Origin of the sequence: Sutcliffiella horikoshii, assembly GCF_019931755.1 — a bacterium.
Lineage (GTDB): Bacteria > Bacillota > Bacilli > Bacillales > Bacillaceae_I > Sutcliffiella_A > Sutcliffiella_A horikoshii_E.
The window spans coordinates 519,044-572,540 of record NZ_CP082918.1; the positions used below are offsets into that span (position 1 = coordinate 519,044).

Genomic DNA, 53,497 nt, shown 5'->3' on the forward strand with positions numbered 1-53,497 from the left:
TTTTAGTAGCTGGTAGACTTCCATTTCTTCATTGGACAGCTCGAAGTTCTCTGCGTTTGGATTTGCTTCTTCGAGTACGGTACTTAACGAATCTGGATAAATAGTATTTATTGAATAGATAGGTTGCCCTTCCTCAGTCAAGCCATAAATTTCAAACATCATATCAGGATCCACATCCACAAAAGAAAACCAATATCTTTCTCCGTTCTCAGTTGTAATAATTTCTACAGGGTATTTTTGTTCGCTTTCACCCCTGCTCACAATCACTTCTGCTATTTCTGGATTGATTATCTTACCAAACACTAGAGGGAATGGAGATTCTTCCGTGGAAGGAGATAATAATTGTTGACTGAGCTCCTCCTTTTCCAAAAAGGAATGACTACCTCTATCAAACGTTTCCATCCAGCCATCCTGCGTTCTCTGAATGAATAAGGCATGTATTTGCGTATATCTTTCTTCTTTATTAGTTTGCTGGGTGAAAAAAACAACCACGCCATGCTCTACATTCTCTTGATGAATGATTTCCTCGTACATATAAGGAGTAAGAATCTCCTCAAGTCTTTCTGTCTGAATTTCATCTGCAACAACTACACTCTCACTCGGCCTCTCCAAGTTATTAAAAATCGCCGGGATTAAAATAAGCAGAAATATCAGCGCAGCCGAAGCTAATGCAAAATAATACTTACGTGGAGTGGAGGCTTTCCTCACCTCAGGCGAAGCACTCATTCTAGAATTTATCTGTTCTTGAACCTTCTCTCGTTCCTTTTCGCTCATCGCAACTTTTTGATTTAAGGATCGGAAGTCATTAGATTGCTTCATAACGGAACCCCTCCTTTTCCAGTTCTTTTCGCAGGACTTTCAAGGCCCGGAATAAATCAACCTTTACCTTTGCCTCGGAACACCCCAAAATCTCTGCTGTCTCACCTATAGAAAACTCCTTAATTTTACGTAAAATAATAACATCCCTAAAGGAAGGTTTGATTTTACTTATGGCTAAATAGAGCTGCTTTTCGGACTCATTCAAGATGGCGATATCCTCTGCTGACTTTTCATCATGCATCCCAAAGGGGAGAAAGCTCAAATAGTTTGCTATTGTTCTATTTTTTCGTATAAAATCTATGGTTAGGTTACGCGCAATCCGGAATAACCAGCTTTTCTCACGACCACCTTGAAAATTTTCCAAATGATTATAAGCGCGAACAAACGTATCCTGCACAATATCCAACGCCTGCTCCCGCTCCCCAATCATAAAAAAAGCATAATTAAACACATCATTGCTATAGGTCTCATACCAATCATTAATCCGCTGTTTCCTACCGAGATGATTCATACCCCCCACCCCTTTCTTATCTCTTTACTATTACAACGGACGGGGAGAGGAAAAGTTACAAAAAAGAATCGAGGGGACAGACACCGTGACCCAATCTAAAATGGGTCGTCGTGCCTGTCCCCTCGGCTACATCTTAAAATACATCCTTAACATTTTCCCAACCATACACTACTTCTGTAAGTTTCTTTCCCACCATTTGAACTTCAAGTTCATCTATTTTCTTGCCACCTAGAGCTTCGTAAAATAAACGCGAAACATTATCTTTTAAAACAAGAACAAGCATGGTGTTTAATCCCATTCCTATGAGTTCGTCTATGATTGGTTGAATAAGTGCTTTTCCAATACCTTGTCCCTGATACTCCTTTAAAATATAGATGGCATATAATTCCCCATCGAAACCATCATATTTACCACTTCGCTCTTTACCACCAGAAGAAAAACCAACTATTTCGCCTTCATTATTTTCGGCTACATATACACCGCCATTAGGAATGCTGTTTATCCATATTTGTTCCCGACTTTCATAAGTTAAATTGTTCAAGTATTCATCTGGAACAATATTAGCATATGTTGTTTTCCAACTCTCGACATGTACTTTAGCTATCCCTTTTGTATCTGATAAAATTGCTTTTCTGATTTTAATAGCCTTATTATCCATTTGCTTTCCTCCGCATTTCTAATCAAAAAATTCCATATGTATTTTCTCTTTTGCATAGTAATCCAATCTATCCTGTAGTGTACCTGAATGAAATTCAAATTTATGACCATCTGGGTCCGTAAAATAAATGGACTTTTTATCTCGTTCATCTCTTGGACGACCTGATAAGATGTTCACATTTAATTTCCTTAGTTTCTCGTAGATTTCATCAAACTCTTCTTCTTCAATGGAAAATGCAGTATGTGTATAGGATTGGTATATTTCATTACGAGGTATATCTTTCTCTACATTGAGAGCTAGCCACATTCCATTTAAATCAAAATATGCAGTGTTTCTACCCTTTAGCAACAATTTTGCATCAAATACATTTTTATAAAATTCTATAGAAACTTCTAAATCAGAAACGGAAAATAAAAAATGATTAATTCCTTTTATTGGCATGGTGTCACCTCTATAAAATAGTATCCTTAACAAAAGGAATGTGTCGCGCGAACTTCTCCAAATCAATCTGGAAATAGTCCTCGAGATCTTTTCTAAGTGCAGACTCTAACTCCATAAGCTTTGAAACGGCATAAGACTGTTCAAAGACATTATAAATATCGACTTCTGACCAAATGGTTGTGATCCTAGCCTTGTCTGCAAAAGGCAGCATGGAAAGAATTGCACCGTCCTCGTAATCGTGATACTCGATGGAATAGTAATGGAACGATGGAATGTGGGAAGTAGTCGCCTTTTGTTTCCATTTTAAAAGTGCTTTGTAGAATTCTAGAATAGCGATTTCCGCCTCGAAATAGGTTTCATCCTTAATTTTCACTATAAGAGTTGCATCAATAGAAAGGATGGTAGGAACATCTCTAGAGTGTTTATTGAAAATCGCGTTGGGCTCATTTATGAATTGATAGGTAAACTGAAGGTTGTTCATTTTGCCTCCTTTAATTCTCCACTTCACACCTAAAACAAGGTTGATTAAACTAAAAAACCTCTCCTCCTTCTGACGGAGTGTAGGTTTAGAAGCCCATCACCCCTTCTTAAAGATTGTAGTATTCTCTATTCGGATGGAATAAACTTCGCCACAGCTTAGACAAAAGGTATAGATTTTGTGGGAGCCAGTCAGAGCTAGTTTACTCGTTTTAATAGGCATATAATCTGTTCCCTCGGCAAATTCCATGCCTCCACATTTTAAGCATTCTTGTTCACTCATTTTTTGTATCCCCTCTCTCAACCTACTTGCATGATTTTACGTTATATAGGTATACGTGCTTTAAGAGATTTGGTTTCAATATTAAGATGTAATTATGCTCTAGCGTGTTTGGTAACATTAATTGAAGAAGGAAATGAGGAAAAGTAAACTTGAAAATCTTTAAAGATGTATATATAAACCACCCATCGACACCCTACTTTCAAGTAGAGGTTACGCAAAGGATCCGCTTTGCGATGACAACTCTGCAAGAACAGCGTCTGGAATGAGGATCTAGAATGTACCTGTTTCTATACCACCATTAAGAATATATTAACCGACCACCTCTATTCATACATTCTAGCGTTTTCCAGAGGGTCGCAACGAGAATTATATAGCACTTTTTACAATAAAGAGTACCTTATATATGCAAATGGAGATGTGCTGGATATTGTTTCAAGTGAAAAAAATATAGTTAGTCTCAAGAGTACTTTTAATAAAGAATATGACAAATACCATGAAGAGGAGGGCATAGAAAGTGGTGGGGGTTATATAAATATCGCCACCGTCTATTCCAAAAATAAAGATATGAAAGAGTATCTCCTTGCATTTCTTGATTTTTTCTACACAGAGGAGAACAAAGGTTTGAAGGTTACATATAGCACGGACGTGGATGGAGAAGAGTGGGTGGAAGAGAGAGTACTTAGTAACCGTGGAGTTCTAGACTTGCTTTCGAACTACTACCTTACAATTGAAATGCCAGGGAAGGATTTGGGCATCGAAGGGGAGAAGCTAACGATTACCATAACGGAAGAAATTGATTTTTATGGATTTCTTGTAAATATGAGATTGGTGGGTGTCTGCCAATCTGATTTAAATGAGGTACAGGAAACGTTTATTGAAATTTTGAAGCATTGCTACTCCGTAAGCAACTATGATTACGCACTGATTGGTCATGAGCTAGATATAGAAATTGCGCCGAAGAGATTTAAGACGATCGTTGAAGAGGCAGACTACTTCCCTGTAGCAATAGTGGGGGAAAAATCGAAGCTTCACATCTATAAAGGTTCTTGTAAAATGGATGGAATCACTAAACAGGATCGAAGCTATGAAGTGGTGGATGTGAAGTAATTGTATTCTGCTTTTAAAATGAGAGGAGAGATTAAATGATCAACCCCACAACAGAAACCTATAACAAGCTAGCTCAAACTTATCAAAATGATACAGATGAAGGAAGCCCTTATAACGCTTACTACGAAAGGCCGGCAATGATGGCAGCCTTGCCGCAAAACCTAACAGGTAAAAAAGTGTTGGACGCCGGTTGTTCGGCTGGCTGGTATGCTTCTCAATTGGTGCATCGTGGTGCAGAGGTAACGGGGATAGACCTCAGTCCGGATATGATAAAAGCCGCAAAGGAACGGGTAGGGGATGAAGCGATGTTTCTTTGTCACGATCTCCAAGAGCCTCTGCCTTTTGAGGACAATTCTTTTGATGTGATTATCAGCTCGCTTACGCTGCACTATCTGAAGGAGTGGACCTTGACGTTCCGAGAGTTCAGTCGATTGTTAAAACCCGGCGGAACATTTTTATTTTCGATTCATCATCCATTCATGGACTACACGAGATTCCATTGTGAAGATTACTTTAAAGCCAAACTACTAACAGAAACGTGGCAAAAGCCGAATATCACCATTGAAGTTAGTTTTTATAGGAGGCCGATGGAGGATATAGTCAATGAAACTACTCGATTTTTTGAGCTGGAAAAGCTGATTGAACCCAAACCTCACGAGAAGATGAGGGAGGTTAAGGAGGAAGCGTATCACTATCTCATGACAAATCCGCATTTTCTCATACTGAAAGCTAGGTCTAAATAAAAATGCCCAAAGATCATGGTCTTTAGGCATTTTTTATGAGAAAAATCCTCTGTTCTACGGTGTTACTGGGTAGGCGTGCCTGTCCCCTTAACCCGCATCACGATTTTGCTCTCTGGCAAGCTTGGGATTTGGGACATACTGAAGCTCAAATCTTGTTCTGGTAAGTCATATTCTAAATCATTCACTAGGAAGTCCAGGCTGACATTCATGATATCAACAGTCAGCCATTCCCCGGCGCATCGGTGACCGATATCGTATTCCCCGCCACCTTGGGGGATAAAATCAAATGGACTTTTGTTCCAGGTTTTGAAGCGGTCGGGCTCAAAGCGTTCTGGGTTCTCCCAATCTTCCGGATGATGATTTGTTCCGTACAAGTCTAAGAGGGTAAGCGTGTCTTTTTCAAACTTATAATCATTCCAAGTAAAGTCTTGCTTCACTCTTGCTGCGGTAAAGGGGAAGAAAGGATAGAAGCGGCGAACTTCCTGTACAAATCGTTGGAGACTTGCGCTTTCTCCTTTGTGCAATTTTGCAGCTTCCTCTGGATACTGATGGACTGCAAGAGCGGAAAAGCAAACATAAACAGAAATAGCCACAATCGGACGCAAGAGATTCAGTAATTCCACTGCAACGATTTCTTTATCAAGAAGTTCGCCATTGAGGTCGCGATGCATGGAGAATTGATAGAGGGCTTTGTCTTTTGGCACCTCTATTTTTTTCTCCCGGACTTCGTCTACCAGGTCCTCCAACCAGCTCTCTACACTGGAGCGGGATCGGCGTCCTTTCCAATGCTTTAACCCGATTGCAGCAGCGGATTCATACATATCTCCCAGTTGCACGGAGAACTTCTCCACTTTATCTTCCGGAAGAGGGACGCCCGTCCACTCACAGGCAACCTGTGTAAGAATTTTCTTTGCTTCTATGTATAAAACAATTTCGTCCTCGCGCTCCCATTTTAGGGCGGCATTTTCCCATGCTTTTCTTGTAAGTATCGTAATCTCCTTCAAGCTATCTTTTGTCATAAGGGACATAAACATCGCTTTTCGATGATGGTGCGAGTCACCGTCCATCGACTGCACGCCGCCTTCACCGAAGAGTGTCTTTTGCAATCGTTTTGGAGCTGCGTCTTTTCGTTTAAATTTCTCATTGTCATAAAATATTTTTGCAGCTTCTTTACCAGTCAAGCAAATTGCTTTTTCTGCTAGAAGAGTTGTTTCAAAGATATTAGAGTGGAACATATGACGGCGGTTCATAATGAACTGGTATCCTTCTGATAATAATTTCAGGCTGTGATCCAGTCCTTCTTCCTTAGGCATGGAATGATTACTTTTCAAACAAATCCCTCCTTAATGTATATATACTTTGTATATTTACTTCTTTCTTCCAACCTAAACGTAAGACATGGAGGGGAATTAATAAGGAGTCAACTAGGTGGATGTGGAGCACCAGGTGGACTGTATTTGGGAGGAACCCTTAACCATCCCCTGGACTTCATTAAATTCTTCAGTGGTGCGGCAAACTTCATTAGATGAACCTGTATGGAAAAGAACAAAAGCCCAACATCGGTTCGAACCGTTTTGGACATTGCTTGGGCACAAAAGGTAATGGAAGTGGCAACTTTAGCTGCAATAAGATTTGCAATTTCATCCTCGGTCAGTTTTACCCCCTCGGGAACAGCACTCGGATCGGATACAGGCTTATTGGGATTAACAAGGGGTAATGGGACGCCTTCTTTAACGAGGAAATTTTCTATCCGTTTTGTGTCAGACAGGCTGCCGTCCAATGCATCCTCCAACATGGCTTTCAAGTCTCTATCAATGGTGCTGTTGAGTGCAACCTGATAAAGAGTATGTGACTCCTTAAACGCTGTAAAAGCCGTCCAAAGATCCATTACTTCCCCAACATGTAAAGGTAGTTTAGGCTCTTCATCTGTGAAATTTTTTAGGATGGCTGCTATGGCCTCTATTGCACTAGTCATTGTGGAACCTCCAAAATATGATTTCGTATATTTTTTACCGGAAGAATGGTAAATATTCCTTTCTGCTCTTCATTTAACCATTCAAGTAACTCTTAAACTCCACCATTCTCCTAGAGGTTGGTTCTTAATCGGTGCTACATAAAAGAAAAAGATTGAGGGAACATACGGATAATAGGCTTTTGTTAAAGGAGAACATCATGGAGAATTTTAGTAATAATGACAACACAGCAAGAAGGTATAGAGCGCATGTCAGTATACTGGGAACGACTCAACTTCATCTTAGAAACCCTTATATCATCGCTTGGTGGAGTGCTGCTTTTCCTGGTTTTGGCCATCTGCTTTTGTCCAAATATCTTCGGGGATTTGTGCTGTTTATCTGGGAAGTTTTAATCAATATTAAATCCCATGTTAATTTAGCCATGATCTATTCTTTTCAAGGGGACATCGATAAAGCTAAAGATATTTTAGATACCCAATGGTTATTAATTTATATTCCAGTCTATATATTTGCAATCTGGGATAGCTATCGTACAACGGTTGATATGAATAAAGTCTTTGTGTTGGCAGAACGGGAAGAGCATAGGTTCAATTCTTTTAGTATAGGTGCACTAGAAATCAATTATTTAGATAAACGAAATCCAGTTATGGCAGTCCTTTGGTCCCTTTTTATACCAGGATTAGGTCAACTTTATCTACATAGAATTGTAACTGCATTCTTCGTTATCGTTTGGTTGGTTGTCTTTTTTTATTACTCTCACGGCCTGGAAGCTATATCTTTATTGTTTTTAGGGGAAATCGATAAGGCTACGTCGGTAATTAATCCAGAATGGCTACTGTTCTTTCCATCTCTATACGGTTTTGCCATTTTTGATTCGTATATTAACACGGTTGAAAATAATAAATTATATGATAAAGAACAGCGTGGCTTTTTTATTGATAAGTACCAATCCTCATCCTTTCGAGTATTAAAAGGACAAAAGGTGGACTAGACGATGCAATTATTTTCTACATTTAAACATTCCATTCATATTGAATTGGCTATTTCCACTCTTGAGAAGAAGGGTATTGAAAGGGAAAAGATATTTATCCTACCTCTTGATAATAGAAAAGAGGAACATAAACTATTTGATACCATTCATCATTCCGATGGAACTTCTCTTATTGATATCGGAGCAGCACTCGGGACCGCTTTTGCAGTAATTGGTGCCAGTATAGGTTTTAAATTGGCATGGGGGCCCATTTATTGGGGGTTGATAGGTGCGTGTGTCGGATTTATTTTAGGTTTTGCCATACGTCTCTTTACGGAAAAGGTCTTAAAAAAGAAACAACGGTTGTTAAAAGGCGTCCATTCGGAATTGATTATGATTGTTGATTGTGAAGACGCGCAGGGAGAACTTGTTGAAAACATTTTGTTTGACCACTTTGCATTCGGTGTGACGAAAATAAAGTGAATGAACATTCTGCTTCGATTCAATAAGGTGATTGGAAAATGAAGAAAAAGGGGAAAGAGAGGAGAGGTGGGGAAAGTGCTCTTCAAATTCCCCCCTTGCACCAATATTGGAAAGTGGGGCAAGCCCATCTCCTCAAAAATCAAACTGATCCTTGATGACCCGAGCCACTTCCGCCGCACTCATGTCAGTATTGTTGATCTTGATATAGTTAGGAAAAGTGATCTCCCCATCCATTGAATTCAATCGATGTTTCTCCAGTGTCTGCAATAAGTCATTTTCCGACCACTCCAAGTCCCGCTTTTTTGGCTTATGTTCCAAGCGGTTTGGGGTTTTGTTCCTGTTCAGTCGTTCGTCTAGATCTGCCTCTAATTCTACGTAGTAAACAGTCGCCCCTCTGGATTCAAACAGTTTGGTCAGGTTCCTCACATACTCCCAATCCGACTCCATATCAAACATCCAAACATACGTGAACATCATGCCATACAGATCACTTTTAGAAACCTCTTCAAATATCTCCTGGCGGAACAAATTCACTAATCGCTTAGCTTCCTTTGTGCTGTAATCAAAAAAATGCCCAACTAAATCAATTGTCATATGGTTATGAAAAAGCTTCAAATCTGTTATTTTCGCTAACTCTTGCCCAACCGTCATCTTCCCAACTGCTTGGGGGCCGAATATGTGTACGAATTTCATGGGGATCTCTCCTTATGGTCTAAAGGGACAGGCACCGTGACCCACAATTTAAGTGGGTCGACGTGCCTGTCCCCTCAGCCCTACAAAATAATTAGGATAATTTTAACATAAACATTTAACGAGTAGTCGGAAAAATAATTTGTTTCTGAAAATAACTCTATTTTTTGGTAGTTTATGTTAAATTATATATAAAGAACAGGGAATAGGGGGTGTCTTTGTTGTATGAAAACGTTACTGCATTAATTTTAGGATTTTTTATTTGGTGGGCCATACTCCTAGCATTTAGTCGGTTTCCAAGCAGGTATCCCCAAAATAATACTTGGAAAAAAGATATTTTCATAACGTTTATTCAAAGTGTGATCTTGTTTGCTGTTTTTCAAGGTATTCACTATTTTAGTAGCTAAATTAAATAATAATGCTTAATGAGTAGGTGTATAAATGATATACAAATTACTGCTGTACATGGCAATATCCATTTTCATATGGAATTTTTATGTGGGGCCGACGTTCTTTAATCATGATAGTAGTGATTCGGGGTTATTTATTGGATTAATGCTGGTATGTGTAGTTGTTGGGCATATTTTGAGACGAGAAAAAGTTTGAGGGTAAGTAAGATGGGGCGGCGTGCCTGTCCCCTCGACTTACTAAATGGAGGTACTAATGAAGCCTTTTCGATGTTTCCGCACGGTTGTATTATTAATAAGTTTATTGGTACTTGTGACTGGATGTACACAAATTGAAGAGAAAACATTAGAGTCTAGTATGGTGATAAGAGGCTATATTCTTGAAATAAAAGAGGGAAGAATGTTAGTTGCCGAGGATGTAAGTAAAAGTGAATATGCTAAAATAAGTGATAAAACAACTCGAGAATTAGATGAAGAGGGAATTCCACTAATATATTTAACTTATGATAAATCTATTAATGTAAAAGTAGGGGATGAAGTGGAGGCTTGGGTAGACGGAATAGACGATTCATATCCAGCCCAATCTCATGCAAAAAAGATTAAAGTGAAAGAATAGTAAACTACTTAGTATGAGTGGATATGGCAAGGTAGGTGAACGATGGGTCGCCGTGCCTGTCCCCAGAAAGGAGTGTATAAAAGTTGAAGCTAACAAGCAATAACAATAAATTATTGTACGTCTACCTTACTCTGATGAGTTTAACTTACGGGGGGTATGTATGGTTGTTTCACTATCGAATGAGTATGTCTGAGGTATGGCTTTCCAAGAGCAGCTTAACTCCAGAAGACAGTGCCGTGATTGGACAACTAGGTAAGTGGTCAGAAGCGCTCGAAATATCCTTTTTGCTCTTGTTTGTTGGAATGGTTGTATTTTGTTTTTTGAAGAGGCGATCAGATAGATTCATAGTTAGAAGGTTTCTTGCGGCGAACGCCATTTTAGCGTTAGGAATAGTGGTTTTCAGTTTAATAGTAAATCAAGTTACTTCACTCAATTTTATGAACTTAGTGTTACCTTTGATCAATTTAATCGGTACTGTTATTTTGTTATCCATATACTTGTTATTAGAATGGTTCATTAAGTATAGAAGTTTTGTTGGTAGTGCTTGAACATCACATAGAGGTGAAAGTAGTATTACTGGAATTTTGCGATGAAGATGGTAATTTTCATGCTCACGAATGGGATGAGAAGGATGGAGTGATATTTCGTTCGCGAGAATTCGATTCTAGGAATCAAGGGGATAAGGAGGAAATTCCTTCGCTGCGATAAAGCGATAATTAGAGAAAATTAAAATCAATGCATTCCTCAGTGGCGCTGATCCTGTAACAAGGGTATGCGCTACTTTTATTTTACAGGAAGCTGTTGATTTTAAACCCTATTATTCTTACAAAAACTATGGAAACTTATGTTATTTTAATAGTAGAGGTGACATCAATGAAAAAAGAGCCGATTTATGTAGAAATTCCGATTGAGGCAGGTATAGGTGAAGTGTGGGAGAGGACGCAGGATCCTAGGCTTCATGAGCAGTGGGATTTGCGTTTTTCTTCTATTACCTATTTACCGAAGGAGTCAGAAGACAGTCCGCAGTCCTTTTTATATGAAACGAAAATAGGTGGTGGACTGAAGGTTGCTGGTTGGGGTAAAAGTATTGGGACCCATGACAAGAAGGATGGGTCGAAAACTTCTTCTCTTCACTTTGGTACAGACCAAAAGATTTCCCCTATTAGTGAAGGGAAAGGGTATTGGCGATACATACCCGAGGAAAACGGAATTACTTTCTTAACCCAATATGACTATGAGGTTCGTTATGGAGTATTGGGGCGGTTTTTAGATCTTTTTTTCCGTCCAGTCATGGGCTGGGCGACAGCTCTTAGCTTTGATGTGTTGAAGCGTTGGGTAGAAAAGGGGGAAGCGCCGCGAACACAGTATCTGCGTTTCTTTAGTACCGCACTAATCTCCATTCTCTTTTTCTTTGTGTGGTTTTATCAAGGACTAGTTCCAAAGTTTATCGCTAAACATCCTGAGGAAGTGTCCTTGTTTTCTAGTTTAAGTTCTATTGAAGGAGCTGCAGCGGTACAGGCTGTGGGAATAATAGGCTTACTTGAAATCTTATTAGCAGGACTGTGGCTTCTGTATCGTAAAAAAAGACATCTACACACATTGCAGATATTCGTTTTCCCTATTTTAACCGCAAGTGCCTTGATAGCTAGTCCTTCGATTGCGACGCACCCATTTAATCCTGTTACGTTTAATGCAAGTCTCTGGGTGCTTTCCATTATCGGCTTTTTACTAGCAAAGGATGTACCGACAGCAACAAGTTGCAAGCGCACAAGAAAGGGCGATTCCAAATGACCATCTATCAAAAATTATTGGGGGAGGATTTTCATCGACTCCATCCAAAACTACAAGAGCGTTATGCACTTCCAATGGGCAAGCCCTTCTATGCAGTAGGCACGATGAAAAAAATGGAAAGCGGCGCAGTTTGGTTAAAACCCTTTCTTACGCTATCCACACGCTGGCAATTCCTTTTTCCTGAAAGTGGAAAAGATGTGCCCTTTACGATTAAGAACACCTGTCGATCACTGCCCTCCGGTGAAACAGAAATATATTGGGAACGTACCTTTCATTTTGAAAAAGTTACCCGGAATTTCAACGCATTCATGACGATCGACCCGATGCGCAGAGTGGTGAAGGATTACTTAGGGGAGCCAAGCTTATTTTATTCGGATTTATCTATGAGGGTGACACCAGAAGGATACATGCAGATTAGATCTGGATCTCAACGCTTTCTATTAGGTAAACGGGAAGTCCCCATTCCTCAGGTGTTGGAGGGAATGGTAAACGTGGAGGAAGGTTTTGATGATACCCGGGAAGTGTTTACGATTCAAGTGGATATCAGAAATCCAATCGTCGGGAGGGTGATGGCTTATGAAGGCGAATTTAAAGCAGCGTCTATTTAGCCCCATTTCCCTTGCAGGCATGTTCTTTTTTCTAGCGAGCAGCCTGTTCATAGCCGAGCCCTACCTGTTAATGTTGACAGCTGCCCAGTTAATTTTCGTTCCTCTCATGCTCCAGTTGCTAGTGGAAGTTAAAAGGAAGCATATTGTTTTCACTTTGATTGCTATGCTCTCTGTCTTTTTGTTGAATGTGGTCCCATCCAACGCAGGGCAAATTGTATTAGCCTTCCTCTACTTAGTTTTCACTTTTTTTTTGGCGCTAACAGGGATAAAACGTTTCTTTAAACGCGGCTTTACCAATTGGGCGGAGATTTCGATTGATATTGGTATGATGTACTTATTTGTTGGCGGACTTTGGTTCTTCGCGTACATTGCGGAAATTGATACAGGTTTTAGTCCGCTGATCACCTGGTTAACAGCCATTCATTTTCATTACTCTGCCTTTTTATTCCCGGTCTCTCTAGGGTTCTTTGGGCGTTTACACACTTCAAAGTGGTATCCCTTCATTGTCTGCAGTATTTTGGCAGGTCCGATGCTCGTGGCCATAGGCATTACGTTTTGGCCGATATTGGAATTCATCTCAGTACTGGTGTGCATTTTTGCCATCTATAGCTTGATCTTTCTTTCATTTCGAACAAGTTTCGCGTCCAAACTGCAGGCAATTTTAATAAGGCTCTCTTATAGTGCGCTTGGCATCACCATCATCTTTTCCTTGTTTTATGCGGCCAATAGTGCGTTTGGAAGCTGGTTTGTCAGCATAGATTTTATGCTGGTTTTCCATGGCTTTTTTAATTGTGTGGTCTTCGGATTGTTAGGGGTTCTTGGCTGGGTGATGGCGCCGTCTCAAACGAACCAAGCTGTATGGGATTTTCCTGTGAGTCAAATTCGAGGGAAGTTAAAAGGAGCAGGTGAGCCGCGACCAGGATTAGTAGGGGATCTTAGTGATTTTGTAGATGTAAAATGTTTCCCTGATACCATCGTTCAATTTTATGAACAAACAGATCGTTATCAACTAGTTGCATCTGTAAAATGGTCAACTTGGTTTAAACCACTAGCTTGGTGCTACAAATGGATTAGCACGCAAATGCAACAATTAAATCTGCCTATCTCCAGTAAACCTACTGAAATGACGTATACGATTCGTGCTGTAGATCCAGAGCTTGATGGGAGAAAAAGTCCTCGTGCCTGGATTCGTAAGGTGGAAAACAACACGGTATTTGTGGCGATTTATTCACAGCATGAGACGGAGGGTAGAACCTATATGAATATAGCACTTCCACTTCCTTTTTCTAGTATGATTGGCATTTTGCAGCTTGATGCTGTGGATGGTAGGTTGGTTCTCTCGAGTGAAGGTGATGGGGATTCAGGCATTTATTTAGCGGTTGGGAAGACAATCTTCAAGCTGCCGCTATCGGAGTACTTCATTATTAGAGAGCAGAGTAGAGGAGTGCTCACTGCTGAGCATAAAATGAAGATCTTTGGGGTGCCTTTTTTGAGGGTTGATTATAGGATTGGTGAGAAATAGAGGAATTAAAGGGGAGAGGGAGATGGGAAAATGGGCCGTCGTGCCTGTCCCCTCGGCCCACCCCCTCAAAAATCACTCCCAGTTTACAGGCGGCTTAACCAACTGTGCTTTTAATCCAAGCTCTTCAGCAGCTGCTATAATAAACTCCTTTCTGAAGAAGTAGCTTTTGTGGCTTACTATTTTTCCGTTTTCGATTTCTTGCATTTGTATGTCATGAATTTCACCATTGGCTAACACGATAATGACGGGTTTATTCCATAGAATGAATTCTTGAGCGGTATGGCCAGGTAACCCGAATTTTAGCGAGCCTTTCAGCATTTCGGATTTAGAAAATTCCTGGAACCCGAAGAACGCTTCGTTTTGTGCTTGATCACTAAACAGTCTCAGCATGCTATCTAAATCTCCATTATTAAAAGCTTGTAAGTATGCTTGAATCGTTGGATTTTGGCTAGGTGATTTTCCTTTCATTTTGGATTGTGAAAAGTCCAAAGACGCTATTTTCCTTCTCGCACGCTGCACAGCTGAATAGACACCGCCTGGCGTACTATGGACAATCCCAGCTATTTCTTCTGCGTTAAATTGAAAAATGTCCAAAAGGAGAAATGCAGCTGTTTGCTTTGGGGTCAAATTTGATTCCAATGCTGTCAAGATTTCTTCTAGTCTTAGATGATCGGAGAAATCGAGATTCGCTTCAGGTGTTTCATCTAACGTCCCTATTTCCCTTTTTTGCTTCCTGCACTGATCAAGCCACGTATTTGTTGCCACTCTAAAAAGATAATATTTCTTATCCGTAATATCACCCCAACGCTCTGGAAGCAACCCAAATGCCTTTATCATCGTCTCTTGAAAAAGATCTTCTCCATCCCAAGGAGAACCAGTGACATACTTACAATAATTCCACAAATCTGTTGAATAAACAGAAACTATATCTTCAAATTCATTTCTTAGTTTCCGCGCGTCTTCCACAAAACCCTTGCTAATGGTACTTGCCTGTTCCATATTAGTTCCCTCCTAAAGTGCTTACACTATAAAGACGTTACAAGATATAATAATTATACGGATAATTTTAAATTTTTCATAAAATTTACAAGGAGCTGACGCTATGTTGGGTGTGAGTAATGTGGAGGGCATTCTGGAAAATTACAAACGGGCCATTTATGAAAAAGATGTGGAGAGCTTTCTAGCTATCTATGATAAGAATGTACATATTTATGATTGCTGGGGAAAGTGGGAGAGTAAGGGTATTACTTTATGGAGAGAAAATGTAGTGAATTGGTTTGGAGGGATGAGGGAGGAAGGCGAATTACTGAAAGTGGATTTTTGTGATGTAACCATTGAGGAAAATATGAATCTTGCATTTGTTCATTGTGCGGTTACCTTCGCTGCGTATAGCGGAAAATCTGAAGAGAAACTTCGTCAAATCACCAACCGTTTTACATTTGGGTTGAAAAAAGTAAATGAGACTTGGCTCATAACCCATGAACATTCTTCCTTGCCGATAGATATGGAGACTGGGAGAGGGATGTTTGATAGTCGATAACCGGGATGAGTGAGGAGAGATATATGAGTTTCTTAACAAAAGCAAGACAATTTATAGATGGTCATTATAAAACACCCAAAGGATTAATTGGTACATTTATCGGTGAGAAAATGGTAAAACAGCACAAAACGGAAACGGACTGGTCATTAGAGCTAATGGATGTCCAAAAAGGGGAAAGACTACTAGAGTTAGGTTGCGGTGCTGGTTATGCGATCAAACTAATTTCAGAAAAAGATTTGGCAGAAGAAATAGTCGGTTTGGACATTTCTCCAACAGTCATTCGATCTGCAAATATCCGAAACAAACGAGCAATAAGGGAAAAGAGAGTAAAACTAGTGCAAGCAAATCTCAATAACTTGCCGTTTCAGAATGAAGGTTTCCACAAGATTTTCAGCATCCAAACCATTTATTTTTGGACAGAAATAGATAAGACAATCTCGGAAATCTACAGGGTTTTAAAATTTGAAGGCGTTTTCGTCCTTACTTTTTCTGACGGAAAAAAAGATGAAATTTGGGAAGGGATAAGGGATATTGCTGAAAATCAAGTCATTTTGCATATGAGGAATGCAGGGTTTAAAGACGTTTCTCTTATGAGGGGTCCGGATTCACGAGGATATCATACAGTAGCGGTTAGGGGAACGAAGAAGTAAAAATGCTCAGAGATTAGATCTCTGGGTATTTTTTTGTTTTTATACAATATGTTGAAATAGCGATATTTAAACAATCGTTTGTTCAAAAAGAAATTCTGTATTGTGGTATAAGGAGTGAAAAGCATTCGTGATTTTTCAACCAATTTCGCACGGTATATCAGGATAGGAAACGATGGCGAAGTATACTTATCTCAAAAATAATTAGATGGTGAATTATCCACTAATAGTGTAAAATTACACAAAAGGGTAAGAGGAGGATAAATATGTCATTTCTAACAATTGTTGTGATTCTTATAAGTGGTATTTTCATGTTAGTTGTCAGCTACGGCTTTAAGAAAAACTGGGAGATATCCATGAACTACAAAATTCTTGCGTGTTTAATTTTACCCATACTAAATATAGCCTTTGGAGTAGCATTAAACTTACTCGATTCTATAGATAGTCCGGCAACTCTTAAAAACTTTCTTGTAACTACCGTCCACTTAACTGTCTGGATAATCTGCTTTGGATTCGCTTATAAAGCAGAAAGTAAGGGTGTGTTGGTGTTTTACGCAATTTTTTGGGCGTTAACTTCAGGAATCGCTGCTTTGACTGCTTACATTGACTCTGTGGAAACTACCGTTGATTTTACTTGGGCCATTCCTATAGCAATGTTACTCTTACCGCAATGGTTTGGGTTGAATTATCTGGTAGAAGGTTATTTTGTTTCATCAATGATAGTATTGGTCATGTCTTTGATCATCTTCAGTGCGGCGGTGTGGAGATGGAAGAACGTAAAATAAGAAAAATGGGTCGGCGTGCCTGTCCCCTCAAACCACCGACCCACTTCCTAAATCAATTTATGTTCTTTTAAAAATTCTTCGAGCAATTCGGAAGCCTTTTGTTCGGTTAGGTGTTCTGTTTTTAGGGAGTAGATTCCTACCAGTAGGCCGAAATTTTTTAGGGTTGGGTAGGGATCTTGTGGGAGATTCAGTTGGTAAAAATCATTTTCAAAAAACATGCACCATACGTTTTGGCTTTCCACTTTCAAGAAGATGGCTTCCAGATCGTGACCGTCCTTGTAGTAGCCTGCATGCAGGTGATAGTTGTTATCAAAAAGCATGTTTGCTTCACTCCTTTAGTTAGAATACTTTATAATGATTTTTTAAGTTAGGTGGAATGTGGTAATGTAATACATTCGGACCGCCCGTTTTGATAGGGAAATAGTCTAATCTGAAAACGACGGCTCCAGTTTTTCTTAAACGGACTTGAATTATTCTTCCGCCTCCACCGGCACCTTCGAGGATGTAGGTATTTGGAGCTTTGATCGCCTTATCCACATACGGTCTTGCTAAAGCCCAGCCCTTTTTCATCCCTTCCCTGCCAACTTTAGAAGTTAATAACCGAATGGCCGCTGCTGCAATTGGGACCCATTGTCCTTGGACAGATGTTTCTAAATTGTCTACATCTTGCCCTGTCAGTAACAGATGTTCTTCAAATTGACGGAAAACCTGATCCTGTAATAAAAAATCAAAATCCTTTTCAAAGGTTTGTAAATTCACATCAGAGACATCAACATCAGTAGTGGCACTAACTTCATCGAGTATTTTTTGAGAGACTGTCCCTTCTTCTTTTTCGATGGCTGATGAAATAGATGGACTAATCGTAGAAAAGATTAGCACAAGTGATAATAATAAAAGTATACATTTTTTCATTCTTTTTTGTCTCCTTCATTTAATTAGTAGTTGAACCGGATCAACGATATGAAACCCTTCCATTTGTTTACTTTGATTTTTCAGTTCCTCTAACAACTTATCAAAATCAAATTCTTCCTTTTTATTTTTCTCAAGGTAGAGAGCCAGCACTCCAGCCATATAGGCAGAGGAAAGGGAGGTCCCGCTACTTAACAGGAAATCGCCTGACAGGGAGTAGCTGTTAATGTATTGACCTGGAAGTAAGAAATCCAATTCCTCCCCCAAGGTTGTCCCCTTCCATAATTCCCCTTCATTATTCAGTGCACCTACCGCAATGACATTGTCGTACTTAGCGGGATAGGTGATGTCAGCATTCTCCTGCAGCCCGTAATTGCCAACCGATGAAACAACGATGATTTTATGGGAGACAGCTAAATCAATTGCTTTCTTTAAATCGGCAGAATCATTAAACGTGCCAAAAGGCATCAGGATGATATCAACCTTTTGCGAGATGGACCATTCTATCGATTTGACAATGTTGGAGATATCTCCCTGAAGATTGTCATCCAAAGCTTTTACAATATAGAGCTCTGAATCAGGGGCAATTCCCAATTGTTTGGAGCCTAAAACACCTGCTAAATGTGTACCATGACCATGATCATCTTGGAAGTTACTGGAGTCATCTAGGACATTTATGCCTTTTACAACATTGATATGTAAGGATGGGGATACTCCGGTATCTATTAATGCAATTTTTACTTTTTTTCCTGTTAAGCCATACTTTTGATGGAGGGTCTCAATTTGTAGCAGTTGATATCCCCAATTCTTCTGATAGAACGCTTCCGTTGATTTTTTTTCGTACATAACATACAGACTAAAAATAATTAGCCCACACATAAGGCCTGATACTAATTTAACTAATTTCATCGCTTTTCCCTCATCTGCCCCCAACCCTCATTTTTAACGAACCTTATTTATTGTATAGAAGAAACGTTAATAGAAGCTTAACTAAACCTTAAATACTCCTTAAATATTGGTACTTAGGGGACTGTCCCCTAAACCCAGCCCACTAGGCATCCGCACATCTTTCTAGGTACAAGTTTATAGACTCCTGTCCCTTGAATAGGATGGTAGGGAGAAACTTGAGGGAGTGTAGTCTAGTGAACTTTAATTATAATGATCAAAGAAGAATCATTGGTCGCCCGGGCTTTGGTTTAGGTGGATTCGGTTCTGGCTTTGGTGTCCGTCCGGGTCTAGGGTTCGGCCGTCCAGGCTTTGGCTTTGGTGGTATTGGTTTCGGTCTTCCATTTGTAACTGGTTTGGCAGCCGGAGCGCTATTAACACCAAGACCATATCCGTACTATCCATACCAGCCTTACCCATATCCGCCGTATCCATATTATTAATCTATCAGAATGAAACATTCCACTCCCTCACTGCGTATACAAAGTCAGAGGAGTGGTTTTTTATGTGTTTTACTTTGGAAAATGGGGCGGGGTGCGTGGTTCCACGGCTCACATGGGGCGGTCGATCGTTCTTGTTGATGAATGATGAGAACATACCTACATAAAATTGTACCAACAAGGAGGATTTGATGATGAAAATATTGAAAGTTATTATACCTTTACTTCTCATAATCCTATTGCTGGCCTTCCTTAGCGGCTATAGATTTACAGCATTAAGTGCTGCAAAGAGTCATGCATTTCTTACGAAAGATGCGGAGTTGATGGATCAGTACGAAATAGGGTCTACGGATGTATTTTTGTTTAAAAGTGATGTGGAACAGGAGTATCGAACAGTTTTGACCCAAAAATCTGGGGTGTTTTTTAGCAGTAGGGCATCTATGTACATTCCATACAGTACAGATGAAATTCAAACAGTTGGCGGGGCTAGCTTTAACTACGAAAAAGATGCTGGTAGTTTTATAAGCGTTGTATCGAACGATGAGGAAGTTGCATACATAGAGGTTGGTGTAGAACCCAATATTGAGAGAAAAGAAATAAAGAAGGGAGAGCGGATTTCTTTCTTGTTTCCATTCAGTGAACAAATAGACTTTTTGAATCCTACTGCCTATGATAAAGACGGAAACGAGCTATATTATCACGGATATCCCAGGGATACGAACGTGTTTAAACACGAGGAATTTAAGTGGCATAAAACAGGTGAACAATAAAAGGAGGAAATATAAATGTTATTCATGCTAATCGTCAAAGCATCAACAAATTCGGAAGGTGGAAACCGACCGAATTCCGAGCTGAATGCAGCTATGTCGAAATACAATGAAGAATTAGTAGAGGCGGGCGTGCGAGTGATGGCGAAAGGACTACACCCAAGCTCAAACGGAATGCGCATTTCTTTCCCAGAGCCAGGTGGGGAGCCAGTAGTGACGGAGGGGCCTTTCCCTGAACCGAACAACCTGGTTGCGGGTTTTATTTTAATTGATGTGGAGTCGAAGGAAGAGGCTGTAAAGTGGGCGATGCGAATGCCGGATCCTCAAGGATATGGGGAAGGCCAGATTGAATTGCGCCAGGTATTTGAATTTTAAGTTAGATTAGGGTCGAGCGAAAGGCGCGATGACTTGTGAAAAAGCGGGTCACCGTGCCTGTCCCCTCAGCCCTCCCCTCAACCCCGGTTAACCGTATCGTTCAACTTCTTCCGATACTTGTCTTTATAAGTTTCCGTATCCTTCACTAACTCATCGCAGAAAGCTGCCACGTCTTCTCCTGTGAGGTCTGTTACTTTTTTGCCTTCTGCTGCGCCTTGCTCGAAAAGTTCTAGAATGCCACCGAATATTCGACTGCATTCCTTCCAGTCAGTCGGCCCGCCAGCGGTCCACATATACTTTTGGATCGCATAGTATGCGTTGCGGTACTCAGTAGGAAGTGCTTTCGCGCGCGCCTCCATTTCTCTCCATTCCTTTTTATCGTTTAAACTTCCGATGATTTTCTCTAGAAAGCTCATAGTATCTCTCCTTTTGATAAGTCTTTTGTTTTAAGTTCGTTTATTTTGCTTGAAACGAATTCCCATTTTCCCCAAAACGTTTTAAGGTGCTCTTGGCCTGCTGCATTAAGTGTGTAAAATTTTCTCGGCGGTCCCATGGTGGACGGCTTTTTCTCGATGTTCACCAGGTTGTTTTTCTCAAGGCGCATCGTAATCGTATAAACAGTGCCTTCCACCACATCTGTGAAGCCTAGTGTCCGCAGTTGTTGCGTAATCTCATAGCCGTACGTTTCGCCGCGGCTGATAATCTCCAGCACACAACCCTCCAGCACTCCCTTCAGCATTTCCGTAATATTATCCAAATCTATCCCTCAATTCATGTACTCTGTATTACTTATTACTAGTATATAGTATTACATAGTAGTGGTGCAAGATGAAATTATAAGATAGGTGAACCGTAGGGACAGGCACCGTGACCCACTTGTGGAGGAGTGGTGGGAAAACTGGGTCATCGTGCCTGTCCCCTCAACCCACCCATTTTCCTCGCATTTCTTAACAGAACATTAATATTCGCACTTCATAATGGATGTAAAGGAGTGAGTGGGATGAGTGATGTTGGTGTTATTTTTTCGTTGTTTGCGGGGACTTTGTCTTTTTTTTCGCCGTGCGTTTTTCCGTTGTTACCTGCATACCTAACGCATTTGACAGGTGGTAAGATGGCGGATAAAAAAATGTTGGTGGATCGGAAGAAGGTGTTTTTGCGCTCGATTGGCTTTATTATCGGCTTTAGTATTATTTTCATTTCCTTAGGTGCTTCTGCGAGCTTTGTGGGGAAGCTGTTAATGGAATATAGAATTGCTTTGATGCAAGTAGCAGGATTGTTGATTATCATTTTTGGATTGCAGATGGCGGGGTTCTTAAAATTTAAATTTCTTATGAAAGAAAAGAAGTTTGAGTACAGTAATAAATCAAAGAGTATGTTTGGTTCTGTCCTCTTGGGAATGGCGTTTGCGAGTGGTTGGTCTCCGTGTGTGAGTCTCGCGTTATCCTCGATTTTACTGTTGGCAAGTTCCACCGAGACGTTGAATCAGGGGATCATGCTATTAGGATTCTACTCGATCGGGATGGCGATTCCTTTTCTGGTGATTTCACTGGTACTTGTTTATTCTTTAAAGGTAGTCAGGAAGATCAACAGGTACCTATCCAAGCTGTCCTTCATTAATGGCGTGGTCATGATCGCCCTTGGTTTTCTTGTTTTAACAGGCCAGATGCAGAAAATAAGTGCATGGCTTTCTATTTATAATTTATTTCCGCAATGACATGACGAAATGAGTGAGTACGGTGATACAAGAGAAATTGATTGGTAAAACGGTGTTGATTGTAGAGAATGATCAAGAGATACGCAAGCTCCTTAGAACCAATCTGGAAAAGGAGGGGTATGAGGTGCTCGAGGCTCCAGATGGGAATAGGGCGAAGAAAATGATTCCGAAACTGGACCCGTGTATCCTCCTATTAGACCTTTCTCTTCCTAAAATTAGCGGGGAAGAAATCTGCAGATGGGTTCGAGATGATTTGAAAAGCTTGATGCCGATCATCATTATCTCAGCAAAAGCGGAAGAAGGAGACATAATCAAAGGCTTCAAGCTGGGTGCGGATGATTATGTGGTCAAGCCGTTCCGCCCCGCAGAATTGATGATGCGAATAGAAGCGGTTCTAAGAAGGACGGCGGCCCGCTGCGGGAAGCTCAGCTTTACTGGTTTTACACTAAAGCCCGCTAAAGGGGAAGCTTTAATCAATGGCAGTCCGCTGAATCTCACCAAGTTTGAATTTAAGCTTTTACATTTTTTTATGCAAAATTCGGATCAGGTGCTGACCAGGGAGCAAATCTTAAATTCCATCTACGAGCATCATGAAAAAATGGTGTCGGATAGAACCATTGATGTCCATATCAAGCATTTACGCGAGAAAATAAAGATGTATACGCCAAAGGACTATATTCAAACGGTCAGGGGAATGGGCTACAAATTTGTCGGCCAATAAATAAGCTGAATTTCTTAATAAACCCTTAACAAACTGATTCCATACTTGATGGTAAAGGGGGAATCAGTAGATGAAATTTTTAATAGAAGCGGACCGGGTAATCGCAGACCTGACATCAAGTCAATTGGTCATATCACCCACACCAGGTGTTGGGGTCAGACCCTATGAGCTTTTGATCTCATCCCTTATTGGGTGCGGTGGGACCTTGCTTAAGACAATCCTGGAAAAGAAAAGAGTAAGCTATGAAAAGTTAGAAATGGAAGCAGATTCTATTCGGAACCCGAGTCAGGCTAATCGGATCGAAAGGATCACGATAACAGCGAATATCTTTTCTAAGGATGAGCTGACACTTGGCCAACGTGAAAAGATCTCCTCCTTGGTGATGAAAAATTGTGGGATGATCCAATCCGTTTTGCCTGCAATCAAAGTGGAACTTTTGATAAATAGGATTCATGACGAGGGAGAGCCGGAGTGAGTTACATTACCTTCGGGAGCATGACGATTTCTGTAAGTTTGATGGTCATGGTTATCGCATTAATGTTGCTGCCTGTTGTTTATACACTTGTAACTGGAAGGACGATTTCTTCTTTCTTTTGGGACAATATCTTTCTCTATTTTGTCATTTGGAAGTTTAGTTACATAGTCATCCACCCAAAGCTATTCTTGGAGATGCCTATGTCTATTGTTTATTTTCATGGAGGAGATACAGGTAAAATATTGGGTTTGATTTTTGTTTTTTTAAACATCCTAATGAGTAGACATTTATGGATGCAAAGGAGGAGTATAGGAAGTGAATAAGAACCTTTTATCGATTGCCATCATTTTGCTCGCTGTAGCAATCATTTTCGTGAACGTGTGGGAGAAACCAGCTTCAGAGGAAAATAGTGAGGCAACAAGTGTGGATGTCACAAAAGATGAAAGCATCCCGGGAGTAGATTTAGGAGAAGTGCAGGAAGGGAACCAAGCCCCTGATTTTACTTTGACGACACTCGAAGGGGAGGAATTAAAGCTCTCAGATTACAGAGGCAAAAAGGTCATCTTGAATTTCTGGGCGACCTGGTGTCCGCCATGTAAAGCAGAAATGCCACATATGCAAAGTTTCTACGAAGAAAACCACGAAGAAGTCGAGGTCATCGCTGTGAATCTCACCAATATGGATAAAGGGGAAGAGGCAATCAACAGCTTTGTAGAAGACTACGAGCTCACCTTCGCCATCCCACTTGATGAAGCCGGCGACATCGGCATGCAATACCAAGCCTTCACCATCCCCACCAGCTACGCCATCGATGAAGATGGAATCATTCAGAAAAAAATTATCGGTCCAATGGATGAAGCGATGATGAAGAGTATTGTGGATGGAATGGAGTAAAGGGCTGAGGGGACAGACACCGTGGCCCGTTTTCAGCGCGTATTTAGCTCTTACCAAGAATAAGTAAAATGCAGGTGATTACTTTGATCACCTGCATTTTTATGTTGAGTAGCTATCTTGCGGCCTATCTCATAATGGAATTAAGAGGAAGAGCCATCTGAATATTCAAGGTGGAGCTGAAAATAGATATGGTTTTATCTCAGGAAAGAAAAAACGCCAGGTTCGTCACCTGGCGTCCATTTTTTGATATTAAATTTTAGGTCCGTTAAAGTCATTGTTATCATACTTTTTCGGTGTATTTGGCGTGTTTTGGTCTTTTTCAATTTTCTTCTCAAAACGCTCCAGGTTTCGTTTGGCGAAATCTCTGTCGCCGATCCCAAATGAAATAGCAAACGCTATGGATAACGCACCAAGGATCAGCAAGAAGCCGATGTTCACAATGGTTTTAGCAAGTACTTGAGCTCATTTTGCATTGTAAGCATTGAGAGAAGCGAATGGTTAGCAGAATGTGGTAAAATTACGTGAAGGGCATATTAAAATAGAAGGATTTGCCCAATTATTAGGAGGGGATGAAATGTTTATGTCAGTTAATGATTTCTTAAATGAATGGAAACAAGAAGCCGCTGTTACCCAAAAAGTGTTGGATGTGCTGACTGATGAATCGTTGAATCAGGAAGTTTCCCCAGGATTATACAGTGTTGGAAGCCTTGCTTGGCATATTACAGGGTCCGCTTACTACTTTCCTGCCCAAGTTGGTATAAAATTTGAGGTTCCTGATCTTCAAAAAGAGACCCCAAAATCTGCTGCTGAAATCAGCGAGACTTACAAAACAGTAAGTCAGCGCTTTACACAAGCATTTTCTGAACAAATTACAGATGAAACGATGAATAAAATGGTTAATTTATTTGGTGGAGACATGCCACTTCAGGCTGTTTTTCGTCTGCTTATCCAACATCAGGTACATCACCGCGGTCAATTGACGGTCCTTATGAGACAGGCAGACTTGAAAGTTCCTGGGGTATATGGTCCTAGTAAAGAAGAATGGGAAGCAATGAATGCTCAAAAGAGCTGATATTAACAAAAAAGCCGGCGCCTGCCGGTTTTTTATTTGTATAAAGGGTTTGTTTACAGGTTAGCGAAGTTAATAAGGAACAGGAACAACAAGGATAATGGAGGAGATAAAATGAAGGTTATTGGTCTTATTGGCGGAATGAGTTGGGAATCTTCTGTGGAGTATTATCGGATAATCAATCAAGAGGTTAAGAGAAGATTGGGGGGATTACATTCAGCGAAATGTCTATTATACAGTGTCGATTTTCATGAAATAGAACGGTACCAATCAGGAGGCGCCTGGGATAAGGCCGGGGAAGTGTTAGGTGATGCTGCGCGTTCTTTAGAATTGGGGGGAGCGGACTTTATTGTCATTTGTACCAATACGATGCACAAAGTTGTAAATGAGATCCAATCAAAAATAACTATCCCCCTATTGCATATCGCAGATGCAACCGCAGCACAAATTAAAGAGAAAGGAATTAATTCGGTTGGATTACTAGGCACAAGGTACACAATGGAACAAGACTTTTATAAATCACGTTTGGAGATGAACGGCATAAAAGTTATTGTACCAAGTGAACAGGAAAGAGAGATTATAAACAAAGTCATTTATGAAGAGTTATGTTTGGGTAAGATTCAAGAAAAATCAAGAGATTACTATAAAAAAGTTATCCATGGCTTAATCGAATCTGGTGCCAAAGGGACTATCTTAGGCTGTACCGAAATTGGATTATTGGTAAAACCGGAAGATTCAGATGTTCCTCTATTTGACACGGCTTACATCCATGCTTTGGAAGCGGTGAATATGTCATTAGAATGAGAAATTAGGGGTGGAAGAAATGAAAAAAATGACGTTATGGGGAAGAGACGAACAGGATGATAGATTGGTTTTAGAAGTCATAAGGGGAGAGAAAACAGCAACATGTACACCAAAGGTTTGGTATTATGATTCCCCAGAGGAACCACCCACAGAAGTAGGTGATTACGTAGCGGTATATGATCAACAGGGGAAACACAGGTGTACCATCTTGATTACCGAAAATTATGAGATACGTTTTGGAGATGTGGACGAGAGGATTGCGAAAGCAGAAAACACTAATTCAATAGAGGAGTTTCGCAAAGACCACGTCGTTAGCTGGGAAGATGCGTTAAGACAAGAGGGTAATGGATTAGATGATAATACGGTTATTGTAGTAGAGCACTTTGAGTTAGTGGAGAAATTGTAGGAACAGGCACCGTGACCCATTCTTGGTTCGCAAGGCATTATTTATCATGCTTTAGTTAAAGGGTAATAGGCACGAGATTGATGAAAAAGTGGGTCGCCGTGCCTGTCCCCTTAGCACCACTAAACCATCAAATAGTCAAAGGTAATACCAAATAGAATGATCGCAGCACCCAAACTAAAGTGAACCTCTTTTTCATTTACTCTTGTCTTCTCTAGTAGTGTAAAGATGAATCCAATTAGGCCGACAAAAATAGCACTATTAATGAGATAAGGAATGTTCACAAAAAAGAGGTGAGGGAACCTTTGAACAAATCCGGAGATAACTCCAAAACTACACAAGAGAAGAGGAATTCTTAATTTCCAATACATAGTATCACCTAACTTTCTTGAATTATGAGGACAGGCTCCGCGCCACGTTCTTATTCCTCTTCGCTATCTAGGTCAAAATCAGTGAAAGTTTCAGCTTTCTCACCTTGAACTACATTTTCTCCATTTAAGTAAACTACCATAGAGTCATTCTCTTCATCAGAATACACATGTGCGCCGTTTTCTTCCTTTGCGTTTTGATGGTCATATCAAAACCTATATAAATGCTAAAAGAAAAGCAATCCCCCAACTCCCAACAAAAAAGATCAAACTAGAAATGAAATATAAACTCATTTCAGGGGAACTCGCGGCTTCATATTGATGTTCATAATGGTTATTGGTAAGAAACTTTGCGATGGTTCCTTGAGAGTTTGTGCTGGCTTTACTTGTGATACCGGTGATCCAACCTAACCCAAACAGACACAGGCTGGAGATGAATATAGTATCAATGAATTTCCAGTTTCCGAGTAAACTGATGGCATAAGTTCCGCCTATCATTAATGAAAGCAAGATAACAATGATTGTGGTATTAAGGTATTTAGGGTTTATACGTTTTTGTAAAGCCTTGCCGATAAAGTCGATTGAAAAAGCTGCTAGCGTAAAAAGGATTAAAAGAATAATCGTAAAAGCCACACTATAGTAATAATTCATTCCCCCACCTCCTAAGTAACTTCACATCGGTATATCTCTATTACGTTTAGAATGGAGTAAAGTTCCAGTACTTAAAGAAAAATGGGACATCGTGCCTGTCCCCTCGACTCCCCTCTCCAAAAAAAATGTTTATCCCCCATCCCCTTAACAAATACTATCCACGTACATACAGGATAGGAGTGTTTAAGATGTCTCAAGATATGAACTATAGCGATGACAATAAATTTATCCCGGTGACCTCGATTTCGGCACATAGTGGGAAACATGTCACCTTGGATTTGTATTACTACACGAACCAAGTGGTGAATATTTGCATCTACGGAAACTCGGAGGACTGGGTGTTGATTGATACAGGAATGCCGAAGTCCGCAAGAGAGATTCTTTCTGTGGTGGAGAACCATTTAGGGAAAGGTGCCCGCCCGAAAGCAATCATTTTGACGCACGGTCATTTTGATCATGTCGGGGCGTCGGTGGAGCTGGTGCGGCATTGGGAGGTTCCGGTGTATGCGCATGAGCTGGAGCTTCCGTACCTGACCGGAAAAAGCGATTATCCTGAGCCGGATCCGAGTGTAGAAGGGGGCCTCGTTGCGAAAGTGTCCTCCTATTTTCCCAACGAAACAACCGATCTCAGCGGGCATGTCCATGCACTCCCTGCTGACGGTACTGTACCGGGTATGGAAGGCTGGCGCTGGATTCACACGCCAGGTCACTCGCCGGGACATGTCTCTCTGTTTCGCGAGTCAGACCGCACCCTCATCGCAGGGGATGCGTTTGTCACAGTAAGGCAGGACTCGCTGTATAAAGTGCTTGTCCAACAACAGGAAGTCTGCGGGCCGCCGCGGTATTTTACAACGGATTGGCACGCGGCATGGGAATCAGTGAAAAAAATGGAAGCGTTAAAGCCGCAAGTTGCCGTCACTGGTCATGGGCCGGCCATGGAAGGTGAGGAACTGGCCCAAGGACTCACTAAACTTGTACAAAATTTTGAATCAATCGCTATTCCGGACTACGGAAAATATGTATAACAAAAGGAGAACATCATGAAAGCAGTCACCTACCAAGGGAAAAACACAGTAGTGGTAAAAAAAGTAGAAGCACCAAAAATTCAGGACCGTGAAGACGTCATTATCAGGATAACTTCGACTGCCATCTGTGGATCGGATCTTCATCTATACCAAGGGAATTTCCCATTACCGATCGGCTATATCATCGGGCACGAACCAATGGGGATTGTGGAGGAAGTGGGACCGGACGTGACAAAGGTGAAAAAGGGTGACCGCGTTGTCATCCCATTTACCGTCGCTTGCGGAAGATGCCATTACTGCGAACACGAGCTGGAAAGTCAATGTGATAACTCCAACCCGCACTATGACTCCGGAGGATATTTCGGCTACTCCGAAAAATTCGGAAATCATCCTGGCGGACAGGCAGAATACCTGCGCGTCCCGTTTGGCAACTTTACCCCATTTGTCATCCCGGAGGACTGCGAGCTGGAGGATGAATCACTCCTCCTCTTATCGGACGTCTTGCCAACTGCCTACTGGAGCGTGGTGAATGCAGGTGTGAAAGAGGGAGACACGGTCATTGTCCTAGGCTGCGGACCTGTAGGACTCATGGCCCAGCAATTCGCCTGGCAAAAAGGTGCCAAACGAGTCATCGCCGTCGATTACATTGGCAACAGGCTACAGCACTCCAAGCAACACATGCAAACAGAAGTCTTCGATTTCACCAAATATGACGACATGGGCGAAACCCTCAAGGAAGTGACAAAAGGCGGAGCCGACGTTGTCATCGACTGCGTCGGGATGGACGGGAAAAAGTCCCCGCTAGAATGGGTCGAGCAAAAAATGAAACTTCAAGGCGGAACACTTGGCCCGATCCAAATTGCCACCAAAGCCGTGCGAAAAGCAGGTACGTTACAGATTACAGGTGTGTATGGCGGATTGTACAATATGTTCCCGCTAGGACCGTTTTTCACCAGGAACATCAATATAAGAATGGGACAGGCCCCAGCTCGTCATTTTATGCCACACCTGTATGATCAAATTAAGAGTGGGAAACTTGATCCGACCAAAATCATTACACATAAAATGTCCTTGGATGAGGCAGCGCATGGATACGACATATTTAACAAAAAAGAAGATGACTGTATTAAGGTGATTTTGAAGCCATGATTGGGTCCGTTAAAGCGAGGGGGCAATATAATGTACCCCTCGTAAAGGACAAGTTGATTAAGGGTCAAGTAGCAGCTGGTACTTCGACCGACTTAGTTCAAGGTCCCTGTCTTCAAAATATAAAACGCTTGGAATAAATAACTATATATTGTAATATATTCATATAGAATATCCACTAGGGGAGCCAATAGGCTGAGACGGAGCTTTACGCGACGGACCCTTTGAACCTGATCTGGGTGATACCAGCGGAGGAAAGTGGTGCATTGAGTTTAGTACGTACATATTCTCATGCTCCTCTTTCCCATGGAAGAGGAGCTTTTTTCGTTAAAATAGCTAGGCTTGCTTCTTCTTTGGGAAAAGGTGGGTATTCTCCTAATTAATTTTGAGGAGGAATACGACATGAAGTTTTCAGAGCAGTTACGAAGAGAGGCAGATCCCATTTTTCAGGCGATTTTTGAACATCCGTTTGTAAAAGGGATCGGGGGAGGAAATGTACCAAAAGAGGCACTTATTCATTATGTAGAGCAAGATTTTGAGTATCTATCAACTTTTTGCAGAATTTATGGTCTGGCTGTTTCTAAATGCACCGACCGGGAAGATATGGCATTTTTTCAACAACAAATAGGGTTTGTGTTAAATTCTGAGGTGCATCCACACAATAATTTTTGTGAAGTAGCTGGCGTGCGTTATGAGGAATTACAAAAAGCACCACTTGCTCCGACTGCCCACCACTATACACGGCATATGATGGAAGCGGCAGCAAACGGGACACTAGGCGAAACACTTGCTGCCCTTGCCCCTTGCCCTTGGACATATTGGGAAATTGGGAAAAAGCTTATTCAAGAAGTGAAGCCAACACCTGATCATCCTTTTTATGAATGGATCATGTTTTACGGAAACGAGGAAGTGACTTCGATCACACAAGTGTTCATGGACAAAATTGATGCTTGTGCATCAACAGCAGGTGAAGAAGAAAAACAACGTATGCGAGACCATTTTATAACGAGCACACAATTAGAACACCAATTTTGGACAATGGCTTATACGCAGGAAAAGTGGCCTGTTGCTTTGGATCGGGTTAGAGTTTAGTAGATAGTTTAGTAACATTAGGGTACAGTAAAGGTCCTATGACCGGCTAGTATAATTTTTTGAATGAGAGAGGTTTGAAAAATGCAGGTGATCATAATGATTACCTGCATTTTTTTATTTTTTAGTACTTTCATAGAATAATAAAAATTAAACAAACGTTTGTAGAAACTGAAATTCATCATTGTAACAAAAGTTCTAAAAACCATTCGACAAACCTCAACCATTTTTGCATGCTATTTTAAAATATCTTCTAGCTATCCACAAAAGCTAAACCACTAAAAACTGGGCCACCGTGCCTGTCCCCTCCACCCAAAATCCCCTTGCATAAATATGTCGCACCGTGATATAGTCAAACTACGACATATGTCACAACGCGACACACTTGAAAGATAGAGGTGACCATATTGGATCTATCCAAAATCATAAAAAAATACATACCCATGACTGAAACCGCATTCTACATATTGCTGTCATTGACAGAACCGCGCCATGGCTATGGAATCATCAAACACGTCGAAGAAATCTCTAACGGTCGTATCCGCCTGGGCTCTGGAACCATTTACGGAACGCTGACGAAAATGCAAAAGGATGGAGTTATCACCGTGTTTGCGGATGCCGAGCGGAAAACGGTGTACGAAATCACCGATAGCGGCAAAGAGCTGATTACCGCAGAAATCGAGCGATTGAAGGAGCTTCACGGAAACGCATTGAAGTACGAGGGGGAATTCCTATGAAAACAATCATCAAACCATTATGGAGCTACGATGTACAGAAAACCGAACAATTGCTTACCGACCAGGCAAAAGCAGGCTATCACCTAACACAGCTTAACCGCTTCAAACGCCGCTTCACTTTCGAAAAGGGCAACCCAAAAGACGTAACCTACCGAATCGGCTACGACAAAATAAAACCCGCAACCCTTTCCAACACCATGCGCAATGACGGCTGGGAAAAAGTCACCCAAAGTGGCAAGTGGTATGTGATCGCAAACGAGAAACCGCAGGCAGAAGTGACTACTTCCACAAGTCGCGACGCCATCATCAAACGAAACAACTATATCTTTTATGCATTCATGGCCATACTCATCTACATAACCGGTGCAATGCTGGTAAACATAGCCCTCTTCTCCACCGTCTTTTTTGCAAGTGACGGAAACGTGGAAGTAGTGGAAAGTCCACTCTGGATCATCACCTACACCGGCTCAGCCCTAAGTACCGCTTTCTACTTTTTTATGATCTACTCTGTTTGGAAAATAAAGAAAACAAACAAATCCCTGTCACAAGAGAACCAAACAACATATTCGTCCCAACACACCCTAGATAAGAAAAACCTTACGAAAGCAGAAGAAAAACAACTAAAACGAGATGGACTAATCATTAAACGCCGCAAATTCGGCTGGATGTACTCGCCTGATAAACTGGAAAAGTGGCTAGAGCAACACGCAGCAGAAGGAAATCGCCTCCACCGCGTCAGCAAACTTGGCACCACCTTCTATTTCCGAGAAGGCGAGCCACAACATATCAAATACAGCGCAGACTACCAAAATCTATCGAATGATAGTTATTTCGAGATTCATAGACAAGCAGGTTGGAAGGATATATTCAGCTCCAAGGGTGCCATCCAAAAATGGACCATCTGGAGCAAGGAATACGAAGAAGGCGAAACACCACCAGCCTTGTACAGCGACAAAACGCACAAGCTCAAGCAAGCAAAGAAAGTCGCCTTCTCTTATACCGTGATCTTCCTACCGATGGTTCTAATGTATATGTTCATCGCCAGCATAAACATAGGCTTTCTGTTTCGAAAAGAAGAGGCGTGGACGTTACATGATACCAATACCATTATGTTTTTCCTTTGTATTCTCGTGTTCGGTACATTCATCACAAAGACTTGGATGTATTACTTTAGGCTGCGGAGAGCTTGAAGGTAGATGAAGCAATAATAAAATGACCATTAGAACCCCACGGTTTTAATGGTCATTTTCATAGATGTCCTACAAAGAACTATTGCTTTTTCATCAAAAATCTTCACTGCTTTTGTCCGGTGTCAATGCAAATATAATCCCAATGGTGTTTGGTGGAACGCTGGCAAGCAGGAACCACCAGTTGCCGGTAGTAATAGATAGGATTCCAAAACAAATAACGGACAAGGCCACAATGAAAATACCGAATTTGACTTTAGAGGGCTTCAACGGCTCCGACATATTCATATTGATGGACAAGATCATGCCTGTAAATCCCCAGCTCGTCATGTGAACAACCATAATGACAGCAAGAACGATGGCGGGCCTTAACTCCATACCGAACATGATCAACGTAAATAATAAATAAATGGAAGCAAGGGTGAAGAACCAAGAAATGGACCGGGCCTTTTGCCAAATATGGTCATGCAGTTCATCCAATCCACGCTGCTTTTTGGCCATACGGCGGCCAAACCACCAAGCTAATATACCTATCACAGCTCCTCCATATAATCCTACCAACCCACCAATTTGTACCTCCATTATTCTTCTCCCCCTTCTTCTAAAATAAAGACCTCTTCAATGATGCAATCGAATACCTTTGAAATGTTATATGCTAGTTCAAGTGATGGATTGTACTTTCCCGATTCAATCGCAATGATGGACTGTCTCGAGACGCCTACCTTTACGGCTAGGTCCTCTTGGGTCATCTTCGCAGCTTTGCGCAGATCTTTAATCCGATTTTTCAACTTTTCCACACCTCAATTATTTTTGTAAAGCTAGCTTTACAATCGGTTGTAAGTAAAGCGTACTTTACATTTGGTGAAATGTCAAGCATGCTTTACAAAATAGGTTGTGGGGACAGGTTCCTCGACCCATTTTTGGGGGAGTCGGAGTCGTGGCGGTAACGGGATAGGTACCGTTACTGACCATTATGGAGAGAGAGGATAGTTTATCAACAATTCGAAAAAGGATACAATTAAGTTATAAAAATAAAAAGGATTTGATTAGTTATGGAAGAAAGAATCAAGGAGTTAACACTTTTATTACTGTACCTAACATCATGGGAAGAAAAGAATATTCCAGGAGAAATGCGACGAAGTTGGAAAGGATACGATTTCGATATATTAAACCAATTAAGCGAACAGGATTTTCTTCATGGCGGAAACCGTTCGAAATCCGTATATCTAACAGAAGAGGGTATAGAAGAAGCGAAAAAACTAGCTCAAAAGTATATTGGACAATTAGACAGCAACTAAAAAACAGTGGCGAAGGAATTTACCTTCGCCACTGCCTACGTGTAACTCATAGACCGGCCTCTCTACTCCCTCGATAGAACCACCTTAAAAACAGAACGAAATATAAACACTACCACTAAAATAACAACTCCAGTCAATACAATCGCGTAATTCATCCCAATAGGGTTAAACCAAGACCCATTTGGAGGAGTGATAAACGCCGCCCCCAACCAAACGGAAACAATAGTAGTAATGAAGTTTACTAAAATAATAAAGCGGACCTTAACTTTCATAGATAAGAAACCAACCAATCCAGCAAAAAAAAGTGTCCCTAAGAACAAAAAATTAGTTTTCTCCGGATACTGCGAAATTTCATAGTAGTGAAACAGAAACGGCATATGAATTAACGAAACTAGCATCCAAAAGTATTTAATGAAAATCCCCCCTTAATTACAAAAACGTGGGTCGGCGTGCCTGTCCCCTCAGCCCAATTCCTTATACACCTTCACAAAATAAACCTCTAAAACTTCCCCTAATTTACCGTCAAGCTGCCAATATTCGCTGTCGGCATTCTCGATAACAGTATAGAACTCCTCCTCAGGTATCTCACCAGCTTCTAATGCTTGGTAAAGCTTCCACATCTGCAGGCCATACTTTTCTTCTATTAAAGCATATTCAGTTGCGTTAATTTCCTTAAGCGCCCGCACCAATTCTTCAAAATAACGGTCTACCCCTAACGCTTCTATATGCATAGAACACCAGTTAAATAGACCCTCATGCCCACCACTTTCAAGCTCGGAGTAGTAATGGTAGACCATAAAAGCTTGATTAGCAGTTTCATTGTCCGTAGGAAATTCGTATTCGCTCAGTAAAGAAATCATCGCATTCCAAATGTCTTCATTGGTTATCAATTCTGTATTATTTTTATCTGCCAAATGAATCCCTCCAAACTTTCTTACTAACAGTGGTAATAATGTAACATTATGTAATATGATTATAACAGATAGCATCGTATCAATTGGACGGAAGGAGAATGGTATGAGTCACAAAAAGGTAATTTTCATTCTGAGTCTAGTGGTAGCGATCGGGATTGCATTTACTCCTATTATTGGCATCAGACATGATGCCGATGGGATTATCTATTTTGGATTTCCTGCTGACATGTTTGTGTACTACGGAAATGGAGGTTGGAGTTCAAGCAGTCTAGGACCATTTTTCAATATTGCTTTTTTCTATGTGATATTTTTGCAGTTACACAAATTGATAACGAAAAAGAAGCTTTTAAAGAATATAGAGAAATAGAATAAAAGGGGGCTTTCCATTGTACTTATTACTATCCATTTTTTTGACCATTATTTTAGGAGGTGTATTACTCATGATGGGGCCAGTGGCAGGCGGTTTACTCGCATTCGCGATCATCACCGGCACCTTATTTAGAGGACTATATCTCCTAAACGACATCCACAGAAGGATCACCAAAGATATACCCAAACCTGATCCAGTCAAAGAGGCTTATGAAAACTATCTGAAAGAGAAAGAAGCCAAAGCTCAAGGGTAGAAGGGATGCACCGCGAAAATGTGTCGCGGTGCCTGTCCCTATGGAGGTGTTTATGAAAAAATACGGTTTGTCCTTTATTACATTCTTCGCTGCTGCGTATATAGTGTTAGTAATTTTGGAAGTCGGGGAAACGTTCACAAAAGGGATTCATGTTTTCATCTTATCTATTATTATCACCACTATTCACTGGATGTGGGATAGTTTCACCAAACTAACCAAACAGAAAAGGTCAAAGTAATGGACAACAAAAAACGGGTCACGGTGCCTGTCCCCATAGACCACTAAGGAGAACGACACGTTGAGAAAAACCAACATTCAACCATGGACCAAAGAATGGGAAGTCGCATATGACCAAGAACAGAAACTACTAAAAGAAGTCCTAAAAGATGAATTAGTAGATATTTTTCATATCGGAAGTACATCTGTCCCGGCAATCGGTTATGCCAAACCCATCATTGATATTTTGATTGTGGTAAAAGAAATTGAAAAGGTTGATCGGTACAATGAAGCGTTACGAAAAGTGGAGTATGAACCGAAAGGCGAGAACGGGATAGCAGGGAGGAGGTACTTCCCAAAAGGCAAGCAACACAGAACACACCATGTACATATCTTTCAGGTCGGCAATGAACATATACAAACACATCTGGATTTTAAAATGTATCTCATGGCACATCCAGAAGATGCAAAAGCATATGGAGAGTTGAAACTGGAATTAGCAAGGCAGTTTCCTGATAACCATCATATGTATCAAGAGGGAAAGCAGGATTTTGTGAATGAGTTGGCGGAGAGGGCGAGAAGTTGGAAGGCTAATAGATGATTTTTACTGCACCTTTTCATATAGGATGGGGGAAGTTGTAGGGTTATTGGTAATCGGAAAAATCTATTGGATGGAAAAATAATTGTAAAAGAAGGGATCAGCATGATTGGAAGAAAACTCATAGCAGCTTTAATCTCTGGTTTATTAATGATTGCGATGTATTCCATTTTTATTGGAATAGATATAGGAGTTTTCTTTGGCATGTATTTGATGCCCATTATTTTTATTTATGGCATACCATCTTCTATGTTATCTGACTACGCTACCAAAAGCCTGATGGGAACAAAACGAATAATCGTCGCTTTGTTCATTCACCTTTTCTTAGCAGCAACGTTCGTACCAATACCAATGTTGATTTCAGGCTACAAAATAGACACACGGTTCTCAGAGGCAACTGGTTTGTTCGATGTATTCTTATTCATTCATGCACTAATAGCAGCCTTCTTATTTTGGCTTACAGACGAATTAATGAAAAATAAATCATGTCAAATAAAACGCAGAAAGTGTTTAAAGTGGGTTGGCGATTTAAAAATATAATGAATGGAAGCAAATACTTATCTAAAATAAACAACAAATTGGTACGGCCCTCTATAAAGGATCAGCGTCTATTTTACTTGTCTAAGTGAAGGAAATATATTGTAGGGATTTTCAGATTATGAAATAGTTGGTATTAAGCAATCGGGCAGGATTGATTAATAAAAAAGACATTGACCCATGGGTGAAATTTTCTAATAAGGGGGGAGTAAATTTGAAGGGGAGTTTTTTCAAAATGAGCTTATTGATAGTAAGCATTCTTCTCTTAAATGCATGCAGTAAGGTTGAAGAAGTTCAACATATTTCAGTATTTGTTTCGGAAACATCAGAACAAGATGATGAAGGTTTTTTTGTAACAACTGGCTACAAGAAAGTTAATTCAATAACGATTATTGAAGAAAGTAAACATCATGTAAAGACTGTTATTAAATCCATCGAGGACTTTTATGATATCGAAGGGAATTATTTAAAAACAGAAATAATACATTCAACTTTTAATAAATCCTATGTTACTCAAAAAGAAGATGCTGAAAGTCTAAAGGAAGAAATTCAGAAACCTTCAACAATTCTAATTCCCGATGAAAATATAGAACTTTTCAAATTAGATAATAAAACAAAGGAAGTCGAGGAAAAAGTGAAAGAACATGTCCTATCTTTTATGGATATGCTGTAAGTAATACTCCATTATATAGGGGATTGTAGCAAAGTAGCTTGCTCCTTACATAAGAATTGGGAAGTATTTAAGAATAAGGAGAGTAGTTCTATGTTAAAAAGAAAAATAATAACAGCCATTCTGACATTTCTTATATCAACCTTAATTATTACTAGCTTATCCCCTGTAGATGTCCTTTTAGATGGCTCACATAATTATGAAACAAGCACTTTCTTTCAAGATATTTTGCTTATATCTGTATATGTTGTTGCAGGAGTTTTCTTATATGGATTGCCAGTATCAATACTAATTGAATTAATAACACAAAAACCAAAGGAAGCTCGATTTGCTCTTTCCTTTCCTTTACATATCTTGTTCGGAATAATTCCTGTTTTTGTATTAGGATTCTTAGCAATATTCTCACTGCTTGTCTCAATAATATATCTTTTGATTGACGAGTTAATTAGATTTTTCACAAAAGAAAAAAAGATTTCTGGTTACAATTATGTTAAAGCCTAAATCGTTTTAGAGTTTATCATTTTAATGAAATAGCTTTTAAATGGAGCCAAAGCAACTACTCACGCTGTTACTTGTAATATTTTTTAAGAAAACTTAGAGAAAAAAGAATTGCAGTGAGTATAGTGTTCTTTTAAAAGCTAGATTTCTTTTTACCCACTATGCAGCAATCTAGGGGCGATTGTTGCGCCAATGAATTAATTATTTAGTAAGGCACTTACAGAAGGAGGAATGGAATGTCAGAACAGGAAAGAGAGAGGCTCAAGAATAGAGAACAACAAAGAAACCCAGGGGCGGCTTTTAACAATGCATTAAATCAAGCTATAACTGGTAATCCAAATGGAAGTGGATGTTTATTGATTGTGGTTATACTTCTAATATTTCTTTTATTTAAAGCTTGCTCTTCTTAATCTTTTATTGGGTACAATTGCAAAAGCTTTAAAATGAGTCTATTGAAGAAAATAGGAGCGATTGCCAGCTAGTGTAATCGCATTTTGTTTCTATTTATGGGGGAAGGGAGGAAGTCCAATGGTGAACAGATAATCCGAGAAAATCTATTTGTGTTTACATTAAAAGCATGTAGAGTTTCTCACATTTTCTAATTAATTGAAAATAAAGTTAAGAGGAGAAAACAACATGCTAAATAAAATTACGCCGTCTGTTTATTATTCATCCAACAACGATGCTAGAGAGCGACCAACTTTGGGATTAGTCTGTGGGGATAAATATAGCTTAGTAATAGATTCAGGAAATTCCGCTCAACATGCTCAAGATTTTTTAAAAGAAGTGGACGCACTTGATGTACCTCCAGTTAAATATTTGATCATTACCCATGGACATTGGGATCATTTCTTAGGATTAAATGAATTTGAGACCACGATCATAGTAAATAAGCGCACCAATCAAATTTTAAACGATTGGCAAAGCTATTCTTTTGATGATAATCGCTTCAAAACTATGTAGATTTAGATTCCAGTAAAATGTCTCGTCAATGTCTGGAGATCATTAGAACTGAACTTCCCATGAGGGATTCCTTTAAGTTGAAACCTGCTGATATGATATTTGAGAATTCGCTTACTATTGATCTTGGAAACAAGGTTTGTATCATCGAAACAATTATTGGTACCCACAGCGAAGATTCAACCATTATATATGTGCCTGACGATAAAGTCCTTTTCTTAGGTGATAGTGCTTATGGAACGACAACAGATTCTTTATTCCATTACAAGCAATCATTATTAATACCGATGATTAAGGATATTCAGAAATACGATGCTCATTTCTTCATTCTTGGGCACGAATCGATGTGTGTTTTAGAGGAAATGAATCTTTACTGGAAAGAACTTATTTCCTCAAGCGACGCCACAGATTCTACATCATTAGAAATAGCCATGAAATGTTTCGAGAACAAGAATAACAGGATACCTAATTCAAATGAACAATTTTTTATACAAGCCTTTGTAAATGACCAGATTTTAAAATCAAGAGTTTAATGAATATGGCGCTATCCATAAAAGGATTAGCGCTTATTCTGGTCTAGAATCAGAAAAATTTATTGGAGGTATAAGAGAAAAGAGAAAATTATAGAGTCTATATTAAAGGTGAGAACACGGCTCGCTCCTTACATAAGAATAGGGCAGGGTAGTTCAATAAGCCTTCTCCTTTTACGGTACTCTAACCTTATGGGATAGGTACTCACCTATATTTACAAAAATGAATATCTTATTGTTGAAACCAACTTAACTTAGGAGGAATCTTCATGGGATACTTTGTTACTGTAGAAAATGATGTGAATTTATATGTTGAAGATATTAACCCGGGGGGAAATAAGACCGTTGTGTTTTTACATGGTTGGCCGTTAAACCATAAGCAGTTTGAATATCAGTTTAATGTTCTTCCTTCTATGGGTTACCGCTGTATTGGTATAGACTGGAGGGGCTTTGGCAAATCGGATAAACCAATGAATGGCTATACTTTTAACAGACTTGCAGATGATATTCGCACAGTAGTTGGTACACTTCAATTAAACAATTTTACTCTTGTAGGTCACTCTACCGGTGGGGCTATCGCCATTCGGTATATGTCTCGTCACAACGGTTTGGGGGTATCGAAGCTTGTACTTATTGATGCGGCCGCACCAACAGGATTTACTACAGAAACGGCCGATGAACTTCTTACGGAAACCCTAAATGACCGCCCAAAGATGATACAGGAAGTAATGGATACCTTTTTCTTCCAGTATATTACTAAACCATTCTCGGACTGGTTTTTGCAAATGGGATTACAGGCAGCAAGTTGGTCGACAGCTGCTATTATTATTACATTAAGAGATGAGAAGCTGCATGCGGATCTTTCAAAAATAAATGTCCCTACCTTAATCATTCACGGTATTCATGATAAAGTCATTCCATTTGCACAGGCTCACGAGCTAAACCAAAAAATAAAAAATTCACAGCTAGTCCCATTCCAATATAGTGGTCATGGTCCTTTCTGGGAAGAACGTGACAAGGTTAACCAGCTATTAACACAATTTATTTAGTTAAAAAACTTATACTTATTCTAATAAATGGATGAAGTAAAATTTTTGCTCTACTTAAAAAGCAACTGGTTGGATATATTCGGGGGCTTACAGATCAATCTGTACATCTGAATTATTAGTAGATCGTACCTATCGGGGATCAGGGATTGGAGAAATATTGCTGAATTATGTTCATCACTTATATCCAACGACAAGAATTGAAATGTTAGCAAACACTGATTCTCGAACTTTTTATGAGCAAAAAGGTTACAGAACGTTTTATGGATTTAGGAAGACAAGTAAAGAATAATGGAGAGTTACCTACTAAATTACCAGGCGCTATCCTTGTTTCTAGGATGAGCGCTTATTTTTGAGTAAAAGGGTTTTCCAGAAACCTATGATGAAACTTTTTCATATTCATACGCGTATATATTTCAAAGATAAAGATGTATCTTAAGGAGGAGTTTTTACATGGTAGATCCATATGCTATGGGGGCTGGCGATGCTATGTTTCAGATTGTACCGATTTTTATTGGCATTATTTTTGTGATCGTTATCGGTAGTATCTTGATTTCGGTTTTTAAAGGCATTGGGGAGTGGCAGAAAAATGAGCAGTCACCAAAGCTAAGTGTGCCAGCTGTTGTTACATCAAAACGGATAGAAGTTACCAAAAGGTCCAATATGCATCATCACAACGACACCCATCACCACCATTCTTCCAGCACAAGATATTTTGTTACGTTCGAGTTTGAGAGTGGTGACCGTTTGGAATTTCATGTTTCTGGTAAGGAGTATGGGTTACTTTCGGAAGGTGACTATGGTGTATTAAGCTTTCAAGGGACTCGGTATTTAGGTTTCCAGAGAGACATAGAGAAGAAGGAGAGTTTATGAAGAAAAAACTTTTTCTTGTTAATGGAACGTACCAATTAAAACAATGGGAGGTTGAGGTGAGGTATTGCTGATTATAGTAATAATTATTATTGTTATCACCCTTTTATCAATAGAAGTCCAGTTAAGGCGAGCAAACAAGCATAATGAAGAAATAATTGATTTGTTAAGGGAGATAAAGGATAAAACGGAATAAGGTAAGGAGTGATTCCATGAAAAAAGGGAAGGTAATCGTTTTAACTGTTGCAATAATGGTCAGTTTTATTGTTATGCTTCATTCAAATCCAACTACTTCATTACGAACAAAAGTGTTTTTTATGGGGTATCCGAAAGCTGCTTTTACATCTGAGATTGTGGAATATGAATATGTAAACCTTCATGATAAGGATAGTAAGGGATACATATTTACAGAGCCCCCTATGGAAAAAGCAACCCAAGGTTATTTAGACACGTATCAAGTGAAGAAAATAGGGATTTTTTATTTTGCTGAGTTTATGAAAGATGTATGATGTTGCTCTATATATTGATAATCCAGGGAGAAGATAATGAAGAAATATTTGGTGCAAATTGGAATCGTTTTGTTAATACTTTTAATTGCCTTTTTTATTAATCCAAAAGAATTGTATTATAGCTTTAAAGCAGAAAAAGAGATTGAAATCATACGAGGTATTGTAGAAGAAGGAATTGGAGAAGAAAAATACAAAATAAAAGAAATAACACATATAAGTGAAAACAGTTTTCTTGTTGAAACTAATAGCAATAGTTTGCTAATTCAAAGCAAGAAACAGGTTAGTGGGACTTCTTATGAGATCTTTGTATATGGATTAACTATTGAGAGATATATGAATAAATAGCTAATGGCTTATTACTTAGAAATAAGGCAGCGTTCTAGAATAAGGAGAGTAGGTTCAATGTTAAAAAGAAAAATAGTAACAGCCTTTTTGACATTTATTATATCAACCTTAGTTATTACTAGCCTATCCCCTGTAGAAGTCCTCTTAAATGGCTCACATAATTATGAAACAGGCACTTTCTTTCAAGATATTATTCTTATATCTGTATATGTTGGGGTAGGAATTTTCTTTTTTGGATTGCCAGTATCAATACTAATTGAATTAATAACACGTAAACCAAGGGAAGCTCGATTTGCTCTTTCCTTTCCTTTACATATCTTGTTCGGAATAATTCCTGTTTTTGTATTAGGATTCTTAGCGATATTCTCACTGCTTGTGTCAATGGTATTTCTTGTGATTGACGAGTTAATTAGGTTTTTCACAAAAGAAAAAAAGATTTCTGATTACAAATATGTTAAAACCTAATTCATTGCAGAGTTTATCATTAATGAATAGAAAAAGAGGTTGGACTTTTATTGAAACGTGTTTCTGATGATAAATACGAAGAGATTCATGTATTTAAAAAACGTGAAGAAAAATTAGCTTTTTACAAAAATGCCCATAGGGAAAGGGAAAAGTTATAAATAGAAAAGTTGGTCTTTTTTTATTGGTTTTCTTTTGTTATTTAATATGGCTATATCTTGCAATATATGAATCTTCCATAAATGACTGGTGGACAGTCAATGAGATTATAGGGATAAGTGTTTCAAATGTGAAGATTGTTGTTGGTACGGGTATCTTCATTGTTGGTGGAGGGGTTCTTTACTTGTTCATTAGAAAAAGGAATTAGAAAATTGTTATTGAAGAGCTGATTAAGAGGACGTTATTAAATGTGTCACGGTGCCTGTCCCCATAGACCCTCTTGAGGTGAACAGAATAAGAGTAGAGGTGGCTTTCCATGCGTATACAACTGAGAAATGAAAACTGGCTTGAGGTTAGAGAGTATAGAAAAGAAGACTTTATACATATTAATAGATTAAATGCAGAGGAAAAGTGGAATAACCTTGTTGAAAATAAAGACAGTACAAGGGAAGCTTGGGATCATTCAACCATTACTTATGTTGCAGAAATAAACGGGCAGCTGGTTGGGTATATAAGGGGGCTTACAGATCAATCTGTTACCTTATACATCTGTGAATTATTAGTAGATCGTACCTATCGTGGCTCGGGGATTGGAGAAATATTGCTGAATTATGTTCATCACTTATACCCAACGACAAGGATTGAAATGTTGGCAAACAGTGATTCTCGAACTTTTTATGAGCAAAAAGGTTATAGAACGTTTTACGGATTTAGGAAGACAAGTAAAGAATAATCAACTACCAGGCGCTATTCTTGTTTCAAGGGGAAAATTGATATCAATGCTACGATAAAGAAAAATACATTGGTTAATAAGAAAGTTGCAGTGGTTTATGAAGAGTTCTCTGAGAATGTAGTGTTAAATCAAATTATTAAAGCGACACTCATTTACCTATCGCGATCAAATAAAATAAATCAAATAATTCGTAGATTATTTCACGAATTGCTACCTTATTATACAGAGGTATCAGATGTAGAGCTAGATTTGATGCTATGGAAAAATGTTAGATATAACCGCCAAAACATTCGTTATCAATTTATTGTAGATTTATGAGCAGTTATTATTTGATGAAAGCTCTACTTCTCAAAAGATGAAAGCGGTTCAAGACGAACAAAGATTATCGTCTTTATATGAAAAGTTCATCTATCTCTTGATTTACAACAAAAATTTAGTGGCATAAAGGAAAACTTACTAGCATATGCTAATCAATTTTTTACATAGTTTTATAAATTCGTTTTATCTAGGAAGCGCGGGACGGGCTTGCGCTTTCTTCGGATTAGGAAGGAAACAGTAGAATCGTCCGGGCGCTTCCCAGTTCTTTAAGGAGAGAGATTCGAAATGCGAATGAAATGTTTGTGTTTAACCGACCATAATGGATATGAGATTCCAATTAAACAAATCGAGCATCAGAGATAGCATCAGGAAAAGTGAAAGAATTCATGAGAAAAACATAAAAAAATTAAAAGAATCTCATAGAACACCTAAGTGAATCACCATTAATCCGGAAGCAACGGGGCGGTTCTATCTATTAGAAAGGGACGATGAAGAAATGGTTACAGAAATCCAACTAAATGATACTAAAATTAATATCACACGATATGATGAAAAAAAGATAGAAGGTAAAACTCAGATATCGTTTACTTTTTATGTTTCAAGTGAAGACTACCATGATATAGCAACGTTATTATACAAAGGAACATTTGATGTAATCGTACTTGAGAGACATCTTAAGTTCCGCGGAACGATTCAAGAATATTCAACATCAATTACGAATCTATACGAAAAAGGGCAAATTGGTGAATATAAACTGACTTTGAAAGAAGTGGAATAATAGAAAAGGGGATTTTCATCTTATGAAATTAAGCATTTTAGATCAGTCTCCCATTTCAACTAATCAAACGGCATATGAAGCACTACAGGAATCAATGAATCTCGCTCGCATAGGGGAGACATTAGGATATTCCCGTTATTGGATTGCTGAACATCATGCAATGCCAGGGCTTGCATGCTCTGCGCCCGAGGTAATGTTAGGGTATATTGGGGCAAATACAAAAAATATCCGAATTGGCTCTGGAGCAGTTTTATTGCCATACTATAAGCCGTATAAAGTAGCAGAAACCTATCACATGTTATCCACTCTATTTCCTAATCGAATTGATGTTGGAATTGGAAGGGCACCGGGGGGGCCTGCTGAAGCAACAAATGCATTATCGGATAACTATTTGCAACATGTCTATAAAATGCCTGATTTAGTATATGAATTAATTAAATACATAGATAATGAAGGGACCGTAGTAAAGGCTTCTCCGATACCGCAGATTAGTCCTGATCTATGGATGTTAGGTACAAGTAGAAAAAGTGGGGATTTTGCTGCGGAAAACGGTTTAGCCTATAGTTTCGGACAATTTATGAGTGATGAAAACGGAGCAGAAATCGTCCAACAATATCGTCAGTCATTTCAACCAAGGAAAAAAGGCCAAAAACCATACGTCATTATGGCTTTATCAGTAATTTGTGCAGAAACTACTCAAAAAGCAGAAGAAATTGCTTTAAGTTCAATTGTTTGGGAACTACAAAATGAGAGTATGGAAGGAAACAAAGGAGTTCCTTCTGTTGATGAGGCAAAAAAAATTCTATTAAATCTACGTAATCAAAAGTCTATTGAAAGAATAAAAAAGAAAATGATTATAGGTACTCCAAATGAGGTGAAAAGAAAAATATTAGAAATTCAATCACATGTATTAGCAGATGAAATCATGATTGTAACTATCACTTATTCATCAAAGGATAAGCATCAATCATATCGATTAATCGCAGAACAATTTATTAAATGAAAAAGTTAAGATTAAAAGGGAGTGGAATGATTAACGTTTTTTTCCTCCAGAGTGTTTTGGTTTCAGCTTTCAAAACCCCCTTGTTAATGTAAAATGGAAGCAGGGGACGGTTCTCTGCTTCTGAAGCAGAGAAGAACTTAATCGTACGCGATGGCCTTTTAAGAGCCCTTTCTAATGAAGATGGGGGAAATGAGAAAGAATGCTCTTTATGGTATTGTTTAATCATCAAACCAAGCAAATCATAGAAGTCATACTTAACCCAAACATATAGGTAGTAGCAGTAAACCATCACCTGAGAAGCATCAAGACGGGTCCACTGTTCGAGAATAGAATATTACAGCCGTGTAAAGGGAGATCAAATCGACATTTTGGGTAATGTGTATATAATTTCTAATTCAGTCATTAAGTAATTGGATGCGACACTCTAAATTTATAGACGAAAAACACCATATCATATAACCAGGCGCTATTCTTGTTTCAAGGATGAGCGCTTATTTTGTATAAGAGGTTTTGCAGAACCCTAGTCCGAAAGTACACCATGTATCTGATGAAACTTTTCATATGGATACTCGTATATAACTCAAAGATAAAGATGTAACCAAAGGAGGAGTGTTTACATGTCAGATCCATATAGTGTGGTGGCTGGTGGTGATGCTATGTTTCAGATTGTACCAATTTTTATTGGCTTTTGTGATTGTTATCGGTAGTATCTTAATTTCAATTTTTAAAGGCGTTGGGGAGTGGCAGAAGAATGAGCAGTCACCAAAGCTAAGTGTGCCAGCTGTTGTTACATCAAAACGGATAGATGTTACCAAAAGGTCCAATATGCATCATCACAACGATACCCATCATCACCATTCTTCCAGCACACATACAAAATATTATGTGACGTTCGAGTTTGAAAGTGGCGACCGTTCGGAGTTTCACGTTTTTGGTAAGGAGTATGGTTTACTTTCCGAAGGTGACAATGGAGTATTAAGCTTTCAAGGGACGCGGTAGTTAGGGTTTGAGCGAAACAAAGGGAGTATATCGGGAGGAGAGGATTACCAAAGTGACTACAAGTGAAAAAGAAATTCTACTGTTGAATAGTGACAAGTACTTTAATAGATTACTTGCAATTATTGAATCCGTACCAAGTAGAAAAATAGGCCTTTCCATTGAAACGCTAGAAAGAGACAAGAATTTCCGTGATGTCGTCATGCACCTGTATGAATGGCATGCCATGCTGGAGAGATGGTATAGGGAAGGAATGGATGGGGATATCCCGTTTATGCCAGCACCGGGTTATAAATGGAGTAAGATCGGGCACCTCAATATGCGAACATGGGAAACCTACCAAGACGTAACATTAAATCAAGCGATAAAGAAATTAAAGTTAAGCCATGAGCGAGTGATGGAACTAATTAGATCACATACCAATGAAGAAATCATGACAAAAAATACATTCTTCTACTTTGTTGAAGATTCTGGGTAAGGGTGAAACTCAGATCTTTACGAGCTGGGTTTTTCTTATATAAAAAAGCTCGGAGTTTCTACTCGGAGCTTTTTATTGTATTGTTCTGCATTTTTATTTTCAGAAAAATAGGGAGGGTTAGGGGACAGAAAATTATAAATCAGATACTTTTCACGTATAGCCTTAATTAAGGCCTCTATACTTGAGAAATGCTTTCATGAAACTTAAAGATGGTTAACTTTAATATTTTTTAGTGATGATTGGATATAGTCTGTTAATATTCTACGATGGCAATGAGTATGTTGATGCTCACTACATAGAAAACAGACATTATCATCCTCAATCAATTTTTTTACTAGGGGTAGAATTTTTCGTTTCTCAATTAATTCATTATACTCAATTTCATATTCATCCCAAGTCATTTCTTTCTTCTTATATGACTTTAGAATGTAATCAGATGGTGCCAGAGTAGGAGTATGAATATATTTTATGTCAACTAATTCTAGAATATATTCAAGGTCTTGTTTCTTAGCGAAACCAGATAGCTGAGATGTATTATTTAGTCTTGTATCAACAACCTTCGTTACACCTGCTTCTTTCAACAGCTTAATAAATTGTCTTAAAGATTTTTTAGCAAAACCAATTGTATTTATAGTTTCCCCCATTATTTTGAGTCCTCCCTGTAAACTGTTTTTAGAATAAATATAATTGTTCATTTCTTATTGGATTTAATTCTATAGCTTGAACACCATAAGGTTTAAAAAACTCTCCAACCAGTCGTCTGTGACAAAAACGGTGATCATCACAAAAACAAATCAAAACGATATTTTTACCCTTTAGGAGTTGTTTATAAACCTCACGAAGACACTGCTTGGTCTCTCTATTTTCTAATTCTTCTAAGAATACCTCTTCATATTTATGCCACCAAGAGTCAGGGTTATGCCCTTTCCAATTATTAATAAATTTCAAAAACAAATTCTTAGAGGGAGATAACTGTTTTACAAGTATTGTATTAGGGATTTCAATACCTGCTCTTGTTATTTGCCATAACTCTGCTTCCACTTTTAAGTACTTAAGTCCAGCCGGATTTGAAGTAAACAGTTGTCCTTTAGGTCTCGGGGATTTTTCCATGTTACTACTCCCTTTTTTCTTCCAAGTTTAATGTTATGATATTAACATTAATTTGGATAAGAGTCTAATACGGGAACCTCAGGGTCGGTAATTAAGCTGATAGCCATAGGATACTCTTTATAGATATCTTTTCTAGGTTCTTTACGTGCTAAACCGATAACTAAATAAAGTGAGTCATATGTGTTAGGAGTATTAATTTTTTGTTGGATATACGATCGCCATTTTAAATCAGTAATAGGAAATCCTTCAGTTTGTGTTGTATTATTATAATCAATGCCATTGAAGGTGAACTTTATTCGAAGTAAGTTTTCTACCTGTCTAAAGCTATCAATGTCTATTAAGCATAGTGAGCGTCCATTCGCCTGCAATGTTTCACTAAGTTCGGTTTCCCCACTTTGAAATTTGGAAACAAGTTGTAATAATTCATTATTGGGTAATTTCTTTATTAAAGAATAAGAATCCCAGTCTACTAATCTAATATCTTCGGTATGACCTGGAGAGTTTGGATCGAGCTCTGCTCTATAATTATAAATCTCCCACACATCTCCAACCATAATCTTTTTATTATCATTATAAAATAAATTTGACCAAAACTTAGTGCTAGTGTCTGGTGGCAAAGGTCGTAACCAATTTCCGTCTTCATCTATTCCAGCAATACAATATTTATCATATGTTTTTGTCACTGCAAGAACTGTAAAATTAATAATCGACATAATTATATGTCATCTCCTTAACATATTTTATATTTCATTCCCTTATCTAGAAAATTCTACAAAAAAATACAAAAACCTTTAAATTTCTATATAAAACTCTGTTATAATTTTTTGGAGAAGCCTTGTCAAAGGATTAGCTGGACAGTTAACCCAATATTATTATAAGAATAGGATCATTGAGAAAACTAGAAAGAGATAAAGGGTGCATTTAAGTAGATCAATTATTACAAAATAGCACTTTATTCAAGGGAGGGTAAAAAATAGGTTCAAGGATTTTAGTGTTTTTTCTATCTAAATTTGGAGGGGACGTTCTATGCCTAAATACAACAAACTAGTGCGAGATAAGATTCCAGAAATCATTGAATTGACCGGAAAAAAGTACGTAACAAGAGCCCTTTCTGAAGAAGAATACATAAAAGAATTGAAGAATAAAAGTTTCGAAGAATTAGAGGAGTACCGAAGTGCAGTTACGAAAGAAGAGGCTTTGGAAGAGCTAGCCGATCTAATGGAAGTAATTCATGCTTTTGCCAAGTATCACAATACTACTTTAGATGAAGTAGAAAAGCTACGTCGAAAGAAAGCAGTTAAACGAGGTGCTTTTGAAGAAAAGATTTTCTTAGTTGAGGTCGAGGATTAAATGAGCCATAAACTAAAAGTCGGTGAATTGAAAGTAGAGTATTTGACTGACGAAGAGATCTGGCGAGTTTTTACCATCGTCTTATCAAGCAAATCAGTAAAATCATCTACATATAAATTCGCATTGATAAAAGCAATCATTGAGAATTTGTATCAGGTTAATGAAGACTTTGAACTAACTTACGATCAACTAGCTTACACTTTCACAAAGGTGTATTGGAATTTGATTGTTCACCATAATTTGTCCCGGCATAACAGAGGAAAGAATGCCAGGGTGGTTTCTATAATAAAAGAGGAACAACAGAATCACTCAATACCACCTGAAATGGTTTTTGATAAACTGAGGGATTCTCTTCAAGTAAAACTGATTCACAAAGTAAAACTTACTATGAAGATTAATGTCTTTGGTGCTTTATATGGTGATACAAGAGGAATGTTCTACTCATTTGACCATAAAGCAGAAGTATTAAGGCTCAATCCTCTTGTCCATAGTTTTATGCTGAATTATCAAAGATTGATTATACACCTTACAAACTATCATATGGCAACAATGATTGAAGAACTAAACGAAGTCCCCAGCATTAATTATCTTCTAGGTAAAGTAGAGAACATAGCTAAACGTTCATTGCTACAACCATTTGAAAAAATACTGTTGTCATACTTTGAAGCAAGGTGTTTCTATTGTGGAAATGAATTGACAGGTAAGAAAAGAGAAATGCATATTGACCATTTCATTCCATGGTCGTTTGTACAATCAGACCATATTTGGAACCTTGTCCTATCCTGTAATAAGTGTAATAGTTCCAAAAGTGATAAATTGCCAGAAAGAGGGTACCTTGATGGTATTATTAATCGGAATGAGGAATTGTTAAGTTGGAATTCCAACTTTCAAATTGAAAAACTGATGGAGAACTACAAAGAAAACAAAATCATAATGCTTTATGACTATTTTGTTAAGAATGGTTTTGATACCATATGGAATCCCTTAACAAAGTAATATAGAAGTTCTAATTATTGAGTAATTTCTAAACCAGCAATACTTTTAAAGAGGATCTGCTGGTTTTTTGTCGAAATTCACACATTCAGGAAGGAGGAGGGTACTTGGATTGTATTTTGAGAGATTATATTTAGGGGGAGAAAAGAATGAAAATTAATTGTATTTGCTGTAATGATAAAATTCAATTAAAAGAAGAAGTGGTATTAGATGTAGCAAACTCCTTATATCATGCAAACTGTTATAGTGAGTTTAGTGAAAATCTATTTGAGTGGAAGGATTTCGGTGGAATGGAAGACATTTTAAATAAGTACAATTATTTAAAATCATAAGTATTACATTTCATACAGATTCGATTAAACTCATTTCTCAAAGCTAAAAAGCCTCTATAAAAATTTGTTTCTATTAATTCACTTACTGTTTTTGTAAAATAGATTTAAAGAATTTACAAACTCCTGTAAAATAGATTAATAGGAAACTATATTTATGGGGGCTTTTTTATGTTAGGGAAAATGCTAGACAATAAAAAATCAGGCATTGTAGGAGATGCATTAAAACCATATTTTAAAAAAGATGCCAAGGTTGCGATCATGTCATCCTACTTTACGATATATGCGTTCGAGGCTTTAAAGAAGGAATTAATGAAAGTGGATGAGGTGCGATTTTTATTTATCGATCCTACCTTTACTTCAGAAAAACATACACAAGGGACGACAGACATTGATAAGTCAGGTCGAGAGAAAAGGTTATCTGGATCAGAACTCGAAATTAAGATGCGGAATGAACTTACACAGGCGAAAATCGCTAAAGAATGTGCTGACTGGATAAATTCAAAAGTGAAGCTGAAGTCTTTGACGTCACCATTAACACAGAATCGCCTGTTCCATATTGAAAATAAAGATGGTTCATCAGTGGCTATTCAAGGTAGCTCCGATTTTACCAGCAGCGGATTAGGCTATACATATTCGCCAAGTCTTCATATGAATTCACTAATGGACGAACCTCTATTAACAAAACAATATATCCAGTGGTTCAATGATGTGTGGAAGAATGATGCTATTGTTGAAGAGGTACAAGAGGAAGTGTTGGAAAGAATCGCAGCAATTTATGAAAATCACTCTCCAGAATTTCTTTACTACGTCACTCTTTATAATATTTTCAGTGACTACCTGGAAGAATTCGATGAAGATGCGATTGTAAAATCAAAAACAGGCTTTAAAGACACCACGATATGGAATAAGCTTTATAAATTCCAAAAAGATGGTGTACTCGGAGCTATTGATAAATTGGAAAAGCATAACGGTTGTATCCTTGCAGATAGTGTAGGTTTAGGGAAAACATTCGAAGCCCTGGCTGTTATTAAGTATTACGAGTTAAGGAATGACCGAGTACTCGTTTTGTGCCCAAAAAAATTAAGAGAAAACTGGCTGATTTACACTCAAAACGATAAGAGGAATGTCCTCTCTACTGATCGCTTCAATTATGATGTGTTAAACCATACCGACTTGAGCCGTACAGTCGGTTTGTCAGGAGATATTAATTTGTCTACTGTGAACTGGAGTAACTACGATTTGATTGTTATTGATGAGTCACATAACTTCAGGAATAACCAGGCTAGAAATGACAGGGAAACTCGTTATTCCAGGTTGATGAATCAAATTATTAAAGCTGGTGTTAAGACAAAGGTATTAATGCTATCAGCGACCCCTGTAAACAACAAAATGAATGATTTGAAAAATCAAGTAGCCTTTATTACGGAAGGTAAAGATGAAGCTTTGGAATCAGCAGGTATTGAAAGTATTGAACAAACGTTAAGAAAAGCACAGCTTTCTTTTAATAAATGGCTCAAGTTAGATGAAGAAGAGCGAAAATCAGATAATCTTCTGGAAATGTTGAATTTTGATTATTTCAAACTGCTCGATGCAGTGACAATTGCTCGTTCAAGAAAACATATCGAGAAATACTATGATATGTCCGAAATTGGGAAGTTCCCACAACGATTAAAGCCAAGTAATGTATATGCCGATATTGATGAGTACAATGAGTTCCCTGAAATAAAGGAAGTTAATAAGCTCATTAACAGATTAAATTTAAGTGCGTACTCACCATTGAAGTATGTAATGCCTGAAAAGCAAGAAGAGTATAGTCTTAAATATGATAAGAAAGTAAAAGGCGGTTCAGTATTTAAACAAATTGACCGTGAACGCAGTCTAGTTCACTTAATGAGGGTTAACTTACTAAAAAGGATGGAAAGCTCTATTCATTCATTTGGTATGACAGTAGCTTCTCTATTGAGGAAAATCGATGATCTGTTACTGAAGCTTGATAATATTCAGCAATACTCCAATGCCGATATTAATATTAATGAAATCGATATTGATGATGATGATGTGGAAAACATGCTAATAGGATCGAAAGTAAAAGTACTCCTTCAAGATATCGACCGCATTAAGTGGAAACAAGATTTACATGATGATAAGGAGAAACTTGAGCACCTACTTATTGAATCAGCAAAAGTTCAAGCTCCACGTGATGCCAAATTGAATAAGATTAAATCCATGATTGACTATAAGCTCGTTCATCCCATCAATGGCGAAAATAAGAAAATCATTATTTTTACAGCTTTTGCCGACACAGCAAGTTATTTATATGGCGAGTTATCACAATGGGTATCGAAACAACATGGGATAAACACTGCCCTTGTAACAGGTTC

78 protein-coding genes, 1 pseudogene and 1 riboswitch (2 of these 80 cut by a window edge) are annotated in these 53,497 nt (G+C 38.8%); of the genes and pseudogenes, 56 read left to right on the top strand and 23 right to left on the bottom strand.

Annotated features, from left to right (window positions below):
- From K7887_RS02765 to K7887_RS02785, 5 genes are all read right to left on the bottom strand, one after another.
- A protein-coding gene (locus tag K7887_RS02765) for a hypothetical protein (protein WP_223492069.1) crosses the window boundary here: on the bottom strand, positions 1-819 show its 5' portion. The gene continues 342 nt to the left of window position 1, outside the view; only the first 819 of its 1,161 coding nucleotides appear in the window; it begins with the start codon at positions 817-819; the stop codon falls past the left edge of the window.
- Positions 806-1,330, bottom strand: coding sequence for an RNA polymerase sigma factor (locus K7887_RS02770; protein ID WP_223492070.1), 525 nt, complete (start codon positions 1,328-1,330; stop codon positions 806-808). Before K7887_RS02770 ends, K7887_RS02765 begins: the two co-directional genes overlap by 14 nt.
- A gap of 133 nt (positions 1,331-1,463) precedes the next feature.
- The gene (locus tag K7887_RS02775) at positions 1,464-1,988 is read right to left on the bottom strand and encodes a GNAT family N-acetyltransferase (RefSeq protein WP_223492071.1); all 525 of its coding nucleotides are present in this window, start codon (positions 1,986-1,988) and stop codon (positions 1,464-1,466) included.
- Between the two features lie 18 nt (positions 1,989-2,006).
- Positions 2,007-2,429, bottom strand: coding sequence for a FosM family fosfomycin resistance protein (fosM, locus tag K7887_RS02780; RefSeq protein ID WP_223492072.1), 423 nt, complete (start codon positions 2,427-2,429; stop codon positions 2,007-2,009).
- Between the two features lie 10 nt (positions 2,430-2,439).
- On the bottom strand, positions 2,440-2,910 hold the full coding sequence (locus tag K7887_RS02785) for a DUF7878 domain-containing protein (RefSeq protein ID WP_223492073.1): 471 nt from the start codon (positions 2,908-2,910) through the stop codon (positions 2,440-2,442).
- 843 nt (positions 2,911-3,753) lie between these two features.
- Between K7887_RS02785 and K7887_RS02790 the strand changes: the two genes are divergently transcribed.
- Positions 3,754-4,296: an Imm64 family immunity protein gene (locus K7887_RS02790; protein WP_223493565.1), complete on the top strand. Its 543-nt coding sequence runs from the start codon at positions 3,754-3,756 to the stop codon at positions 4,294-4,296.
- A gap of 35 nt (positions 4,297-4,331) precedes the next feature.
- Positions 4,332-5,039 carry a class I SAM-dependent methyltransferase gene (locus tag K7887_RS02795; protein ID WP_223492074.1) on the top strand — a complete coding sequence of 236 codons (708 nt, stop codon included), beginning with the start codon at positions 4,332-4,334 and terminating at the stop codon, positions 5,037-5,039.
- 62 nt (positions 5,040-5,101) lie between these two features.
- Here the strand turns inward: K7887_RS02795 and K7887_RS02800 are convergent, their stop codons facing one another.
- Both K7887_RS02800 and K7887_RS02805 read right to left on the bottom strand, forming a co-directional pair.
- A complete protein-coding gene (locus K7887_RS02800) occupies positions 5,102-6,370 on the bottom strand; it encodes a CYP152 family fatty-acid peroxygenase CypC (protein WP_223492075.1) in 1,269 nt (422 codons plus the stop codon).
- 89 nt (positions 6,371-6,459) lie between these two features.
- The gene (locus K7887_RS02805; RefSeq protein WP_223492076.1) at positions 6,460-7,014 is read right to left on the bottom strand and encodes a DUF3231 family protein; all 555 of its coding nucleotides are present in this window, start codon (positions 7,012-7,014) and stop codon (positions 6,460-6,462) included.
- A gap of 197 nt (positions 7,015-7,211) precedes the next feature.
- Here K7887_RS02805 and K7887_RS02810 point away from each other — a divergent pair, with 197 nt between their 5' ends.
- Positions 7,212-8,003, top strand: a complete 792-nt coding sequence (locus K7887_RS02810; RefSeq protein ID WP_223492077.1) for a hypothetical protein — start codon at positions 7,212-7,214, stop codon at positions 8,001-8,003.
- 3 nt (positions 8,004-8,006) lie between these two features.
- A complete protein-coding gene (locus tag K7887_RS02815; protein ID WP_223492078.1) occupies positions 8,007-8,465 on the top strand; it encodes a Z-ring associated ZapG family protein in 459 nt (152 codons plus the stop codon).
- Between the two features lie 132 nt (positions 8,466-8,597).
- Here K7887_RS02815 and K7887_RS02820 read toward each other — a convergent pair whose 3' ends face one another.
- Positions 8,598-9,158, bottom strand: a complete 561-nt coding sequence (locus tag K7887_RS02820; RefSeq protein ID WP_223492079.1) for a DEAD/DEAH box helicase family protein — start codon at positions 9,156-9,158, stop codon at positions 8,598-8,600.
- Positions 9,159-9,818: 660 nt separating this feature from the next.
- Between K7887_RS02820 and K7887_RS02825 the strand changes: the two genes are divergently transcribed.
- From K7887_RS02825 to K7887_RS02845, 5 genes and pseudogenes are all read left to right on the top strand, one after another.
- Entirely contained in the window at positions 9,819-10,178 is a 360-nt protein-coding gene (locus K7887_RS02825) for a DUF3221 domain-containing protein (RefSeq protein WP_223492080.1), read from the top strand.
- 564 nt (positions 10,179-10,742) lie between these two features.
- Positions 10,743-10,886 (top strand): annotated as a pseudogene (locus K7887_RS02830) (class I SAM-dependent methyltransferase); the annotation flags it as partial.
- 165 nt (positions 10,887-11,051) lie between these two features.
- Positions 11,052-11,969, top strand: a complete 918-nt coding sequence (locus tag K7887_RS02835; RefSeq protein ID WP_223492081.1) for a DoxX-like family protein — start codon at positions 11,052-11,054, stop codon at positions 11,967-11,969.
- Positions 11,966-12,577, top strand: a complete 612-nt coding sequence (locus K7887_RS02840) for a DUF4166 domain-containing protein (protein ID WP_223492082.1) — start codon at positions 11,966-11,968, stop codon at positions 12,575-12,577. Before K7887_RS02835 ends, K7887_RS02840 begins: the two co-directional genes overlap by 4 nt.
- Positions 12,546-14,099 carry a YndJ family protein gene (locus K7887_RS02845; RefSeq protein WP_223492083.1) on the top strand — a complete coding sequence of 518 codons (1,554 nt, stop codon included), beginning with the start codon at positions 12,546-12,548 and terminating at the stop codon, positions 14,097-14,099. Before K7887_RS02840 ends, K7887_RS02845 begins: the two co-directional genes overlap by 32 nt.
- A 72-nt stretch (positions 14,100-14,171) precedes the next feature.
- Here the strand turns inward: K7887_RS02845 and K7887_RS02850 are convergent, their stop codons facing one another.
- Complete coding sequence (locus K7887_RS02850) at positions 14,172-15,098, bottom strand: RNA polymerase sigma factor (protein WP_223492084.1); 927 nt, start codon at positions 15,096-15,098, stop codon at positions 14,172-14,174.
- Between the two features lie 103 nt (positions 15,099-15,201).
- Between K7887_RS02850 and K7887_RS02855 the strand changes: the two genes are divergently transcribed.
- The 3 genes from K7887_RS02855 to K7887_RS02865 all read left to right on the top strand — a co-directional run bounded on the left by K7887_RS02855 (position 15,202) and on the right by K7887_RS02865 (position 17,071).
- On the top strand, positions 15,202-15,639 hold the full coding sequence (locus tag K7887_RS02855) for a YybH family protein (RefSeq protein ID WP_223492085.1): 438 nt from the start codon (positions 15,202-15,204) through the stop codon (positions 15,637-15,639).
- Between the two features lie 23 nt (positions 15,640-15,662).
- Complete coding sequence (locus K7887_RS02860; RefSeq protein WP_223492086.1) at positions 15,663-16,289, top strand: class I SAM-dependent methyltransferase; 627 nt, start codon at positions 15,663-15,665, stop codon at positions 16,287-16,289.
- A 263-nt stretch (positions 16,290-16,552) separates the two neighbouring features.
- Positions 16,553-17,071, top strand: coding sequence for a hypothetical protein (locus tag K7887_RS02865; protein WP_223492087.1), 519 nt, complete (start codon positions 16,553-16,555; stop codon positions 17,069-17,071).
- Between the two features lie 47 nt (positions 17,072-17,118).
- Here K7887_RS02865 and K7887_RS02870 read toward each other — a convergent pair whose 3' ends face one another.
- From K7887_RS02870 to K7887_RS02880, 3 genes are read right to left on the bottom strand one after another with little or no spacing between them, the layout of a single operon-like run.
- On the bottom strand, positions 17,119-17,391 hold the full coding sequence (locus K7887_RS02870; RefSeq protein WP_223492088.1) for a DUF3986 family protein: 273 nt from the start codon (positions 17,389-17,391) through the stop codon (positions 17,119-17,121).
- A 19-nt stretch (positions 17,392-17,410) separates the two neighbouring features.
- Positions 17,411-17,983, bottom strand: coding sequence for a hypothetical protein (locus tag K7887_RS02875; RefSeq protein ID WP_223492089.1), 573 nt, complete (start codon positions 17,981-17,983; stop codon positions 17,411-17,413).
- A gap of 15 nt (positions 17,984-17,998) precedes the next feature.
- Positions 17,999-18,889: a S8 family serine peptidase gene (locus K7887_RS02880; protein ID WP_223492090.1), complete on the bottom strand. Its 891-nt coding sequence runs from the start codon at positions 18,887-18,889 to the stop codon at positions 17,999-18,001.
- Between the two features lie 200 nt (positions 18,890-19,089).
- Here K7887_RS02880 and K7887_RS02885 point away from each other — a divergent pair, with 200 nt between their 5' ends.
- The 3 genes from K7887_RS02885 to K7887_RS02895 all read left to right on the top strand — a co-directional run bounded on the left by K7887_RS02885 (position 19,090) and on the right by K7887_RS02895 (position 20,507).
- Positions 19,090-19,368, top strand: coding sequence for a spore coat protein (locus K7887_RS02885; protein ID WP_223493566.1), 279 nt, complete (start codon positions 19,090-19,092; stop codon positions 19,366-19,368).
- Positions 19,369-19,556: 188 nt separating this feature from the next.
- The gene (locus K7887_RS02890) at positions 19,557-20,135 is read left to right on the top strand and encodes a hypothetical protein (RefSeq protein WP_223492091.1); all 579 of its coding nucleotides are present in this window, start codon (positions 19,557-19,559) and stop codon (positions 20,133-20,135) included.
- Between the two features lie 15 nt (positions 20,136-20,150).
- A complete protein-coding gene (locus K7887_RS02895) occupies positions 20,151-20,507 on the top strand; it encodes a YciI family protein (protein WP_223492092.1) in 357 nt (118 codons plus the stop codon).
- Between the two features lie 77 nt (positions 20,508-20,584).
- On the opposite strand, the gene K7887_RS02900 is transcribed toward K7887_RS02895, so the two are convergent.
- Both K7887_RS02900 and K7887_RS02905 read right to left on the bottom strand, forming a co-directional pair.
- Complete coding sequence (locus tag K7887_RS02900) at positions 20,585-20,923, bottom strand: DUF1048 domain-containing protein (RefSeq protein ID WP_223492093.1); 339 nt, start codon at positions 20,921-20,923, stop codon at positions 20,585-20,587.
- Complete coding sequence (locus tag K7887_RS02905) at positions 20,920-21,264, bottom strand: PadR family transcriptional regulator (protein ID WP_223492094.1); 345 nt, start codon at positions 21,262-21,264, stop codon at positions 20,920-20,922. The genes K7887_RS02900 and K7887_RS02905 overlap by 4 nt, the downstream gene beginning before the upstream one ends.
- A 243-nt stretch (positions 21,265-21,507) precedes the next feature.
- Here K7887_RS02905 and K7887_RS02910 point away from each other — a divergent pair, with 243 nt between their 5' ends.
- From K7887_RS02910 to K7887_RS02930, 5 genes are all read left to right on the top strand, one after another.
- On the top strand, positions 21,508-22,221 hold the full coding sequence (locus K7887_RS02910) for a cytochrome c biogenesis CcdA family protein (RefSeq protein WP_223492095.1): 714 nt from the start codon (positions 21,508-21,510) through the stop codon (positions 22,219-22,221).
- Between the two features lie 22 nt (positions 22,222-22,243).
- Complete coding sequence (locus K7887_RS02915) at positions 22,244-22,942, top strand: response regulator transcription factor (RefSeq protein ID WP_223492096.1); 699 nt, start codon at positions 22,244-22,246, stop codon at positions 22,940-22,942.
- Between the two features lie 70 nt (positions 22,943-23,012).
- Positions 23,013-23,417 carry an OsmC family protein gene (locus K7887_RS02920; protein WP_223492097.1) on the top strand — a complete coding sequence of 135 codons (405 nt, stop codon included), beginning with the start codon at positions 23,013-23,015 and terminating at the stop codon, positions 23,415-23,417.
- The gene (locus tag K7887_RS02925) at positions 23,414-23,740 is read left to right on the top strand and encodes a hypothetical protein (protein ID WP_223492098.1); all 327 of its coding nucleotides are present in this window, start codon (positions 23,414-23,416) and stop codon (positions 23,738-23,740) included. Before K7887_RS02920 ends, K7887_RS02925 begins: the two co-directional genes overlap by 4 nt.
- Positions 23,733-24,311, top strand: a complete 579-nt coding sequence (locus tag K7887_RS02930) for a redoxin domain-containing protein (RefSeq protein ID WP_223492099.1) — start codon at positions 23,733-23,735, stop codon at positions 24,309-24,311. The genes K7887_RS02925 and K7887_RS02930 overlap by 8 nt, the downstream gene beginning before the upstream one ends.
- Positions 24,312-24,560: 249 nt before the next feature.
- Here K7887_RS02930 and K7887_RS02935 read toward each other — a convergent pair whose 3' ends face one another.
- The gene (locus K7887_RS02935) at positions 24,561-24,749 is read right to left on the bottom strand and encodes a hypothetical protein (RefSeq protein WP_223492100.1); all 189 of its coding nucleotides are present in this window, start codon (positions 24,747-24,749) and stop codon (positions 24,561-24,563) included.
- A gap of 136 nt (positions 24,750-24,885) precedes the next feature.
- On the opposite strand from K7887_RS02935, the gene K7887_RS02940 reads away from it, so the two are divergent.
- From K7887_RS02940 to K7887_RS02950, 3 genes are all read left to right on the top strand, one after another.
- Positions 24,886-25,383, top strand: coding sequence for a DinB family protein (locus K7887_RS02940; RefSeq protein ID WP_223492101.1), 498 nt, complete (start codon positions 24,886-24,888; stop codon positions 25,381-25,383).
- A 111-nt stretch (positions 25,384-25,494) separates the two neighbouring features.
- Positions 25,495-26,184, top strand: coding sequence for an aspartate/glutamate racemase family protein (locus K7887_RS02945; RefSeq protein WP_223492102.1), 690 nt, complete (start codon positions 25,495-25,497; stop codon positions 26,182-26,184).
- A gap of 19 nt (positions 26,185-26,203) precedes the next feature.
- Positions 26,204-26,590, top strand: coding sequence for an ASCH domain-containing protein (locus K7887_RS02950; RefSeq protein ID WP_223492103.1), 387 nt, complete (start codon positions 26,204-26,206; stop codon positions 26,588-26,590).
- Positions 26,591-26,709: 119 nt separating this feature from the next.
- Here K7887_RS02950 and K7887_RS02955 read toward each other — a convergent pair whose 3' ends face one another.
- Together K7887_RS02955 and K7887_RS02960 are read right to left on the bottom strand one after the other, a co-directional pair.
- The gene (locus K7887_RS02955) at positions 26,710-26,958 is read right to left on the bottom strand and encodes a hypothetical protein (protein WP_223492104.1); all 249 of its coding nucleotides are present in this window, start codon (positions 26,956-26,958) and stop codon (positions 26,710-26,712) included.
- A gap of 213 nt (positions 26,959-27,171) precedes the next feature.
- Positions 27,172-27,606: a hypothetical protein gene (locus K7887_RS02960; protein ID WP_223492105.1), complete on the bottom strand. Its 435-nt coding sequence runs from the start codon at positions 27,604-27,606 to the stop codon at positions 27,172-27,174.
- A 188-nt stretch (positions 27,607-27,794) separates the two neighbouring features.
- On the opposite strand from K7887_RS02960, the gene K7887_RS02965 reads away from it, so the two are divergent.
- From K7887_RS02965 to K7887_RS02985, 5 genes are all read left to right on the top strand, one after another.
- A complete protein-coding gene (locus tag K7887_RS02965) occupies positions 27,795-28,631 on the top strand; it encodes an MBL fold metallo-hydrolase (protein ID WP_223492106.1) in 837 nt (278 codons plus the stop codon).
- Positions 28,632-28,646: 15 nt separating this feature from the next.
- Entirely contained in the window at positions 28,647-29,780 is a 1,134-nt protein-coding gene (locus K7887_RS02970) for a zinc-dependent alcohol dehydrogenase (RefSeq protein WP_223492107.1), read from the top strand.
- 167 nt (positions 29,781-29,947) lie between these two features.
- Positions 29,948-30,051: riboswitch (TPP riboswitch) on the top strand.
- Between the two features lie 128 nt (positions 30,052-30,179).
- A complete protein-coding gene (gene tenA, locus K7887_RS02975; protein ID WP_223492108.1) occupies positions 30,180-30,869 on the top strand; it encodes a thiaminase II in 690 nt (229 codons plus the stop codon).
- A gap of 440 nt (positions 30,870-31,309) precedes the next feature.
- On the top strand, positions 31,310-31,603 hold the full coding sequence (locus K7887_RS02980) for a PadR family transcriptional regulator (protein WP_050780708.1): 294 nt from the start codon (positions 31,310-31,312) through the stop codon (positions 31,601-31,603).
- A complete protein-coding gene (locus K7887_RS02985) occupies positions 31,600-32,793 on the top strand; it encodes a DUF2812 domain-containing protein (RefSeq protein ID WP_223492109.1) in 1,194 nt (397 codons plus the stop codon). Before K7887_RS02980 ends, K7887_RS02985 begins: the two co-directional genes overlap by 4 nt.
- Before the next feature lie 93 nt (positions 32,794-32,886).
- On the opposite strand, the gene K7887_RS02990 is transcribed toward K7887_RS02985, so the two are convergent.
- Both K7887_RS02990 and K7887_RS02995 read right to left on the bottom strand, forming a co-directional pair.
- Entirely contained in the window at positions 32,887-33,372 is a 486-nt protein-coding gene (locus K7887_RS02990; protein WP_223492110.1) for a hypothetical protein, read from the bottom strand.
- On the bottom strand, positions 33,372-33,578 hold the full coding sequence (locus tag K7887_RS02995) for a helix-turn-helix transcriptional regulator (RefSeq protein ID WP_223492111.1): 207 nt from the start codon (positions 33,576-33,578) through the stop codon (positions 33,372-33,374). The genes K7887_RS02990 and K7887_RS02995 overlap by 1 nt, the downstream gene beginning before the upstream one ends.
- Before the next feature lie 264 nt (positions 33,579-33,842).
- Here K7887_RS02995 and K7887_RS03000 point away from each other — a divergent pair, with 264 nt between their 5' ends.
- Positions 33,843-34,088, top strand: a complete 246-nt coding sequence (locus K7887_RS03000; RefSeq protein ID WP_223492112.1) for a DUF6429 family protein — start codon at positions 33,843-33,845, stop codon at positions 34,086-34,088.
- Between the two features lie 461 nt (positions 34,089-34,549).
- Here K7887_RS03000 and K7887_RS03005 read toward each other — a convergent pair whose 3' ends face one another.
- Positions 34,550-35,002: a DMP19 family protein gene (locus K7887_RS03005; protein ID WP_223492113.1), complete on the bottom strand. Its 453-nt coding sequence runs from the start codon at positions 35,000-35,002 to the stop codon at positions 34,550-34,552.
- 103 nt (positions 35,003-35,105) lie between these two features.
- Between K7887_RS03005 and K7887_RS03010 the strand changes: the two genes are divergently transcribed.
- The 23 genes from K7887_RS03010 to K7887_RS03115 all read left to right on the top strand — a co-directional run bounded on the left by K7887_RS03010 (position 35,106) and on the right by K7887_RS03115 (position 47,331).
- Entirely contained in the window at positions 35,106-35,369 is a 264-nt protein-coding gene (locus K7887_RS03010; RefSeq protein ID WP_223492114.1) for a hypothetical protein, read from the top strand.
- 19 nt (positions 35,370-35,388) lie between these two features.
- The gene (locus tag K7887_RS03015; RefSeq protein WP_223492115.1) at positions 35,389-35,625 is read left to right on the top strand and encodes a hypothetical protein; all 237 of its coding nucleotides are present in this window, start codon (positions 35,389-35,391) and stop codon (positions 35,623-35,625) included.
- A gap of 52 nt (positions 35,626-35,677) precedes the next feature.
- Positions 35,678-35,863: a hypothetical protein gene (locus K7887_RS03020; protein ID WP_223492116.1), complete on the top strand. Its 186-nt coding sequence runs from the start codon at positions 35,678-35,680 to the stop codon at positions 35,861-35,863.
- Between the two features lie 60 nt (positions 35,864-35,923).
- Entirely contained in the window at positions 35,924-36,442 is a 519-nt protein-coding gene (locus tag K7887_RS03025; RefSeq protein WP_223492117.1) for a GrpB family protein, read from the top strand.
- Positions 36,443-36,508: 66 nt separating this feature from the next.
- The gene (locus K7887_RS03030; protein WP_223492118.1) at positions 36,509-36,979 is read left to right on the top strand and encodes a hypothetical protein; all 471 of its coding nucleotides are present in this window, start codon (positions 36,509-36,511) and stop codon (positions 36,977-36,979) included.
- A 232-nt stretch (positions 36,980-37,211) separates the two neighbouring features.
- Positions 37,212-37,649, top strand: a complete 438-nt coding sequence (locus K7887_RS03035) for a hypothetical protein (RefSeq protein WP_223492119.1) — start codon at positions 37,212-37,214, stop codon at positions 37,647-37,649.
- 90 nt (positions 37,650-37,739) lie between these two features.
- Positions 37,740-38,147 carry a hypothetical protein gene (locus tag K7887_RS03040; RefSeq protein ID WP_223492120.1) on the top strand — a complete coding sequence of 136 codons (408 nt, stop codon included), beginning with the start codon at positions 37,740-37,742 and terminating at the stop codon, positions 38,145-38,147.
- Positions 38,148-38,380: 233 nt separating this feature from the next.
- Positions 38,381-38,554, top strand: coding sequence for a hypothetical protein (locus tag K7887_RS03045; RefSeq protein ID WP_223492121.1), 174 nt, complete (start codon positions 38,381-38,383; stop codon positions 38,552-38,554).
- A 226-nt stretch (positions 38,555-38,780) separates the two neighbouring features.
- Complete coding sequence (locus K7887_RS03050) at positions 38,781-39,107, top strand: MBL fold metallo-hydrolase (RefSeq protein WP_223492122.1); 327 nt, start codon at positions 38,781-38,783, stop codon at positions 39,105-39,107.
- Between the two features lie 17 nt (positions 39,108-39,124).
- Positions 39,125-39,637: an MBL fold metallo-hydrolase gene (locus tag K7887_RS03055; RefSeq protein ID WP_223492123.1), complete on the top strand. Its 513-nt coding sequence runs from the start codon at positions 39,125-39,127 to the stop codon at positions 39,635-39,637.
- Positions 39,638-39,903: 266 nt separating this feature from the next.
- Complete coding sequence (locus K7887_RS03060; RefSeq protein ID WP_223492124.1) at positions 39,904-40,683, top strand: alpha/beta fold hydrolase; 780 nt, start codon at positions 39,904-39,906, stop codon at positions 40,681-40,683.
- 145 nt (positions 40,684-40,828) lie between these two features.
- Positions 40,829-40,972: a hypothetical protein gene (locus K7887_RS03065; protein ID WP_263290349.1), complete on the top strand. Its 144-nt coding sequence runs from the start codon at positions 40,829-40,831 to the stop codon at positions 40,970-40,972.
- Between the two features lie 161 nt (positions 40,973-41,133).
- The gene (locus K7887_RS03070) at positions 41,134-41,553 is read left to right on the top strand and encodes a DUF2500 domain-containing protein (RefSeq protein ID WP_223492125.1); all 420 of its coding nucleotides are present in this window, start codon (positions 41,134-41,136) and stop codon (positions 41,551-41,553) included.
- Positions 41,554-41,617: 64 nt separating this feature from the next.
- Positions 41,618-41,746, top strand: a complete 129-nt coding sequence (locus tag K7887_RS22925; protein ID WP_263290331.1) for a hypothetical protein — start codon at positions 41,618-41,620, stop codon at positions 41,744-41,746.
- 16 nt (positions 41,747-41,762) lie between these two features.
- Positions 41,763-42,059 (top strand): hypothetical protein, encoded by a 297-nt coding sequence (locus K7887_RS03075; protein ID WP_223492126.1) that lies wholly within the window; start codon positions 41,763-41,765, stop codon positions 42,057-42,059.
- 36 nt (positions 42,060-42,095) lie between these two features.
- Positions 42,096-42,404 (top strand): hypothetical protein, encoded by a 309-nt coding sequence (locus tag K7887_RS03080; RefSeq protein WP_223492127.1) that lies wholly within the window; start codon positions 42,096-42,098, stop codon positions 42,402-42,404.
- 57 nt (positions 42,405-42,461) lie between these two features.
- Positions 42,462-42,869: a hypothetical protein gene (locus K7887_RS03085; protein WP_223492128.1), complete on the top strand. Its 408-nt coding sequence runs from the start codon at positions 42,462-42,464 to the stop codon at positions 42,867-42,869.
- A 472-nt stretch (positions 42,870-43,341) separates the two neighbouring features.
- Positions 43,342-43,758: a GNAT family N-acetyltransferase gene (locus tag K7887_RS03090; RefSeq protein WP_223492129.1), complete on the top strand. Its 417-nt coding sequence runs from the start codon at positions 43,342-43,344 to the stop codon at positions 43,756-43,758.
- 69 nt (positions 43,759-43,827) lie between these two features.
- Complete coding sequence (locus K7887_RS23055; protein WP_399209126.1) at positions 43,828-44,076, top strand: 5-methylcytosine restriction system specificity protein McrC; 249 nt, start codon at positions 43,828-43,830, stop codon at positions 44,074-44,076.
- A gap of 496 nt (positions 44,077-44,572) precedes the next feature.
- A complete protein-coding gene (locus tag K7887_RS03100) occupies positions 44,573-44,854 on the top strand; it encodes a DUF3219 family protein (RefSeq protein ID WP_223492130.1) in 282 nt (93 codons plus the stop codon).
- Between the two features lie 22 nt (positions 44,855-44,876).
- On the top strand, positions 44,877-45,857 hold the full coding sequence (locus K7887_RS03105) for an LLM class flavin-dependent oxidoreductase (protein ID WP_223492131.1): 981 nt from the start codon (positions 44,877-44,879) through the stop codon (positions 45,855-45,857).
- 651 nt (positions 45,858-46,508) lie between these two features.
- Positions 46,509-46,856 (top strand): DUF2500 domain-containing protein, encoded by a 348-nt coding sequence (locus K7887_RS03110; RefSeq protein ID WP_317849232.1) that lies wholly within the window; start codon positions 46,509-46,511, stop codon positions 46,854-46,856.
- A gap of 52 nt (positions 46,857-46,908) precedes the next feature.
- Positions 46,909-47,331, top strand: a complete 423-nt coding sequence (locus K7887_RS03115; RefSeq protein ID WP_223492132.1) for a ClbS/DfsB family four-helix bundle protein — start codon at positions 46,909-46,911, stop codon at positions 47,329-47,331.
- A 203-nt stretch (positions 47,332-47,534) separates the two neighbouring features.
- Here K7887_RS03115 and K7887_RS03120 read toward each other — a convergent pair whose 3' ends face one another.
- The 3 genes from K7887_RS03120 to K7887_RS03130 are packed head-to-tail and all read right to left on the bottom strand — an operon-like array spanning position 47,535 to position 49,154.
- Positions 47,535-47,975: a DUF488 domain-containing protein gene (locus K7887_RS03120; protein WP_223492133.1), complete on the bottom strand. Its 441-nt coding sequence runs from the start codon at positions 47,973-47,975 to the stop codon at positions 47,535-47,537.
- A gap of 28 nt (positions 47,976-48,003) precedes the next feature.
- A complete protein-coding gene (locus K7887_RS03125) occupies positions 48,004-48,441 on the bottom strand; it encodes a DUF488 family protein, N3 subclade (RefSeq protein WP_223492134.1) in 438 nt (145 codons plus the stop codon).
- A gap of 47 nt (positions 48,442-48,488) precedes the next feature.
- Positions 48,489-49,154, bottom strand: coding sequence for a dual OB domain-containing protein (locus K7887_RS03130; RefSeq protein ID WP_223492135.1), 666 nt, complete (start codon positions 49,152-49,154; stop codon positions 48,489-48,491).
- A gap of 313 nt (positions 49,155-49,467) precedes the next feature.
- On the opposite strand from K7887_RS03130, the gene K7887_RS03135 reads away from it, so the two are divergent.
- From K7887_RS03135 to K7887_RS03150, 4 genes are all read left to right on the top strand, one after another.
- The gene (locus K7887_RS03135; protein ID WP_223492136.1) at positions 49,468-49,791 is read left to right on the top strand and encodes a nucleoside triphosphate pyrophosphohydrolase; all 324 of its coding nucleotides are present in this window, start codon (positions 49,468-49,470) and stop codon (positions 49,789-49,791) included.
- On the top strand, positions 49,792-50,787 hold the full coding sequence (locus tag K7887_RS03140; protein WP_223492137.1) for an HNH endonuclease: 996 nt from the start codon (positions 49,792-49,794) through the stop codon (positions 50,785-50,787).
- A 146-nt stretch (positions 50,788-50,933) separates the two neighbouring features.
- A complete protein-coding gene (locus tag K7887_RS03145; RefSeq protein ID WP_223492138.1) occupies positions 50,934-51,116 on the top strand; it encodes a hypothetical protein in 183 nt (60 codons plus the stop codon).
- Positions 51,117-51,284: 168 nt separating this feature from the next.
- Positions 51,285-53,497 carry the 5' portion of a helicase-related protein gene (locus K7887_RS03150; protein WP_223492139.1) on the top strand. The gene runs 1,030 nt beyond the window's last position, so the window shows 2,213 of its 3,243 coding nt (coding positions 1-2,213); its start codon is at positions 51,285-51,287; its stop codon lies off the right edge, out of view.

Excerpts from the sequence above, each read along its gene's own strand:
- K7887_RS02890 (WP_223492091.1), top strand. The coding sequence starts at position 19,557 with ATGATGAAAATATTGAAAGTTATTATACCTTTACTTCTCATAATCCTA.
- K7887_RS02835 (WP_223492081.1), top strand. The coding sequence starts at position 11,052 with ATGAAAAAAGAGCCGATTTATGTAGAAATTCCGATTGAGGCAGGTATA.
- K7887_RS03000 (WP_223492112.1), top strand. The coding sequence starts at position 33,843 with ATGGAAGAAAGAATCAAGGAGTTAACACTTTTATTACTGTACCTAACA.
- K7887_RS03100 (WP_223492130.1), top strand. The coding sequence starts at position 44,573 with ATGGTTACAGAAATCCAACTAAATGATACTAAAATTAATATCACACGA.
- K7887_RS02805 (WP_223492076.1), bottom strand. The coding sequence starts at position 7,014 with ATGACTAGTGCAATAGAGGCCATAGCAGCCATCCTAAAAAATTTCACA.
- K7887_RS03140 (WP_223492137.1), top strand. The coding sequence starts at position 49,792 with ATGAGCCATAAACTAAAAGTCGGTGAATTGAAAGTAGAGTATTTGACT.
- K7887_RS03130 (WP_223492135.1), bottom strand. The coding sequence starts at position 49,154 with ATGTCGATTATTAATTTTACAGTTCTTGCAGTGACAAAAACATATGAT.
- K7887_RS02965 (WP_223492106.1), top strand. The coding sequence starts at position 27,795 with ATGTCTCAAGATATGAACTATAGCGATGACAATAAATTTATCCCGGTG.
- K7887_RS03045 (WP_223492121.1), top strand. The coding sequence starts at position 38,381 with ATGTCAGAACAGGAAAGAGAGAGGCTCAAGAATAGAGAACAACAAAGA.
- K7887_RS02790 (WP_223493565.1), top strand. The coding sequence starts at position 3,754 with ATGAAAGAGTATCTCCTTGCATTTCTTGATTTTTTCTACACAGAGGAG.
- K7887_RS02770 (WP_223492070.1), bottom strand. The coding sequence starts at position 1,330 with ATGAATCATCTCGGTAGGAAACAGCGGATTAATGATTGGTATGAGACC.
- K7887_RS03070 (WP_223492125.1), top strand. The coding sequence starts at position 41,134 with ATGGTAGATCCATATGCTATGGGGGCTGGCGATGCTATGTTTCAGATT.
- K7887_RS03105 (WP_223492131.1), top strand. The coding sequence starts at position 44,877 with ATGAAATTAAGCATTTTAGATCAGTCTCCCATTTCAACTAATCAAACG.
- K7887_RS02810 (WP_223492077.1), top strand. The coding sequence starts at position 7,212 with ATGGAGAATTTTAGTAATAATGACAACACAGCAAGAAGGTATAGAGCG.
- K7887_RS03135 (WP_223492136.1), top strand. The coding sequence starts at position 49,468 with ATGCCTAAATACAACAAACTAGTGCGAGATAAGATTCCAGAAATCATT.
- K7887_RS02960 (WP_223492105.1), bottom strand. The coding sequence starts at position 27,606 with ATGAATTATTACTATAGTGTGGCTTTTACGATTATTCTTTTAATCCTT.
- K7887_RS02875 (WP_223492089.1), bottom strand. The coding sequence starts at position 17,983 with ATGAAAAAATGTATACTTTTATTATTATCACTTGTGCTAATCTTTTCT.
- K7887_RS02870 (WP_223492088.1), bottom strand. The coding sequence starts at position 17,391 with ATGCTTTTTGATAACAACTATCACCTGCATGCAGGCTACTACAAGGAC.
- fosM (WP_223492072.1), bottom strand. The coding sequence starts at position 2,429 with ATGCCAATAAAAGGAATTAATCATTTTTTATTTTCCGTTTCTGATTTA.
- K7887_RS03125 (WP_223492134.1), bottom strand. The coding sequence starts at position 48,441 with ATGGAAAAATCCCCGAGACCTAAAGGACAACTGTTTACTTCAAATCCG.
- K7887_RS03040 (WP_223492120.1), top strand. The coding sequence starts at position 37,740 with ATGTTAAAAAGAAAAATAATAACAGCCATTCTGACATTTCTTATATCA.
- K7887_RS03085 (WP_223492128.1), top strand. The coding sequence starts at position 42,462 with ATGTTAAAAAGAAAAATAGTAACAGCCTTTTTGACATTTATTATATCA.
- K7887_RS02775 (WP_223492071.1), bottom strand. The coding sequence starts at position 1,988 with ATGGATAATAAGGCTATTAAAATCAGAAAAGCAATTTTATCAGATACA.
- K7887_RS03075 (WP_223492126.1), top strand. The coding sequence starts at position 41,763 with ATGAAAAAAGGGAAGGTAATCGTTTTAACTGTTGCAATAATGGTCAGT.
- tenA (WP_223492108.1), top strand. The coding sequence starts at position 30,180 with ATGAAGTTTTCAGAGCAGTTACGAAGAGAGGCAGATCCCATTTTTCAG.
- K7887_RS02885 (WP_223493566.1), top strand. The coding sequence starts at position 19,090 with ATGGTAGGGAGAAACTTGAGGGAGTGTAGTCTAGTGAACTTTAATTAT.
- K7887_RS02910 (WP_223492095.1), top strand. The coding sequence starts at position 21,508 with ATGAGTGATGTTGGTGTTATTTTTTCGTTGTTTGCGGGGACTTTGTCT.
- K7887_RS02855 (WP_223492085.1), top strand. The coding sequence starts at position 15,202 with ATGTTGGGTGTGAGTAATGTGGAGGGCATTCTGGAAAATTACAAACGG.
- K7887_RS02785 (WP_223492073.1), bottom strand. The coding sequence starts at position 2,910 with ATGAACAACCTTCAGTTTACCTATCAATTCATAAATGAGCCCAACGCG.
- K7887_RS02865 (WP_223492087.1), top strand. The coding sequence starts at position 16,553 with ATGTCATTTCTAACAATTGTTGTGATTCTTATAAGTGGTATTTTCATG.
- K7887_RS03120 (WP_223492133.1), bottom strand. The coding sequence starts at position 47,975 with ATGGGGGAAACTATAAATACAATTGGTTTTGCTAAAAAATCTTTAAGA.
- K7887_RS03010 (WP_223492114.1), top strand. The coding sequence starts at position 35,106 with ATGAGTCACAAAAAGGTAATTTTCATTCTGAGTCTAGTGGTAGCGATC.
- K7887_RS03050 (WP_223492122.1), top strand. The coding sequence starts at position 38,781 with ATGCTAAATAAAATTACGCCGTCTGTTTATTATTCATCCAACAACGAT.
- K7887_RS03110 (WP_317849232.1), top strand. The coding sequence starts at position 46,509 with ATGCTATGTTTCAGATTGTACCAATTTTTATTGGCTTTTGTGATTGTT.
- K7887_RS02945 (WP_223492102.1), top strand. The coding sequence starts at position 25,495 with ATGAAGGTTATTGGTCTTATTGGCGGAATGAGTTGGGAATCTTCTGTG.
- K7887_RS02990 (WP_223492110.1), bottom strand. The coding sequence starts at position 33,372 with ATGGAGGTACAAATTGGTGGGTTGGTAGGATTATATGGAGGAGCTGTG.
- K7887_RS02815 (WP_223492078.1), top strand. The coding sequence starts at position 8,007 with ATGCAATTATTTTCTACATTTAAACATTCCATTCATATTGAATTGGCT.
- K7887_RS02985 (WP_223492109.1), top strand. The coding sequence starts at position 31,600 with ATGAAAACAATCATCAAACCATTATGGAGCTACGATGTACAGAAAACC.
- K7887_RS02820 (WP_223492079.1), bottom strand. The coding sequence starts at position 9,158 with ATGAAATTCGTACACATATTCGGCCCCCAAGCAGTTGGGAAGATGACG.
- K7887_RS02950 (WP_223492103.1), top strand. The coding sequence starts at position 26,204 with ATGAAAAAAATGACGTTATGGGGAAGAGACGAACAGGATGATAGATTG.
- K7887_RS03080 (WP_223492127.1), top strand. The coding sequence starts at position 42,096 with ATGAAGAAATATTTGGTGCAAATTGGAATCGTTTTGTTAATACTTTTA.
- K7887_RS02825 (WP_223492080.1), top strand. The coding sequence starts at position 9,819 with ATGAAGCCTTTTCGATGTTTCCGCACGGTTGTATTATTAATAAGTTTA.
- K7887_RS03035 (WP_223492119.1), top strand. The coding sequence starts at position 37,212 with ATGAGCTTATTGATAGTAAGCATTCTTCTCTTAAATGCATGCAGTAAG.
- K7887_RS02850 (WP_223492084.1), bottom strand. The coding sequence starts at position 15,098 with ATGGAACAGGCAAGTACCATTAGCAAGGGTTTTGTGGAAGACGCGCGG.
- K7887_RS02955 (WP_223492104.1), bottom strand. The coding sequence starts at position 26,958 with ATGTATTGGAAATTAAGAATTCCTCTTCTCTTGTGTAGTTTTGGAGTT.
- K7887_RS02900 (WP_223492093.1), bottom strand. The coding sequence starts at position 20,923 with ATGAGCTTTCTAGAGAAAATCATCGGAAGTTTAAACGATAAAAAGGAA.
- K7887_RS02860 (WP_223492086.1), top strand. The coding sequence starts at position 15,663 with ATGAGTTTCTTAACAAAAGCAAGACAATTTATAGATGGTCATTATAAA.
- K7887_RS03055 (WP_223492123.1), top strand. The coding sequence starts at position 39,125 with ATGTCTCGTCAATGTCTGGAGATCATTAGAACTGAACTTCCCATGAGG.
- K7887_RS03020 (WP_223492116.1), top strand. The coding sequence starts at position 35,678 with ATGAAAAAATACGGTTTGTCCTTTATTACATTCTTCGCTGCTGCGTAT.
- K7887_RS02840 (WP_223492082.1), top strand. The coding sequence starts at position 11,966 with ATGACCATCTATCAAAAATTATTGGGGGAGGATTTTCATCGACTCCAT.
- K7887_RS02880 (WP_223492090.1), bottom strand. The coding sequence starts at position 18,889 with ATGAAATTAGTTAAATTAGTATCAGGCCTTATGTGTGGGCTAATTATT.
- K7887_RS03090 (WP_223492129.1), top strand. The coding sequence starts at position 43,342 with ATGCGTATACAACTGAGAAATGAAAACTGGCTTGAGGTTAGAGAGTAT.
- K7887_RS03060 (WP_223492124.1), top strand. The coding sequence starts at position 39,904 with ATGGGATACTTTGTTACTGTAGAAAATGATGTGAATTTATATGTTGAA.
- K7887_RS02980 (WP_050780708.1), top strand. The coding sequence starts at position 31,310 with ATGACTGAAACCGCATTCTACATATTGCTGTCATTGACAGAACCGCGC.
- K7887_RS02940 (WP_223492101.1), top strand. The coding sequence starts at position 24,886 with ATGTTTATGTCAGTTAATGATTTCTTAAATGAATGGAAACAAGAAGCC.
- K7887_RS02845 (WP_223492083.1), top strand. The coding sequence starts at position 12,546 with ATGAAGGCGAATTTAAAGCAGCGTCTATTTAGCCCCATTTCCCTTGCA.
- K7887_RS03145 (WP_223492138.1), top strand. The coding sequence starts at position 50,934 with ATGAAAATTAATTGTATTTGCTGTAATGATAAAATTCAATTAAAAGAA.
- K7887_RS02920 (WP_223492097.1), top strand. The coding sequence starts at position 23,013 with ATGAAATTTTTAATAGAAGCGGACCGGGTAATCGCAGACCTGACATCA.
- K7887_RS02970 (WP_223492107.1), top strand. The coding sequence starts at position 28,647 with ATGAAAGCAGTCACCTACCAAGGGAAAAACACAGTAGTGGTAAAAAAA.
- K7887_RS02895 (WP_223492092.1), top strand. The coding sequence starts at position 20,151 with ATGTTATTCATGCTAATCGTCAAAGCATCAACAAATTCGGAAGGTGGA.
- K7887_RS02795 (WP_223492074.1), top strand. The coding sequence starts at position 4,332 with ATGATCAACCCCACAACAGAAACCTATAACAAGCTAGCTCAAACTTAT.